Genomic DNA, 51,288 nt, shown 5'->3' with positions numbered 1-51,288 from the left:
TAAGTTAGGAGTTGGGATTCAATTAAATCTCAGCAAAACTTTTCATTATATCATAAAATTATTTTGCAAGAGATCTACTTTATCGTTACCCAATAATTCTTAGGGGCAATCCCCTATGGTTTCCCCTCGCTCCCCAAGGGTAGGCAAAGAAAGGCACTACCCTACAAATTCTGAAAATTACCAGCAAAATCAAGCAATTATCTCTACTTTGCCGCTATCCAAATCGTAGCGGCCCCCAACCACTTTAAGCTTGCCCGCTTTGACTGCTTTAGCTAAAATAGGCGACGAGGATTGTAACTTATTTACATTCATTTTAACATTAGCTCTGACGGCGTTATCCCACGCATCGCCTTTTTGACCTTTGGTCGAATCAACTGCTGGTTTAATCGCTGCCACCAAAGTGCTAATGTGACCCGGCACAGCTTTACCATCTAAAGCTGCTTTGACAGCACCGCAGCGTTCGTGACCCAGAATTACTAATAGGGGCACGCCTAATTCTAAGGCCGCATATTCTATATTTCCGAGCACCACATCGTCGAGAAAATTGCCAGCTACTCGGATATCAAATAAATCCCCCAATCCTTGGTCGAAAATAATTTCGGGAGCAACCCGCGAATCAGAACAAGCCAGGATGGTTGCAAACGGATGTTGACCCTTTGCTACTTCTACAACTCGCGATCGAGCTTGGTCGGGAAATGTCCGTTTTTGCTGAATGTAGCGTTGATTCCCCGCCATCAATTTCTTGAGAGCACCGTCGGGAGTAATGCCAGAGATTGCCTCTGCCTTTGCTGCTTCGGCTTGTAAAAACGCAGGTGCCAAGCTTGCCGCCAGCATCCCTGCACCAGCCCTCAACATTAAATTGCGTCGCGAAATCATGCTTCTACTTCCGCTTTCAGTCATTGCTTAAAACTCGGTTCAATTTTTTCTATTTTATACCATAATATCTACCACAAGCTCAGTCAGACTTCTTTGATTTTTCTGTACAAGGTGTTCCGGCACAATGTAACATTCAAAAAAGTGGCCCATTTTTATTTCATTCATATTTTATTTAGTAAAGTCAACTGCCGTCATCCTTCTACCGGCAGGGGATGCTAGAATATATCTAAAACGACAATTATTTACCAATGGCTCGAAATGTCCTACGTCGCCAGCATTCATATCTATCCGGTCAAGTCCCTTGACGGCATAGCAGTCAGTCAAGCCACTATTCTAGCCAGCGGAGCTCTAGAAGGCGATCGTTCTTTTGCAATCTGCGATGCAGCAGGAGAATTGGTTAACACTAAGCACAACAGCGGAGTCCGTTTTCTACGCTTATCCTTTGACATCAAAAAGAGAATTGCCGGTCTGAAAATTCAAGGCACTGAACAAGAAATATTTTTTCATGTAGATAGAGAACGCTTGGGAATAGAATCTTGGTTGAGCAACTACTTCGGTTTCCCCGTCAAGTTGATTGAAAACTTGCTGACTGGTTTTCCCGACAATCTCGCTGCACCAGGGCCAAGCATTATTAGTACCGAAACAATTGCCGAAGTTGCATCTTGGTTTCCGAGAGTTTGCGTTAACGAGATGCGCCAGCGCTTGCGAGCTAATATTGAAATAGGAGATGTCCCGGCTTTTTGGGAAGACCAACTTTTCTCACAATCCGATGAAATTGTGAGGTTTAAAATAGGGACTGTAATATTTGAAGCTATTAATCCCGGTCAGCCATGTATCCTATCTACGCGAAATTATGGGGCGAAAGCAGGCGATCCAAATTTTAACAATATACTAACAGCCAAACAGAAGGAAATCATGCCTGAATTGGTAAAACAAGGGCCTTTAAATCACTTTAGTCGGCTGATAGTTAACACGCGACTCGCACCTCAACCAGCAGAAAAAATATTACACATAGGAGACGAAGTTCACATTATCAGCGTCAGCAACTCTCTATTGAATACCATTTCTGATTAGTTGTAGGTTACGAGTCTGATCAAGCCGGCGGCAACTCCAAAGAAAGTTGACCCAAAACACCAGTTCTAAAATCGTTTAACATCTGCCGCGCCGTTCGTTCGACATCTCCTTTATACTTGTCTTTTGCGACCTCGTGCAAATAATCTTCACCATTACTAGATGCTGGATCTAATTTATACCTGGATTTGAAACCAGATAGTGATATCAACGTGTCATCAGCCGCCTCCAGCCCTTGGAGCAAATCTACCATCGCTGCTGCTACTACCTGATTGTCGTAAGCTGCTTCGCCAATATCTTCGCAAATAGCTAATTTTATGGCATTTTCTTGATTGTTAATTCGGGTTGGGATCACTCCAGGCGCGTCTAATAATTCAATTTCGTCAGAAATGCGAATCCATCGGAGCGATTTAGTTACTCCAGCTCTGCGGGCACTGTCCACCACTCTCCGCCCTAACAGCCGATTAATTAGAGCAGATTTTCCCACATTGGGAAAGCCCATCACCACTGCACGGACTGGACGGGGCAGCATACCTCGATCGAACCTTCTTTTATTTAGCTGCACCCCAGCATCCTGCACGGCATCCGCCACAGCGTCTACTCCTTGACCGTGCTCGGCATTGGTAAAATACGCCGTTTCCCCCTGGGCCTCAAACCATGTTTCCCACGCCTCGCGCGATCGAGGTGTAATCATATCCATGCGGTTGATGACCAATACTCGCGGCTTGCCGCCCACCCAACTCGGCATTTGGGGGTGATAAGTAGCCAATGGAATGCGGGCATCTCGGACTTCTAGCACCACATCTACCCGCTTTAACTGTTCTTTTAATGCCCGTTCAGCTTTGGCAATGTGACCGGGATACCAGTGAATTTTCATTAGTTATTAGTTATTAGTTATTAGTCAGCAGTCATTAGTCAGCAGTCATTAGTCAGCAGCCATTAGTCGCTGTGTCAGGGCGGGTTTAAGCATACCCTGGATTTACATATATAGATACAGGTGAACCCGCCCCTCAAGAATCTACGTTTATTTAGTCGGACATGATACAACACGTGACTAATGACTAATGACTAATAACTAATAACTAAGGCACAATCAAAACTGCACAAGGAGACAGATTGATCACCCGATTGGTAACGCTGTCAGACGCCCCATCATCGGTTAAACCCATCCCCCGACAGCCCATCACAATCAAATCGGCCCCAATTTCGTCAGCCACATCGCAAATCGTGAAAGCAGGTTTGCCTTCCCGTTCGATGATTTCAGCTTCAATTCCCTGCTGGGAAAACATCGATTGGGCCTCAGAAAGAAGTTTAGCGACTGCTTCGGGGGAAGTCATCACCTCTCGCGCGGGGGCGTCGGCCTCCTCGGCTGGGGGTTCGACTACCGAGAGAATAACTAAGCGAGAACCGTAGGTTTTTACGATATTGACCACCTTTTCGGCAGCTTCGCGGGCTTCTCGGCTTTGATCTACAGGAAATAAGACTGTCTTGAACATACTGCACATCTCCGGGACACGGACTCCGATAAAATGTTTAGGTTAAGCCAATCAGTGCCGTTTGTTCCATCTTCCGTTTTTTGTACGGGCGCGGTTGAATGCGTCCGAGGCCGGGGTGCAAGTTACCAGTGCCGCCATTTCAACGGAATTCGACAAAAACACACATATTAGGAGGTTAATCCTGTGACAAAAAAAACTGTAGCAAATTTATCGGCATCGGACTTATCGGGCAAACGGGTATTGGTGCGGGCGGACTTTAACGTGCCGCTCGACAACGGCAATATCACCGATGATACTCGCATCCGGGCGGCTCTGCCGACAATTCAAGATTTAGCGTCCAAGGGCGCTAAGGTGATTTTGTGCAGCCACTTCGGCCGTCCCAAGGGTGTGACAGAGAAGTTGCGCTTGACGCCGGTTGCTGTGCGCCTGTCGGAATTGTTGGGCAAAGAGGTCAAAAAGACTGACGACTGCATCGGTGATGAAGTCGCTGCTACAGTCGCCGCGATGCAAGATGGCGATGTGCTGTTGCTGGAAAATGTCCGCTTCTACCCAGAAGAAGAAGCAAATGACCCGGAATTTGCTAAGAAGTTAGCTTCTGTGGCCGATTTGTATGTCAATGATGCTTTTGGTACTGCTCACCGGGCTCACGCTTCTACTGAGGGCGTTACTAAGTATCTGAGTCCTTCTGTGGCTGGGTTTTTGATGGAGAAGGAACTGCAATATCTCGGCAGTGCGATCGACAATCCTCAGCGTCCCTTAGCTGCTATAATCGGCGGTTCTAAGGTTTCCAGCAAGATTGGAGTCATCGAAAAACTGCTCGAAAAGTGCGACAAACTGCTGTTGGGCGGTGGCATGGTTTTCACGTTCTACAAAGCTCGCGGCTTGAACGTTGGCAAGTCTTTGGTGGAAGATGACAAGCTGGAACTGGCTAAGTCTTTGGAAGCTAAGGCGAAGGAACGGGGAGTTGCTTTTCTGTTACCTACTGATGTGGTAGTTGCTGACAAGTTTGCTGCTGATGCTAACACTCAAACTGTTCCTGTAGAAAGCATCCCCGACGGTTGGATGGGTTTGGATATCGGCCCGGATTCAGTAAAAACTTTCCAAGATGCTTTGGCCGATTGCAAAACTGTCATCTGGAACGGGCCGATGGGCGTGTTTGAGATGGAGAAGTTTGCGGTGGGAACTGAAGGAATCGCTCATTCTTTGGCTGGACTTACTAAAACTGGTACTACCACAATTATCGGTGGTGGTGACTCGGTGGCGGCTGTTGAACAGTTGAATTTAGGTGAACAAATGAGCCACATTTCTACTGGTGGCGGTGCTAGTTTGGAGCTACTCGAAGGTAAGGAATTGCCTGGTGTTGCTGCTTTAGATGAAGCTTAATTAAGTTAAGTAGGGCGGGCTTTGCCCGCCTTGCTGTCAGCAGGTCTATATCCTTGGCTGCGAATCATTTTTTTGAGGGTTTACCGCAGAGGGCGCAGAGAACGCAGAGTAAGAGAAAAGAGAGAAAGATATGGGTTTAAATTCTACAGTTTGCTAGTATAATTTGTTTGAAGTAGCAGTGAGGTTTGTTTGTGAAACTTAAACTCTTGGCAACTGTAACGGCAAGTTTAGCTTTGTTTGGGCTGACAGCTCCCGTTAAGGCTCAAAATCCCGATCATGTTAGGCAATTGCTGGAAACTAAAGAGTGCGAGGGCTGTGACTTAAGAAATGCTGATTTGTTCAAGGCTAGCTTGTACAGAGCTAATTTAAGAGGAGCGGATTTAAGCGGAGCAAATCTCTATGAAGCTAATTTGCTAGAAGCGGATTTAAGTGATGCTAATTTGGCAAATGCTAACTTAGTTAATGCCGAGATGTACGGTGCTGAATTGAATGGTGCTAATCTGCGAAATGCGGATTTGTCTAATGCTTTTTTGGGGCGAGCGAATCTGACGAGTGCGGATTTGCGCGGTGCTAAACTTTTTAATGCGAATCTGGGCGAAGCTTATCTGCTGCAAGCTAATTTGTCGAATGCCGATTTAAGGCGGTCGCTGTTGTTTAGAGTTAATTTGAATCGTGCGAATTTAAGCGGAGCGGATATGTCTTTCGCGGATGTGCGCGATACTAATTTGCAGAATGCTATTTTGTCAAATACTAGGCTTCCTCGGGCTCAATTGACCGGGACAAATATTGAGGCGGCGAATAATGTGCGGCAGGCTGATTTGGAACGTGCCAACTTGCGAGGTACGAATTTGGGGCCAGGGGTTTGCGTGATAACTAATTTTCCTTATTGTGTTTTGAATGTGGAAGAAAAATTTTAGACTCTAGTTCCAAGATTCATCTGGGGAGTAAATCTAAAATCTAAAATCTAAAATCTAAAATCCCCTGGCTGGCTGGCGCACCCTAAGTTGAGATCCGAGCTAAGTTTGAGGTGGTTTGTATCCTCTTTCTAGGGCAAATCTCACAAGCTGGGCACGATTTTCTAACTGTAATTTGCTGAAAATGCTGCCTAAATGAGCTTGCACAGTCCGGGGGCTAATAAACAGCCGATCGCTAATTTGTTTGTTAGTATAACCCTGGATAACCTCCCAAAAAACTCTTTCCTCGGCTGGTGTTAAAGGCAAAGGTGCAGGTGCTGGCAATACTGCCACAAATTGTGGTTCCACCGCCCTACCGCTAGAAGTTTGCAGCAGTCGGACAATTTCGGCGTGAATGCGGTGAGAGCGCTCTAACTGCGCTTTTACCTTAGCTAAAATTTCTTCAGACTGAAAAGGTTTTACCAGATAATCGTCACCGCCGATCGAATGACCTTCAACTTTTGACTCCAACTCGCCTTGACCCGACAAAAATATAAAGGGGACTAACTGTCCCAAACGGGTAGTTCGCAAACGGCGACAAAACTCAAACCCGTCCATTTCCGGCATCATGACATCTGAAATTACCAAATCTGGGGGGGCATTTTCAAACATGGAGAGCGCCTCAACCCCTGAATTAGCGCATTCCACCCGATATCCTTGACTTTCCAGGTACATTGCTAAGACTGTTTGACAGTCTGCTTCGTCGTCCACCACTAATATTCTTTCCATGACAGGCTTGCACCAATTCCAGTTGGACAGTTATTGAAACTGCCAGTCCCAAAGTAGGAACTTAATTGAGTTTACCTGCTGCAACTTAATAAAGGCTTGCAATTTCAAGACGCCACAATTTCTCAAATAATCCAATTAGCGGCGCCTAGCGCCTAAAAGGGGAAGCAGTAGAGCAATATGGGGAACAATCTCTTTCTTTGATTGGCCTATCATCAAAAGGTACAACTTTTTATGAAGAAGCGTCAACTTTTATGCCGAAAATATAAGGTAAAAGAAAGAATTTTATCCTATAAAACAGAAATTTTGGTGACACTTACACTATTCCTAGACCCGACATTGAAAGGTTTTTAGATTTTTCGGGTTCGGACACAGGTACAAAAGGAACAACGCGACCAGGTGCTGCTGGGGGCGGCGCGAACAAACTCGGGTCGGCAACCAACATACTTTCAATTATCGCTGCTGGTTCGGGGCGACTGAACAGATACCCCTGCATGATATCGCACTGATGTTGTTTCAAAAAATCTAGTTCTGCTTCTGTTTCCACTCCCTCAGCAATTACAGTCATATTCAAACTGTGACCCAGTAAAATTACTGCTGTAGTAATAGCAGCATTTTGAGTATCTTCGTTGGCATTACGGACGAAAATTCGATCGATCTTTAAACTGTCAAAAGCAAATTGCTTAAGATATCCTAAAGTAGCGTAACCGGTGCCGAAGTCGTCAATAGCAATCCGAATTCCTAGAGCTTTTAGTTGGTTTAAAGTAGCGCCTGCTACTGTCGCATTTTCCACCAAAGCGCTTTCGGTCATTTCTAATTCTAAATTAGCAGGCTCTAAACCTGTAGTTTCCAATATTTGGACGATTCGCGCCTTGAGTTCCGGGTCGGACAACTGCCGGGCCGACAAGTTTACTGATATTGTAAAGGGCGAAAACCCCGCCGCTAGCCAACTAGCGGCTTGAGCGCAAGCTGAAAGCAGTACCCACTCACCAATCTGAATAATTAAACCTGTTTCTTCTGCTAAGGGAATAAATTCGCAGGGAGAAATTATACCTCGATCGGGATTTTGCCAGCGCACTAAAGCTTCGGCGCCGATAACTTGACCAGTCGCAATATTCACCTGCGGCTGATAGTATACCTGAAACTCACCTTGTGCCAAAGCGTGGCGCAGCAAAGCTTCGAGAGCAAACTTTTCCGGAGAGAGGGTTGTAACCTTGGTGGAGTCGTTAACTAAATCTTTGAGTCTGGCTTCTGCTTGGTGAAGTGCGACTGTTAGCGGTTGAGTAATAGTTTGCCGTTTCAAGACGCGAGAAGCAATGGCTCCCAGCAATTCAGCTTTGGTAAACGGCTTTGTCAAGTAATCGTCTGCCCCCAATTCCATCCCCCGACGAAAATCGGTTTTGTCACTTTGAGCCGTGAGGAAAATAAATGGAATTGTTGCAGCTAGCGAGTTTTGCCGCAGAGTCCGCAACACGTCATAACCGTCGAGTTCCGGCATCTGCACGTCACACAAAATTAAATCCGGTATCTCCGAAAGTGCCATCTGCACCCCAGCTCGACCGTTCTCTGCCGCAATGACCCGGTAGCTGTGAGATTCCAGGAGTTGCAGAAGAGTTTCCCGGATTAATTCGTCGTCCTCAATTACCAAAATTTTGAGCATGATACTTAGATAACAGATGGCACTATATATCTGAACCTGACTAACTCTAGCATACTCAAACTAGGGAATTAGTAATTGGGCCAATTAGCCAATAAATGATTAGCCAAATGGCTGAATATTTTCCCTCGGTTCTTAAGTCACAATCAAAGAACTGCCTAAATTGGGAAGATTTCGCTCTCTTTCAAGAGCAGAAAACTGCTGCGCCCGACTCCTTTGATAAACTTTTATTACAAAATAGCCAATATTTCTCATAAAAAAAATTAGCGAACAGTTTCAGTGCGCCGATGGCGAAAATTACTCAGGCTATCACTTATATGATGTCCGGTTAATTGTTCATAATTAGTCCGTGTTTGTACTAAAAACTAGAGTTTTCTCTCCATGGATGAATCAGGATGCAGCATCCTGATTCATCCAAAAAAATATACTTGCTTTCAGACAACAGTAGTGGAGAGATAAAAATTTTAGATTAAGGTTCAATCTCCCAGATTCATCTGTGAAGTAAATCTAACATCTAAAATCGACTAACGGAAAACTTAATTATGGTTCTATAGCAATCATTGCCGGAGTCGTAATTTTTTTACCCCACCCCAACCCTCCCCTTGGGTTCGGGGAGGGAGTAAGAAGTTCACACATGATTTAGGATTGCTATATAACCGGAAATCCTATTATCCACGGCCTAAATTCACAGGCTGAGTGGAATTCGCGCAAAACTTGGAATCTACAATTGCAGAAGTGATACTGACAGCGTGCATGGATGATGACGGAATTATCCGGTCTTGCGGAACTACCACGGTCTTTTTACAAACCAGCTCGCTACTGCCTACAGAGGCAAAGTTCCAAGCATAAAATTCGGGACTGCTGACTGTCGCATTGGCCGGATGTAAACCTAGTGCAGTCACTAATACTAATCCAAAAGTCACTAAAGCTACGATCGCGAATCTCAGCATATTCTTTGTTTGAACAGGAAAACTTACCTGATTGGTATTACCTTATTATTGCCTGGGTGGATAGAGAGCGTCAATAGCAGTTATTCCGCCGTCAGGTTCAACTCGTAAGCGATCGGCTCAGATGCTTGAGAAACTACCACGAATTCATAAAAACCAGCATCATCCAGCAATCCAGACCAACTAAGTCCTTCTGCATCTTCCAGCAAAGCTCGCGCGCCCTTTGTCCGCCCCGGAGTATAAATTGACAGTAGGGTAGATTTGCGCGGTGCTTGCAAATTCACGCGCAAAGTTTGATTTTGAGCGAACCTGGCAATGTAAGCTTTCCCTTCTCCGGGTTTGAGATTCCCTGTGAGGCTTTTGCTCTTCGATAGGCGGTCAAATTCAACGCTTTCAACAGTTGCTCCAGCTTGTAAGGCTTCGAGTTCGTCGGCGGTAATTGCTTGCCAAATTTGTCCGATCGGCAAACCAATGATATTGCGATCGCGCGGCTGTTGTGGAAACCAATAAAAGAACCTAGCATCAGCCAAATCGTACAAAGCCCGACTACTCAAATTCAGCTTGTTAACCTCAGTTTTCCAGCGATCGATATCAGTGGTGTCGTAAGTGCCCAACCGCGCTCTAGCGTTGCTGCTGAGATTTTCCAGCTTATCGAGCAACTCGTCGCCGATTTTCTGCCACCTTTCGCGCCATTGGCGATCTTCATCGCCTTCTTTTAACAATCGTCCCCCCAATTCCGGGTATTTGGCATAAAAAGTCTCGTCCACAAGGTTGACGTAACCGCTATAGAATCGATCGTCAATTTTGAGCTTGACAAAGCGATCTTGCAAAGCATCTTCTTGCTGCTGCTTCGGGCTTGGAGGCTGGGAAACTTTCTGCACTTTTGATTGCAGATTTAACAAAGAATTGCCCGCAAACCAGCCAACTCCCCCCATAGTTGATAGCACAGCCACCACAAACAAAACCATTTTCCAAGCAGGCATCTTTTGCTGATTGCCAATAGCAGCAATTCGCACCGGAGTTCCCGGCAGTTTTGGTGTGGGAGCGGGCACGGGTATAGGCGAGAAATCTGGTGGCTGGGTGATCCCAAAATCCGGGGCTGGTGGCAAAGGTGGCTGTAACGGCGGATTGCCGGAGAGAGCGAGCATTACCTCGCGAGCCGAGGAGTAACGCTGGCTCGGCTGCTGAGCAAGCATTTTATCCAGCACCAGGGACAAATTCGGAGACAGAGAACATTCCCCCCGCCAGTTCCAATTCAGGGTATGGCTGTCGATCAATTGATGGGGTTCCTTCCCAGTCAGCAACACCAAAACCGTGGCCGCCAGAGCGTACAAATCGCTGTGGGGAGAGACAATGCCCATCTGCATCTGTTCGACGGGAGCATAGCCGAGCTTGCCGATGCGAGTCGCGGGGGCGGGAGTGCCGTTAGCCTCAGCGAATAGAGACTCTACGGTGGCGGCGACTTGTTTTACTCCGCCAAAGTCGATCAGCACGGGCATCCCGTCAGAACTCCGCAGAATCAGGTTGTCCGGGGAGATGTCGCGGTGAATCACTCCCAAAGAGTGAATGTATTCGAGCACGGGCAAAATCTGCAGCAGTAATTGATTGATTTCTGCTTCTATAAACCGCAAACCCTGACGCTTGCGGGCGTCGAGCAAAAAGCGGTAAGTTTGGCCAGGCACGTAGTCTTGGACGAAAAATAGGTAGCCTCGATCGCTGATACTGACGCGGAAGAGTTCGCGAAAGCGCGGGATTTGATTGTGTTGCAGCTTGTAGAGCACTCCCGCTTCCCGCTCGAACAGTTCCTCGGATTTTTGTAAAGCGTAACTTCCATGTACTTGGGGCGCAAATTCTTTTAAAACGCAGGGTTCGTTAAATCGGTGGGCATCTTCTGCTAGGTAGGTGCGCCCGAAGCCTCCGTGTCCCAATTCGCGGACGATGCGGTAGTGATTGTTGAGAGTTATGCCGGGGTAGATGGGATTGTTCATTGGAACTTGCTGCGTCGGATTTTCACGCTTGACTGAGACTGGGAGTTTTGGGCGATCGCTGAATTAATCTTGCCACAGTGTATCAGTGTTTATTAGTCGATCGGCAGCTTGGCTATCCCCTGTGGTTATTGTGAAAACAGCGGTTTCGTGCTATGGAAGTTTATCTACTGCGCCATATTTTCGAGCGACCTCAAAATGTGTTCAAATTTTTAGTGTCCAGCCCAATGTGCGATCGGGTGTTAGCGCTACTAATTGAATCTTGAGCGATCGAGGTGCTAAATACCCATTTTAAGGAGCAAATCATGCAGCCAGAACAGCGTCAGCGAGCAATGGGGGCTTTTGAAGAGTTTTTAAGGGCGCCGCTTCAGGAACGATTGCAACACCAGCAGAATCGAGTTGCCGAATCCGGGGCGATCGCGCTTTTTCAAAAAGTCGCGGCCACAGTACCAGCTTACCAGACTTTCCTAGCTGCACTTAACATCAATCCCGCCTCAATTCAAACCTTTGAAGACTTCCAAAAATTGCCGCTAATTACCAAAGAGAATTATTTACGCTGTCACCCGCTACCTGAGTTGTGTCACCAGGGGAAATTAGAAACTTGCGATTTCATTGCTGTTTCATCTGGTTCGACAGGAAACCCGACGTTTTGGCCGCGTTTTATCAGCGACGAGTTGCAAATTGCCGCTCGTTTTGAACAAATATTTCACGACAGTTTTTACGCCGACCAACGCTCAACTTTAGCTGTCATTTGCTTTGCGTTGGGAACTTGGGTAGGCGGAATGTACACGGCAAATTGCTGCCGCTATCTAGCGAGTAAGGGCTATCCAGTTACAGTTGTGACGCCTGGGAATAATAAGACTGAAATATTTCGAGTAGTGCAGGAACTTGGGGAGCATTTTGAGCAAGTAGTTTTGTTGGGATATCCGCCGTTTATCAAGGATGTGATAGATAGCGGAATTGCTGGGGGTGTGGAGTGGCAAAAATATCGAATTAAGATGGTGTTTGCGGGGGAAGTGTTTAGCGAAGAATGGCGGAGTTTGGTGAGCGATCGCACTAATTCTGACAATCTATATTACAACTCTGCGAGCCTTTACGGTACGGCAGACGCGGGCGTTTTGGGCAACGAGACACCGCTGAGTATTTGCATCCGCCGCTTTTTAGCAAACAATCCCGAAGCAGCACGCAATTTATTCGGGGAATCGCGGTTGCCAACGCTGGTGCAGTACGATCCGAAAAGCCGCTTTTTTGAAGTGAATAATGACGGCACGCTGTTATTTTCGGGCGACAACGGCATCCCGCTAATACGCTATCACATCTCGGATAACGGCGGTTTAATTTGTTACGAAGCAATGCTCAATTTTTTGGCAGAATGGGGGTTTAACCCTGTGGCACGTTTGCAGCAAGCAGCAGGTATGAAAGTTTCTGATTTCCCCAGAGGAATTCGCTGCTTGCCCTTTGTCTATGTATTCGGGCGATCCTCTTCGAGGGCTTCGCTAACGCACTTTACCGTTTCCTACTTCGGTGCCAACATTTACCCGGAAAATGTCACCGTAGGTTTAGAAGTTCCCACCATTCGGGAATGGGTGACGGGAAAATTTGTACTGCAAGTCAAGGAAGATGCGGATCAAAATCGGTTTTTATCGGTGGTTGTGGAATTAGCAGCGGGGGTGGAGGGCGACGAGGAGATGCAGCAGGCGATCGCATCTTCAATTCTCGCGCAATTGCGGCGGCTAAACAGCGAATTTGCTAATTACGTGCCGCCAGAATATCAGTTACCTGTGGTGACATTAACGGAGACGGGCGATGCGGAGTATTTTCCGATTGGGGTAAAGCACAGATACACGCGGCAGTAAACCGTGTTTTTGTGAGTAGGGGCTGGACTAAATTGTATCGGGATCGATATTTAATTATCGCAGTTTCGCGGCCAGGCGATCGGCTCGTTTCTGCGCCCAAAACTATTCTGAAAGCCCGATCGCGCTTTTTGGCATAAAACGCGATCGAACACCGAACAATTAGTTTTTAACTATTAGCAACTACCGTTTTATCTGCCGTCAGCTTCCCTGAGAGCCGCCAGAATTTCTGGTCGTTTCATGCGCGCGTAGCCCCGCAGTTTCCGCTCTTTACCGATCGCCTTCAACCCTCTCAGCGAAAGACTTTCGTAGTCATCCTCTGGGGACGGGGACGGAAACGGCAACTCTAACTGCAACTGCGGTAACTGAGGTTTTTGCTGTGCTTTCGACTGCTTCTTAGGCTGCGTTTTTGACTGCTTCTTCGGCTGTGCTTCGGGCTGTATTTCTGAGTGCGTAGCTGTGGCTCCCAGTTGGCGGCGGAGCGTTTCAATTTGATTTTTTAGGTCATTTTCTACGTCTTCAATGGCGTCGGAAACAAACTGATTAATTGTTTCGACTGTGCGTTCTAATTTTATTGACAGCAGTTTTTCCAGTTCATCCAACTGTCTCAAAGCACCTTCAAGATTTACCTCAGAAATAACAGCCGATGTTGGCGGACGGTTGCTGCTCGATTGTTCAATTTTTTTAGCCATTTTATCTACCTTTTCATGAAATGCTTTTTCCACTTGTTCGAGCAAATGCTTAATCTGTTCTATTTGGTTACGCTCAAAGTTCTGCTCAGTTAGAGCTTTTACGTGCTTTTTTAGCAGGTCTTCATTTTTTTTAACAGATTGTTCTATTTGTTTTGTTAGACTATCTACCTTTTTTTGAAATGATAGCTCAAATTGTTGCAGTAGAGTGTCAATTTGTGCTGTTTTCTGAGTCGGTTGCGGAGCTAAATGTTCCATTTCTGCTTGAGCAACAGCTACCTCCTCGTCGGTCATTTCAAATACCCACGCCCACATTTGCTCGATGCCGAGTTCTTTAGCAACAATACACCAATCTGAGCCGCAGACAACTTCATATTCTTCTTCGTTGCTGTAAGCTTCTGTAGGGCGTACAATTAAAGGAATTAAGTTGCTGCCTTGCTCGATCAGACTTCTCCTAAGAGCTTCGCGGCGTTCGCGAGGAATTTCCCCCCGATGAGGCTCTGGTATGGCAATTTGGGAAGTGTAAATCTGACTGTGACTAATTGGCTTAATCCGCAAATATTCAACTATTGGGTTTTGATCGGACGATCGATCCATCTTGTTACAAGTCCCCTTTTGTCATTAAAATCTGGTGTTTGGGTATTTATGTATGTTTGCACTTTACAGCCTGCGTTTTAAGGGATGCAGGACTAACCCAAGAACTCTAATTGTAGGGTGCGAGACAAACACCTTACCCAGACCGTGGTAAGTTAAAGGGTTTCTTGGGTTGAGTCTTCCCAGTCTGCGATCGAACTCGGTTATCTGGGGGAGATATGGTGTTGCTGCTGTACCTGTGCGGATGGCTGTGCGGTGACACCCCGGACGATCGGCAAAAGTTACTGCAATTCCTAAAAAAAGCGACTGTGATGAGTTTAACTGCCTGCGGGACACCAAGCATACACTGCTTTACTCATCTTTACTTTTTTTGGTGTAGAGACTCACTGAGTCAAAGTTAGCAGTGGTGGCAAAAATGGCGAGTTATGAGTATTTTTGCCACTTGTCAATTATTTTAATCATTGTTTTGTCGGTTAACCCATCAATACGTTTGACCGCACTTGTAAATGACACAAACGGCTGCACCTCTCGTTCTTTGATTATTCTTTTGATTACTGGAGACTTCAAGCCCGCATCTTGAAAATTCGCCAACATTTTAAATTCATCTAGGGTATTGAGTGCTTCCAACGCCGACATTGATTCGGAAGCTACGTTTTCAACTTGTGGTATCCTCTCTACCACCACTGGTTTTTCGGGTGGCAACTCAGATTTTAACTCATTAATTCTGTTTGCTAAACCAGCTTCAACTAACAGAGATACTTGTTGTAAGATTCGGTTTTCAAGTTCTTGTATACTCTGGGCGAAAACTTTTTGTTCACGGGCGTACTCGGCTTTTAAGTCATTAATTTGACGGGCCAACTGAGCTTCAATATTTGTTAGTCGCTGTTCTAAACTAGATGAATCTTGGGGAGTTTCATTTTCACATAAATTAGGGACTTCGACCAAAGAAACCGGGTTTTTTATTGAATCTGCAGGCTGTGACGAAGTATTTTCCTCAAAAAACCCGGTTTCTGGGAGATCAACTAACTTCTCAGTGATTGCGGTTTTTCTGATAATTTTAAGTTGTTCGAGGAGAAGTTCTTCATTTTCTTCTTCCAGGATGAATGCTCCGATTGTCTCGCCTTTGGGAGCATCTATTTCCTTTGCTCTCGCCGCCGCATAATATTCAAAGTCTCCGTCTACTATTTCGTAAGCATCCATACCGTTTCGGCGGACAATTATCGGATTAATCAATCCTCCTGACTCTAAAATCAGTCGCGCTAATTTATCCAAATCAGCATCTGCAAAATTGGAACGTGGAACTGCGGATGTAATTCTTTTCACTGCAACCAGTGACGGAAATAATTTTTTCATTAGTTTTTACCAATTTTTTCTAAAACTTCTATTGCTAGCATTTCAAATTCTTGGGAGGCGATGGAATCTGGCTTAAAGTCTAGCACTGAAATCGGATCTGCGATTTCCATATTTCCCACGATTTGCATTTGTTCTGCACACTTTGCTAAATCGTCTCTCTCGTAAATTACGCTGTCCATGATTTCCAGACCGTAGCGTTTGGGAATTGCCTCCCTCCGCTTGGGCAAACTATACTGTACAAATTTAGTATTAGTTGAGATTTTGCAGGGGAGTACGCCTAAAATTGCGATCGGCTGTTTGCCGATTATTTTCCTGAATGCGTTAACTTTTTTGATAAAATCCTTGACATTAACCAATCCTTGATTGGCAAAAGGTTTTAAGTCAGAAGGAATAATTAAATAATCCGCCGTAATTAGGGCAACTCTGGCGTAAAAATTCAAAGAGGGCGGCGTATCGATCAGTACAATATCATATTTATCCTGTGCTACTGCTAGTTTCTGAATTAAAATCAGGCGACTGTAATCTAGTTGATTGAATTCGGTTTCTTCGTGCATCAAATTGATGTGGGAAGGAATCACATCAATTTCGGGATGGCAAAAAGTTGACTTTCGAGCTACTTCTGCAATCGAGAAAAAGTCTTCTGATTGCAAAACTTGAAGAATATTATTATCTTTCAAATCGTCTTGTTCTTCATCCTCAAATTTTACTAAACCTGTCGCAAATGTTGTATTAGCCTGACTGTCTAAGTCGATTACCAAGACTCTTTTACCTTGTTTGCTAAGCGCAGCAGCTAAATTGACTACTGTTGTAGTTTTGCCAACGCCGCCTTTATTGTGGTAAACTGCAATAATTTTCATCGTATTTTGGCTTTTTTGGGGAACGGTTACATCGGATTTAACTTGAGGCTTAACGGGATTATTTTCAGGTATTTGTTCCGGTTCTGAGATGTGACTTGGCTCAGGTTCTGCGGTGGCGGGATTGCGGTGCTGTACTGGGACTTCGCTAATTAACTCAGGACTAACCAAATTAATTTTACTATCCTCCAGTTCGAGATTATCGGGATTTTTTATAAATTTTAAACGATCTCTGCCAATTAAAGCGATAATTTCATCAATTCTATTTTCAAGGTCTTTTCCAGCACACTTAAAGACTAGCTGAATATCATCAACGACTCTTTGGTAAATTCTAATTTCTTTACCGTTAGTTATGAGGCCGTAGCGGATGCTCAAACTTGTTAAATAGCGATTGAGTTTTCGCAGGTGGCGGTCTAAATTTTCCTTCGGATGTTTAGCCTCCATAACTACACTCATCGGCGATTCTGCATCGACAACTATGGGGATAACTTGGGTGGCAAATGAGAGGAAGTCTAGACGAATATTCCCAAATGCTATTTCTTGGTGCCAAGTATCGGGCGTATAGCCTAGTTTTGGTAGCAGATAGCTGACAATCAGTTTGCTTTCTACTTCGCTTTCGTTGCGACAGTTATTGGGATTGAAAGTCATTCGATTTTAGATTTTAGGTTTTAGATTTTAGATTGGGAATGACTGATTTAATAATGGTACGGATTGTGATATTCACAGTAGGGCGCGCATTCCGCACCTTACAAAGGCTACGGATTGTAATATCGAAAAACCCGGTTGTGTTTGACCAACCGGGTTTTTCTGGCATTTATCGCGTTTAAAACTTACTTTGTTTTAGCGTTAAATTCCTGCAATGTTTGATAGCCACCAGCGGGATTGTACAAGTGACAGTTGTCGGCAATCCGCTTCATTAAAGACCAAGAAAATTTTGTTTCGTAGAGATGATCTTGCCAATTTTCCTTTAAGCTGCTGTGGGCGAGGCGCAAATTGTACCAGGGAATAGCAGTTGAAAGGTGGTGGGGAACGTGGACGTTAATGTCGTGGCACAGAAACTCTACCCAGCGGGGATAATCGCAGTGAACTGTTCCCGATAGTTGCGCTTGGGCTTCGTTCCATTCTTCGGGTTCTTTAAAGGAAATATCTGGTGCTGTGTGGTGAACGATCGTAAAAGTGCTCATCCAGAAATGGTAAACCAGCCAGGGCACTAACCAAAATTTGACAAATCCCCAAATGCCTGTGGTTGCAATTAAAATCGGAAATCCGATCGCAGCACCGATTAAAACGACAAAAACTGAAAACCGCACTTGTTCTTGTTTCTGTTTGCCTTTGAAGCGCCACCACATGAAGTGCACTTTTCCCCAGTGGGCGATCGAGCCGATCCACCACATTGGACCAAATATTAAACTATAAGCTATTTGTAAAGCCTTGGGCGCAGCAGCGTAGTCTGCTGCTGTCATCGGGTGCCAAGCATTATCCTCGCCAAGTTTGTTGGTGTGTTTGTGGTGATAATTGTGTCCGTGCCGCCATGCGTGAAACGGATAAATTAACGGCAGAAATGCAATATGTCCGACTAAATCGTTTACCCAGCGGCGGTTAGCAAATGACCGATGACCGCAGTCGTGACCGATCACAAAAAAACCGGTTAATCCGGTGCCTGTGAAAATCCACATTAGGGGTAGTAGAAACCAAGGAGAGACTGCTATGCCCCAGTAACCGACAGCAACTAAAAGAACGTTGACAATTACTTTTGTCCAAGCTTTGCGGGGGTTTTTGACGAATACTTCCCGCGGCAGGGTTTTGAGAATATCTTTGAGGCGCAGGTTGGAAGTGTCACTTGCGGATGTCAAATTTAGTGGTTTTTCGATCGATGCTGTCATAAACTGATTTCGATTCTCCGTATGCCATGAGGATGGCTTAACAAATTAGCGCAATAAAAAAGCGCCGTAAAATGTCAGCTCGTTGCCAGCAAGCAGCAGACGAGTTGAGCTGTAGGCAAGCGCGTTTTAGCAAAAGCTAGCGATCGCTATCCGCAGTTAGGAATTTCTAGCACTTTCGGCAAAAAACACTGCGGGTAGCAAAACCTTTGTTTTTATAACACAGGGGCAGGACAATTAGCATTAGCGACTGTTGTCTGCTAATTGCTGTTGCTGCCCGAAATGGGGTCGATCTCCCGCAAGCCAGCGATCGAGCGTTGCTGTTTGAGGCTTTGTACTTCCAGCAGCAAGGATTCGATTTCTGCTTGCAAGTGCAGGAACTTAACTTGCTGATCGGCTTGGTAGGGGCACTTTACCAAATCTACTTTGCGGGCAAAACTGGTCGATAGGGTAGAAGAACTAGCCATTTCGGGGTTGCTCGCGGTGACTTGAGGCCGGGAAAGAGTGGATGAATTATTTGACATTAGTAATTGAGTAGACATATCTACACATTCACACCATTAAGTTACTTTAACCTGAACCGATCGTATTAAACATCAAATTAACCGATCAAGCTAAAATTAGTGTAAATTCCTTAGCCATTGCCTAAAACCATTGACATCGTGACCCTGATTCTACCTGCTACTGACTCTGCTGCTAACTCCGCTGCCCGCGCAGCCGAGCCGAAACGCTACGGCTGGCCCGGCTTGATCGAAGCTTATCGCCCCTACCTGCCGGTCACAGAAACCACGCCGGTAGTGACCCTCCAAGAAGGCAATACTCCCCTGATTCCAGCACCTGCGATCGCCTCTATCATCGGTCGAGACGTGCGCGTCCTGGTGAAATACGACGGCCTCAACCCCACTGGTAGTTTCAAAGACCGGGGGATGACAATGGCGATTTCCAAGGCGAAGGAAGCTGGTGCCGAAGCTGTAATTTGCGCTAGTACCGGCAATACTTCGGCCTCCGCCGCCGCCTACGCCCGACGCGGGGGGATGCGAGCTTTCGTGTTGATTCCCGAAGGTTACGTGGCTTTGGGCAAGCTGGCGCAAGCTTTGCTTTACGGTGCGGAAGTAATTTCGATTGGGGGAAATTTCGATCGAGCCTTAGAAATTGTCCGCGAAATGGCTGTCAATTATCCGGTGACATTGGTCAACTCCGTCAATCCTTACCGCTTGGAAGGTCAGAAAACCGGAGCTTTTGAAGTGGTGGACGCCTTGGGCGACGCCCCCGACTGGCTGTGCATTCCCGTGGGAAATGCGGGAAACATCACAGCATACTGGATGGGTTTTTGTCAATACCACCAAGCCAAAAAATGTTCGCGCTTGCCGCAGATGATGGGATTTCAAGCAGCCGGGGCTGCACCGTTGGTAACGGGCTCACCGGTATCGCACCCAGAAACCTTGGCGACGGCGATTCGGATCGGCAACCCCGCTAGCTGGAAACAGGCGATCGCAGCTTCCGAAGCCAGCCGCGGCAGTTTTGCTGCCGTCACCGACGCCGAAATTCTGGACGCTTACCGCTTGTTAGCATCGCAGGAAGGGATTTTCTGCGAACCGGCGAGTGCAGCTTCTGTGGCCGGCTTGCTGAAGGTAAAAGATCAAGTTCCGACTGGGGCGACGGTGGTTTGCGTGTTGACTGGTAACGGTTTGAAAGACCCGGATACCGCAATTAATCACAGCAACAATATGTTTAAAAGCGGTATTGCTCCGACTTTGGATGCAGTAGCTGGGGCGATGGGATTTTAAAAGAAGGAAGAGGGAACAGGGAAATATGAAAACTCTTTGTCATCTTCTCTCTCTTCTCTTCCTCTGCGTCCTCTGCGTCCTCTGCGGTTCGTTAAAAAAATTCTTAATTCATCACTAGGAGCAAACAGAATGGTTCAATCACCTGCCAAACTTCTAAGTGTTGATGAATTTATTGCCAACTTTGGCGACAGCGAGCGTTACGAACTAATCGATGGTGAATTAACCGAAATGGAGCCCACGGGGCCGCACGAACAAGTATCCGCCTTCCTCGGGCGAAAACTCAATGTAGAAATCGATCGTCTGGATCTACCCTACTTTATTCCCCCTCGCTGTCTCATCAAATTATTAGGAACAGCAACAGCGTTCCGCCCCGACGTACTTGTAGTAGATCGAACTCAACTAATTAATGAACCTTTGTGGCAACAAGAACCTGTAATTACATCGGGAAACTCAATTAAACTAATCGCTGAAGTCGTCAGCACCAATTGGCAGAACGACTACGCCCGCAAAGTTGAAGATTACGCAATGCTGGGAGTGCCTGAGTATTGGATTGTGGATTATCTGGGCATTGGCGGCAGAGAATATATTGGCAAACCCAAACAGCCGACAATTACGATTTGTATGCTGCGAGAAGATGAGTATCAAAAACAGTTGTTTCAAAAGAGCGATCGACTGATTTCTTCACTCTTCCCAGACTTGCAGTTAACCGCACAACAAATCTTCGGAGCAAGCAGTATTTTAAATTCCTGATTACCAAACGGCGGTAGTTCGAGTAACAGTAAGCTGCGTAGCGTACACCCTACAGAATAACTTCAAAGAGCTTGTATGCTGCGGAGCGTCAATAAAACTTTAGCGATTATACAATGACTAGCCCTACTGCAACCCTGTTAATTGCCTGTCCCGATCGCAAAGGACTCGTCGCCTTACTTGCCAATTTTATCGCGTCCCACAACGGCAATATCATCCACGCCGATCACCATACAGATTTTACCGCCGGATTATTTCTGAGCCGGCTAGAATGGCAATTAGATGATTTTGACTTAACCACCGAACAAATAACACCTGCTTTTAGTGAAATTGCCAAGGATTTACAAGCCAATTGGCAACTGCATTTCTCCCAAAAAATTCGACGGCTTGCGATCTGGGTCAGCCGTCAAGATCATTGTTTATTAGACTTAATTTGGCGACAGCGAGCGCAAGAAATCAGAGGTGAAATTCCCCTGATTATCAGCAACCATGAAAATTTAAAGCCCATTGCCGCACAATACGGTATCGACTTTGAGTATATTCCCATTACTAAAGACAATAAAGCTATTCAAGAAGCACAACAGTTAGAACTTCTTAAAAAATATAATATTGATTTAGTAGTTCTGGCTAAATATATGCAAATTTTGAGTCAAGACTTTATCATAAAATTTCCCAAGGTGATTAATATTCACCATTCATTTTTACCCGCGTTTGTGGGTGCAAATCCCTACGAAAGGGCTTATGAAAGAGGGGTAAAAATTATCGGTGCAACAGCCCACTATGTTACCCCAGATTTAGATGCGGGCCCGATTATCGAACAAGATGTTGTGCGCGTCAGTCACCGCGATGAAGTATCTGATTTGGTTCGCAAAGGTAAAGATTTAGAAAGGGTTGTGTTAGCAAGAGCGGTGCGATATCATTTACAAAATCGTGTTTTAGTTTACGGCAATCGGACTGTGGTTTTTGCTTGAAAATTAGGTATCATATCAATCCTGGTTTGTTACTCCTTTGATCACTCGGCGGGTGATATCAATTCCGGTTGCACGATCGCAGTGTAGCGACTCCCAAAGTTTTCTCAACTTGATATTTTTCATGAATTGTGACGCGCTTAAGATTGTCCATTGTCGTCAATTTGCGATCGCCCTTGGGTCAGTTTTCGCACAGAGCCACTAATACGACGAGGTTTCGGAACTTTACGTTTGTCTGCAGGCCATCCTTCACGCTGCTGGGAGCGATCGCCATCTATCTCTTCGGTTCGATCGTGGAACAAGATGTTCTGCGTAGGATAAGGCAAATCGAGGCCGTTTTCCACATATAGCTTTTTTTTAATAGCACAAATTACCTTGTCGCGCGATCGCAGATCGTCAATTCGGCGCGGCGGAGCAATCCACCACCGAACGCGGATATTGACCGTACTTTCTCCTAGATCCATCGCCAGTACATCGGGTGCAGGAGCTTTCAAAACCTCCTTCAGGCTGTGGAGTGCTTCCAGGATTAACTGCTTGGCCTGGTCAATATCGTCGCCGTAACCAATACTAATATCGTATTCCATGCGGCGTTTATCGAAAGCAGTATTCACTGTCACCGAATTCGTAAACAATTCGGCATTTGGAATGACAATCCGCCGACCATCATAGGTTTGGATTGTTGTAGCGCGGGTCTCAATATTTTCTACCGTTCCCTCAAAGTTTTTAAACACAATTTGGTCATCGATTCGGAACGGTTCCGTCAACAGAATTAGGATACCGGCTAAGAAGTTTTGCAAGATATCGCGAAATGCAAAACCAATCGCCACCCCGCTAATTCCCAGCAGTTGCACCAAATCGCCAGCTTTTAATGTAGGAATTACAATCGAAAGAGAAATAAATAGACCAACTCAAACGATCACACTCTGGGCTAACCGTCCTAACACCAGCCCCAAATTTCGAGCTTGGTGGTGGTGGCGGGTAAGTCGCCTGACCACTCTCTTAATTTGCCTCCCCACAAAGTAAAAAATTGCAAAGACAATTAAGGCCAGCACAATATTAGGCAGCATGATCATAAAGCTGTCGATCATGCTCTGAATCTTTTTCCAGACTATAGATATCTCTGCCTTCATGAAGTTTCCTCGCGCATCAGTCGTTGTCGATAGTAGTAAAATTTAGCTCGATTAAGTTCTATCTAAAGACTGTAGGTTGGTACGACGCGAGGAAGATTTTTTGGCAGTCCTCAAAATTTTGAATGCAGATTATAGGTTGGGATATAGTACAGTTACATCGATTAGTATATTATCCGTAGATGCGGAATAATATCCACTCAGCCCTTCATCGGAATTATTCATCTCTCTTCCCTTCGTCTGTATCCTCTGCGTCCTCTGTGGTTTAATCATTCCGATAGAACCGGCATTGAATATCATCAAGAAGCTGAGAAATTAATGCCGCTTAATTGCAGGAAAAGCAAAAACAACACATCGGTAACTAAATCCCACCTGCTAAGGGGAGTCGCCATGCCGACAATTCCTTAATTTGTAACTCCTAATTCCCAAAGGGCGGTAAATCGAGTAACTGATTTTTAGAAGGTGGAAGTTGGGCGGGATTTTTGCCTGTTTGGGCGGAAGTTTGGCGGATTTCTATCGCAGTTTCGCCAGGATTTGCAGTGCGAGTAGGTACTATTTCTAAAGAATATACTGTCTCGGTTTTTGCAGGGGCAGGATTTTGGGCTTTGGTGAGCAAGTCAACGGCATCTCCGAGGGCGCTAGTTAAATTTTTGCTAGTTTCGGCGTGACGGGCTTCTTCTTGTTTGAGGGCTTGAGTGAGTTGTTTAACTTGTTCGATCGCCCGATCGCGCTCTTCGAGAACTTCTGCTAACTTAGCTTTAAGTTCGCCTACTGTTTGCAGTTGTTCGACTTCCTGCTGGCGAGCAACTCCAGCATCGTCGCCTTCGGGCATAATGGGGGAAAAATTTTGTAATTGCTGTATTTGTGCTTCCAGAGAAGCGATGCTTTGCTGAGTTAATTTAGCATCATTCCGCCGCTGTTCGGCTTCGGTATTGTAGAGTTGGCGCCACTGGGCCGCACTTTCACCGGCCTCATCGCGATCGCGCGAAACTTCTGTTAACTGCTGTTGCAGCCGCTTGATTTCATCTAACCACTGTCTGACATCCTGAGCCATAATATTGATTTTAGATTTTAGATTTTAGATTTTAGATTGGGGAATTGGGAATTGGCAATTGCGAGTTGATAATGGCTTAATTAATTAACGACTTGTGTACCTCATCTTTCGCCCCGTTGCCTGTGCGCTATGAACATTTTTTACTGGTTGCGCTACCTGATTTTAGCTTTGTTTAAGGCATTTTTGAGGCTGCTTCGAGCTCTCAAACGGAAATTTTGGGGTTTTTGGCTGTTTTGTCGGTGTTTGACTTGGGGCACGCTCAAGGAAGTCGGGGCGAAGGCGGGAGAGCAGCGTTTGCCGGGGCTATCTGCGGAAATGGCCTACAATTCTATGCTGGCGCTGTTTCCGGGGCTGTTGGCTATCTTATCTGCGATCGCTCTGTTTGAACCTTTGCAGTCAACACTTTATCAAATCGCCCGTCTTTTGGGCGAAGTTATACCCGATGACGTGCGGAATTTGATTGGTGGCTTAATCAAAGAAATTCTGCTAACTCGCAGTAAAGGGCTGTTTTCGGTGAGCTTTCTTGGGGCGATTTGGGCATTTTCTGGAGTAATGAGCGCGGCGATGGCTGCACTCGATCGCATCCATGAAATCCCTAGCGATCGAACTCGACCATTTTGGAAAGCAAAACTTATTTCTTTGGCGCTGAGTATCGGCACAATTGTGCTGTTAATTCTAGCATCGGGAGTAGTCTTTGTCAGCGACTTAATTGTACAAGCTATTGCCCGCCAGAGTTGCCTGCTGGAGTCCGTCGCCAATTGCGATTTAAAAGATGTTCAAAATTGCTTGCTACTCGCCAGCACTTGCCCTTTGGAGTCGCAACTGTTAGGTGTTTGGCGGCTGTGGCGGTGGCCGATTTCTTTGGGAATTGTATCACTGGCTTTTGCCTTTATTTACCGCTACGGGCCTAGCCGCCGCCAACAAGACATTCCTCTTGTGTCAGGAGCTGTTTTTGCTGCTATTTTGTGGGCGCTATTTTCAGCTTTATTTCGGTTTTATGTTTTGCATGTGGGCAATTTTAGTTGGGCTTACGGCACAATCGGAAGTTTTATTGTGTTGCTGCTGTGGCTGGATATTTCTTCTTTGGTGATGCTGATCGGCGCTCAGTTGAATGTGACAGTGGGAAAGGCAATGAAACAATCAAAATCAAAATAATTTGTTAAACTTTAATTGTTAATTCTTATTTGTTATTTGCCGGATGCCGGCTTACCTGCGGAGTAAAGTGCTGAGGATACCCGCAACAAAAGACAACAAAATCAGTATCCAGATAACACCACCGGGAATGAATGTCAATATTCCAACACCTCTGAGAATCCAAACTAGGAGGGTGAGGCCCAGGATAGTCAAAAAGATGCGGGTAGATAGTCGCATTTGAAATCTAGGAGAATTAGTCATGTTGAATGTTAAAGTTTTGTCTGGATCAATGATAGCTGTTTTATTGGCGATCGGCAGTTACCTCACCTTAATTTCGGTTCCGGGTTCCGCTGTTGCGCCAGGGGGTGCAAATAAGCTGGGAGAAGTGGCAAATGCTGCTCAAAAAACACCTTCTGCAAGTTTAACGATTTCCGATCGCACAATTGGAGCGGCGAAGGTGGGGATGACTTTAGGACAATTGAAAAAGGCTCTCGGTTCCACAGCACAGTTTAAAGTAGAGTCTCCTTTTATGGTAGACTTTGATTCTGTGGCAGTTAGTCGATCAGGAAAAGTGCAATATCGCATTATCTACGCTGCGGGTACAAAGCTAAAAGATACCGATATCATTGAACTTTTGATGACTGAGAATTCTAATTATAAAACAGTTCAGGGCGTCGGGCCGGGAATGACTCTGAAACAAGCCGAGGCAATTTACGGCAAAGCGACTTTATCTTATAACGTGGATAATGAAATGAGAGAAGGGGTTGTATTTGCCAAGCAACCAACTAGAAACATTATGTTTGTTCCCAAGGCTGAAGGGAAACAATTTGCGGGAGTTTATGGCGCTGGTAAAGGGGGATTTTATCAGACTAATAAGTATCAGCCAAATGCTGTGATTCGCTCTGTGATGGTGCGGCAGTAAGTTAGTAGAGACATCCCAACAGATAACTCGGCGATTGAAATCGCTTCTACAGAAACTATCGTCCCAGCAGAGGGGGACTTAAGAAAGGAAAGACGATCGCACTTATCAAAAAAAGTACGCGCGTGCGAAGCTATCCCGTAGGGAATCGCCAATGTTTAGTTAACTGAAACCGCCGCGAAAATTACCATTTATAACGCGGTGGTGACGGAATTGGAAGGGTGGCAGGTCGCGGATAAACGGTGACTGTCCCCACTGCGATCGAACACAACCTCAAACTTAACGTGAGGTATAGTTTGTCGCAAAAACTGAAAATGCCCGTCTGCATCTGAAGGACTGCGGAAGCGGGCAACAATAATCCATTGCTCAGAGGGTAACAAACGGGCGATCGCCCAACAGCACAAGCGTTCTTTGTACGTCATAATAGAATCCGTCTCCATTGAATGTTGGAGCCAGAGCCAGCCCGGAACCTTCCACAGTAAGGGGCTGGCTTTTGACTGTTTACAGGTAGCATTATAACACATAATGACGTACAATAACCTTAAATGACTTAAAATGAAATATTTTTATCGGTCTTAACTCAAAACAGCGTAAGATGGACTGTGTTGAGATGTTTTGCAGTACAACGAATGGCTTCACGGGGACGAGTTACCGCATACTTGCCAGAAGAGATTCAAAAAGCTCTCGAAGAATGGGCAGAAGAAGACAGCAGATCCGTTAGCAGTTTGGCAACGTACCTGCTGACGAAATCTGTTCGAGAACGCCAAGAGTTGAAAAAAGATAAATCAGAAAGCGATCGCCCTTAAGAACGATCGCCCGCAATCCGATCCGCGTCCATCCGCGTCCATCCGCGTCCATCCGCCTACATCTGCGGTAAAAAAAAGAACCACCGCCTCAAAAAAATAAGGTGGGCCGCAGCCCACCCTACTCAAATTATTTCGCAGTCACCAACTGTGCCGGCAGCCGCTTAAACGCCAACCTTTCATTCTCGATATCCACAAAAATGGTATCGCCGTCAGCAAAATCTCCCCGCAAAATACCCTTCGCCATTTGCGTTTCCAACTCGCGTTGAATTCCCCGCTTCAATGGCCGCGCACCGTAAACCGGATCGTAACCAATTTCTGCTAAGAAGTCTATCGCAGATTCCGACAATTTCAGAGACATCTTGCGATCGGCTAACCGTTTTTCCAACCGCTTCACTTGCAACAGCACAATCTGCCGCAGTTCGGTCTTACTCAAACCGTGGAAGATAATCATCTCATCAATCCGGTTCAAGAATTCCGGGCGGAAAGTTCCCCGCATCGCTTCCATTACCCGACTCCGCATTTGTTCGTTATCTCCCGCCACATCTAAAATGTATTGAGAGCCGACATTCGATGTCATAATAATCACAGAATTCTTAAAGTCTACCGTGTGACCTTGAGCATCAGTAACGCGGCCGTCATCCAGAATTTGCAGCATGATGTTGAATACATCCGGGTGCGCTTTCTCGATTTCATCGAATAGAATCACTGAGTAAGGACGGCGGCGCACAGCCTCAGTTAATTGTCCACCCTCATCGTAGCCAACGTATCCCGGAGGCGCACCAATTAACCGCGAAACTGCGTGTTTCTCCATGTATTCCGACATATCAATTCGCACGATCGCTTCTTCCGTGTCGAACAGATAAGCCGCTAATGCTTTGGCTAACTCGGTTTTACCAACACCCGTGGGGCCGAGGAAGATAAAACTCGCAACCGGACGATTTGGGTCGGCTAAACCTGCGCGCGATCGCTGAATTGCATCTGCAACCGCAGTCACTGCTTCATCCTGTCCAATTACCCGCTTGTGCAGTTCATCTTCCAAGTGCAGAAGTTTCTGCATTTCCGATTCAACCAACTTGCTAATCGGAATTCCCGTCCACTTGGAAATAATCTCCGCAATGTCACCTTCCGTGACTTCTTCCCGCAGCAAAGTTTTACCTGTGGTTTGAGTTGCTGAAAGTTGAGATTCAGCTTCTTGCAGTTGTTTTTGTAATTCGGTTAACTTGCTATATTTCAACTCAGCAGCACGGTTCAGGTCATATTTTAATTCAGCCTGCTGAATTTCAATATTCACCTTATCAATCTGTTCTTTAATCTTTTGAATGCTGCCGATCACACCTTTTTCCGATTGCCACTGGGCATTCAAAGCGCTTTGCTGTTCCTTGAGGTTCGCTAAGTCTTTTTCCAGTCTTTCCAAGCGTTCGATAGAAGCCGCATTGCTTTCTTTTTGCAGCGACAGTCTTTCCATTTCTAGCTGCAAAATCCGGCGATCGATTTCGTCGAGTTCTTCCGGCTTGGAGGTAATCTCCATTTTGAGTTTAGCTGCTGCTTCGTCCACTAAATCAATGGCTTTGTCGGGGAGGAAGCGATCGCTTATATATCGAGTAGACAAAGTAGCCGCCGCCACTAGGGCGCTGTCAGAAATTTTAACGCCGTGGTGAACTTCGTACCGTTCTTTCAATCCCCGCAAAATCGAGACAGTATCTTCAACAGTGGGTTGGTCAACATAAACTTGTTGAAAACGGCGTTCTAGTGCCGCATCTTTTTCGAGGTACTTGCGGTATTCGTCGAGAGTTGTTGCACCGATACAGCGCAATTCTCCCCTCGCTAACATGGGTTTAAGTAAGTTGCCGGCATCCATCGATCCTTGAGTTGCGCCGGCCCCGACAACGGTGTGAATTTCATCGATAAATAAGATGACTTTGCCGTTGCTGTCCATCACTTCTTTGAGCACCGCTTTCAAGCGTTCTTCAAATTCCCCCCGGAATTTTGCCCCTGCAATTAATGCGCCCATATCTAAGCTAATTAATTGTCTGTCTTTGAGAGATTGCGGCACATCTCCGGTGATAATTCGCTGGGCGAGTCCTTCGGCGATCGCAGTTTTGCCGACTCCCGGTTCCCCAATCAATACCGGATTATTTTTGGTACGACGGCTCAAAATTTGAATCGTGCGGCGGATTTCGTCATCCCGTCCGATTACCGGATCGAGTTTGCCTTGACGCGCTGCTTCTGTCAAATCTCTGCCGTATTTTTCCAGCGCTTCGTATTTGCCTTCTGGATTTTGATCGGTCACTTTGTTCTTCCCCCGGACTTGGGTAATGATATCTTTAAGCTTGGCTTCATCTAGTTTAAATTCTTGTAGTAGATTTTTGCCAAAACGATCGTCCTTAACGTAACCTAGTATCAAATGCTCGATCGAAATAAATTCATCGCCGTAGTCTTTGCGATAAGTTTCGGCGCGATCGAGCAAAGTGTCGAGAGAACGACCTAGATAAACGTTGCCGCCGCTTCCAGTAATTTTGGGCTGACGACTGATAAACTCATCAGTGCGATCGCGCAATTTTGCTACAGAAACTCCCGCTTTGTTAAATAAGCTGCTAGCAAGTCCCGATTCTTGTTCCAGCAAAGCTTTCATCAAGTGTTCGCTTTCTAGCTGCTGCTGCTGGGCTGCTTTGACAATTTCGGGGGTGCGGGCGAGGGCTTCCCAGGCTTTTTCGGTAAATTGGTTTGGATTATTCGGTTGCATAAATTTTAATTCCCTGCATTAAAAATGATGGCTGCTGTAGAGGCAATTGCTCGATCGCCCATACAATTGTCATTGTAGGGAGTTGCAGACGGGGGGCGGATCGGTGTTCCCCTATCTTGAGATAGGTATTTCCGTCCTGTGTAGCAGTCTCTCGCAAGGAAAAGCAAACTTTCGCACCTAAAAGTTGGGCTCTTGGATCAGACTGAGATGTTGCACCATTGTCAATAAGCTTTTTATGAACAGGCAAGATGCCTGTTCCCCAAGAAGAAAATTCACTCTTTGTGGAACAGGCATCTTGCCTGTTCTTGAGAATAGTGCAAGATGTGAGATAAGACCAAATCTCACATTAAAAATGCTTTCTAGTGCCACTTGAAAAAACGGCACATTCTTAAACAGTCTCCTGCTGCGGAAAATGGAGAAACACTCATGTAAATAGGAGAGAGGACTTGAGAAGCGTCACAGTCCTATAGCGAAACCCGAAGCGTTATTGTTTTACTCATCAATAACAGCCGCTATAACTCTCACACCTGGAAAATATAGCTATGAAAATTGTACGTTTAATTTCGTTAGGTATTATAGCAAGTTCCGCGATCGCACTAGCCCCTGAAGCTTTGGCAAGTACCTGGCGTGCCGCACACCGGATGTCTGGCTTTTCCGCCGACAGCAATTACTACTTGTATCTAGAAAGTTCCAGAGATACTGGAGCGGGAATTCCCAAAGCCGAATTGCAAATTGTCCAAGTTGCTGCAAATTCCTGCATCAAAAATGGGTGTATCGAAACTAAATATGGCGAGCCTGACTCCAATAAAAGCACTAAAATGGCAGAAGATGACTTGCTTAAAAAAAGTTGGAATAGCAGGCAAACTTTGAAGTTAACTCCTCCTCAAGCTGGAACTAAACTGAACATTATTTCTCGTACTCCCGGAGCCAATGGAAGCGAGACCGTCGCCGTCAAAGTCAATACAGCAAAGCCGTTACAAATTCGCCTGGAACAGCGGCAAAAAAATGCTTCGGCTGGCAGAGAAAGCGCGGCCATGCGTCTTGTAATTAATCATAACGGTCGGCAGCGTGTCCTCGGAACGCTGAACAATTTTCAAGATTGGGTGTTCTCTTATTCAATCCGAGAAGTTCGTTTGTCTCCGAACGGGCGCAATGTCGTTGTCCTGCTGGACAAGACAGAACGCACTTTTGAAGGAGTCTTGAAAACTACTGTTGTACAAGGCTTTGTTCTTTAGGCTTGCTATATTCCCAGGTTTTGACCTGGGAATTATCAAAACTTACGCAGAACCCCTATATTTAAGGTGCACACGGCGCACCTACAGATAGAGTCTGTGCGTCAGTCCGGGTCGGGTTGTTAATTATTCTTTATTGTGATAATTGATATCAAACCCGGCTGCGCCGGAAGGATATCAAATCCGCGTTTCCTCGTCGGGCGTAAAGTCGAATCAAGCTGCCAACAAATAATTCGCGCAGTTTTCATTTTTTTGACTCACAGTCAACAGTCAACAGTCAACAGTCAACAGTCAACAGTCAACAGTCAACAATATTTCAAAAACTGTTCGATTACACGCTCCAACGACGGTAAAAGGGGCGGCGGAGGTTCGGACAAGACAGATTGGCGGGGTTGTTGCCGATCGCAGAGACTGTTTCTCGATCGGCAACAACCATTTTTGGGCTTCTCAGAAAAATTGAACTTTGCTCAGTTCGCTGTTGCTTTCTTGTGAATTAGCGGTAAAAGTAGGTTACAAAACTGCAATAATTGTGCCTATTAATGCCAAAGATTGTTTGCCAATTTTAATCATGTTCCCTGAGTAAAAGTGATTTCACAAATGACCGCTTTACTATCTCTATACCGAGATAAAATCTTCAGAACCGATGAGATTGGGAGCAACACCTATCAAAGAAGCTAAAACTTCACCGCTGCTGGTTACTGTAATTAATGTGCCGTCAGTTCCCGGCGAAATTGATAGTTGTCCGAAGGTCAAGCCATTGATTAATTGCACGGTATCTTGAGAGTTGGCGAAATCAGCGATCGTATCAACTCCCAATCCGACACCTAAAACAAAGACATCGTTGCCCCCGCCGCCGAGTAGAATATCGTTTCCTAAACCGCCGTTGAGGGTGTCAAAACCTTTGCCACCATTCAGGACATCGCTGCCGTCGCCCCCGACAAGCATATCGTTGCCTCGTAAACCCATAAGTACGTCATTCCCTTCCACACCGTTGATGGTATCGTTGCCGCTGGTGCCAAACAGGATGTCGTTGTCGGGACTGCCGTTGATGCTGTTATCAGGAGGGTTGCCTGGAGTGCTGCCGGTGTCAGAAACAAAGACATCAAGGCGGCTATTGAAAGTAAAGTTAGTATCCCCCGGTACGAGGTTACTAGCCTCAGATGAAAACGCTACTCTCTGCCCATCTGCAGAGATGGAGGGCTCAAAAGACCCGTTGTTCCCCTGATTACCGGCTGAGTCAACTGAGACGCGGGTGGTGGTATTTGTCAACAAGTCCCGCACGAAGATGTCGTGGCTATTGTTACTATCCCCCGGCACGAGGTTGGAGGCATTAGAAGAAAACGCCACAAACCTCCCGTTGGCTGAGACGGAGGGGCTGAAGACGGAGGAATCGTTCGCCTGATTGCCGGCTGAGTCAACAGAGACGCGAGTGGTGGTATTGGCTAGCGTGTCCCGCACGAAGATGTCGTGTCTATTGTTAGTATCCCCCGGCACGAGGTTGGTAGCATTAGAAGAAAATGCCACCAACCGCCCGTCGGCTGAGATGGAGGGTTCGCCGAACCCATTATTCCCCTGATTACCTGCTGAGCCAACAGAAACGCGGGTGGTGGTATTCGTCAACAAATCCCGCACGAAGATGTCGGTGTTATTGTTAGTGTCCCCCGGTACGAGGTTTGTGGCCTCAGACCTAAATGCCACAAACCGCCCGTTGGCTGAGATGGAGGGTTCGCCGGAATACTTGTTTCCCTGATTGCCTGCTGAGTCAACTGAGACGCGGGTGGTGGTATTCATCAACAAGTCTCGCACGAAGATGTCGCCGCTATTGTTAGTGTCCCCCGGCACGAGGTTTGTGGCATAAGAGAAAAATGCCACAAACCGCCCGTCGGCTGAGATGGAGGGGCTGGCGGAACGGCTGTTCCCCTGATTACCTGCTGAGTCAACAGAGACGTTGGTGGTAGTATTCGTCAACAAGTCCCGCACGAAGATGTCGTTTGCATTGTTAGTGTCCCCCGGTACGAGATTTGTGGCACCAGACTCAAACGCCACAAACCGCCCGTCGGCTGAGACGGAGGAGCTGAAGGAAAAGCCGTTTCCCTGATTGCCTGCTGAGTCAACTGAGACACTGGTCGTGGTATTGGCTAACGTGTCACGCACAAAGACATCAGTACTAGCGTTAGTGTCCCCCGGCACGAGGTTAGATGCTGGAGATTCAAACGCCACAAACCGCCCGTCGGACGAAATAGAAGGATCGGAGGTTACCGATGGATTTTGATTGGCCTGATTGCCTGCTGAGTCAACTGAGACGCGAGTAATATTCATAAGCCCTGATATTTCAATAGTCCGAACTGTTTTTATTTCGTAGTCAGAAACCTTGGATTTTTCGTTGATAGCTCGATCGCCTTGGAGTCTTGAAACCCTTATTCTACGGTTGGTAATCAAAAACTGTCCCAAGTATTGATATTTAAGAGTACAACTTTGGAGATGGGTTTTGCGATCGCACGGCAATTGGGGCTATTTACACTTTATGCCCTAACCGCCTTGGCGGTTGCTATATCAATAGATTTTAAAATTTCCCTCTTCCTTCCTTCCTCGCTCTTTCTTTGTCCTTGAATATCTGCCTCCTGACTATTGACGAATGCTCAATAATTAATCCGTGTATCCGTGTCAAAATCCCTATCTTGCCTGACCGAAAGCATCCAGGATACAAGCCCCCGAATTTATCCGTGGGGTCAATCCTTCAATCTAAAATCTAAAATCTAAAATCTAAAATCGATTGACTTCATGCCTGCATTACCACCCGTTCCGGGAGACTGACAATAAAAGTTGAACCTTTACCGTCTTCGCTTTCAACGCTAATTTCGCCACCGAGAATTTGACACAAACGCTGGCTAATTGTCAATCCCAAACCTGTGCCTCCATACTTGCGGGTAGTCGAAGCATCAGCTTGGGTAAAAGGTTTAAATATCTGCTCTAATTGCTCGTTTGTCATGCCGATGCCGGTGTCGCTGACTCGAAACATTAAAACTTGAGAAGTGTAGCTTGAACCCGATTGAATATCATTATTTTTATTTGGTTTCGTCGGTCTTGATTTTTCAATTTTAATTCTTTCCACGCCGATAGTAATGACGCCTTTTTCGGTAAATTTGGCAGCATTGCTGAGCAAATTAAGGAGAATTTGCCGCACTTTCGGTTGATCGGCGTACATTGTGCCGAGTTCGCCTTTTGTTTTTAGTGCTAAAGCATTGCCTTTTTTTTCTACTAGCGGTTGAGCCGTAGTCATCACTTCTTCAATCATGGTCGCCACGTCGAAGTTTTCCAAATAAAGGGTGACGTGACCGGCTTCTATTTTGGAAATGTCGAGGATGTCGCTGATCATATCCAGCAGGTGTTTGCCTGCGGTTTGAATTTTTTCTAAGTCCGGGAGAAAGTCTTCTGAACCGGAATCTTGAGCATCTTCTTGCAGCATTTCGCTGTAGTTAATGATGGCGTTGAGGGGGGTGCGTAGTTCGTGGCTCATGTTGGCGAGAAATGCACTTTTCGAGCGGTTAGCAGCTTCGGCGGCTACTTTTGCTTCGTGCAATTCTTCTGTGTATTCCGCTACTCTTTGGATTAGTTCGTTGAGGGAAATTGCTAGCATTCCCACTTCGTCGGAAGTAGTGACGGGTACTTGCAGGTCAAAGTTAGATTCTTCTGTCACTCGCTGAGCAATGAGGGTGGTGGCTTCTAGGGAGCGAGCGATCGCCCCGCTGGTGTATGCTGCTAGAATTGCTGCGATCGCACCTGATATCAAGAGAGAGCCAACGAGAATGAGAGTTCCGAGTTTTTCGGCATTTTCGTAGGTTCTCAATGCCTCGTCTGCTTTCTCGCGAAAGTTGACGGCCAGTTGGGCTGAATCCTCGGAAAACTGTTTGAGTTTCAAAGCAGTTTCGCCCGCCACAAAATTGTTCAAGTTCCGCCCGAAAGCCTGCTGCTGTTGCGGATTCAAAGCAGATAATTTCGCAGTAGCCAACAATTTTTGTACTTGTTGAAAGTATGATTCTACGGTTTTGCCGTTGACTTGAGCGAACTGTTGAAGCAGTTGGTAGTCTTTGGCAATATCGGCATTCTTCGTCGGCGGTAGGGTTTGCAGTTGTTCGAGGATGCCGCTCATCTGAGCAACGCGAGTCAGGAATTCCGATCGTTCCCGATCGAAAATTTGCGGTTTGGTCGTCAGACTCGCGAGCTCTTGCTGCTGAATTCTGACTTCCTGCACCGTGTTATTGAGGTTTGTCAGGATTTCCGCTTTATCTCGGTCGATCGCTAGTTTTTCTCTAACTTGCTGTTTGTGATAGGATTCTACTCCCCGTCCCGCCACAGCACCCAAAACGGCAATACCAATGACCAAGGCGTATCCGCAGCCGATTTTCTGCCTGATACCTAAGCGGCCCAACAGACTTTTCAACCCTATTTGAGGACGGTTCTGCAGTTGATTTTTCAAAGCTAAGGTTAAAGACATGGGCAATGTACTCGTCACCTTTGAGAGGCACCATCTATATTCTAATTGATGCCTGCATGAGGGTAAATAAAGTTCTGGCTTCAAGCCAGGTTTCGGCAGTTGTGGGGTCTTTGCAGGGTTCCACAGCTCGATCGGCTTGACAGTTTGGAGCAGTTATGCGTAACAAATTATAGCAGAAGGAAGAAGGCTCTTCGGCTGCCTTCGGCTACATTCCCTTCGGCGATGCGATCGGGCAAGTCGCGGTTCCTGAGCCAAGTCGAAGGGCAGGGCAAGTCGCTCAGAGTAAAAAAAGCAAGAAGTAAGAACCAGTCAAAGGCATGGTTTCACTAATTAAGAACCTACTCACCGTCTGGCGTGGTTGCGAGATAAGTTGCGAGTTATAAGTTGCAAGTTATGAGTTAGATTTCTGATTAAAAACTCTACTCTACTCGCAACCCACAACTCTATCGCTGTTCCCCTACTGGCAAAGTCGAAATTGTGCTATCTCAGCAGGAATTCTTGAAGCATTAGGTACGCTAGCAGAGGCAGGAACGAAGATTCCCAGGCCGTAACTGCAACCCTCTGCCGTCGTGCATTCCCCAGGCTTAGCAGTGATTTGATATTCGCCTTGGGAGGGGGGAGTAAAAGAGATTGACGCCAATTCGCCTGTTTTTTGACTCACAGCGACTTCCTGACCGCTTGCATCCTTGAGAGATAAGTTTAAATCCTGGCAATTTCCGTCGCAAGTGGCAACAAAAACATACTCCACATTAGGATGCAGCGTTGCTCTAAAAGGAGATGAAACTTGCTTGCGAACTTGGCCCAGCAACGGCACAAATACTAATTTTTGACCGTTGCTTTTCCGCTGGTCAACTTCTGTTTTCAAGCGACAAATAACCGTTTTTTCGTTTTCGGTCAGTTCTTGAGCAATCGCATTTCCTACAATTGCAGTACCGAGGATCAGGGCAAGGCCGGAAATAACCAGATGTTTGAAATTCATTGATGTCCCTTAAAGTTAATTTTGGGTGATTGCAATAGACCGCTTTTGTCAGCAGTCTATTAGTTTATCTGGAGCCTATCACATTTGTTGACTTTTCCGAAAAAACAGGTCGGAGAAAAGTGCGATCGAACTCATGTCTAGTTTGAGATGGATCTGGCGTCAGCTATCGCCGAAACTCCACAGATTGTAGACCGTAGGAGCAGAACCTCGTCCTGATTGTATTCTACTAAATTAGGACGCTCGGCATCGGTATCTAGAAACCCGCTTTCTGGGCCGATGCGGAGCAGCTAAACCTAAGATTTATAGTAGAGACGGGGTTTAACAAAACCTGAGTAAGTCCAAGACTGTAAATATCTGATACAGGTTCCCATATTCCACGCCAACAACATAATCCTGTCCCTGTCAATATACAAATCGGTTGAAACTTGTGGCAATACTAGACTAACAAAACTCCGAAGGCAAGAGTTAGCTCATACTCCTACCATTTTCCTTCTTTTTACCCGATCGCGAAGTCGAGCGGGTTTTTTCCAATCATTTATCACTGTTCCGAAATTTCCACGCGGGAACAAACTTAGAATCTCCCCAAACGCCGCGGCGATTTTTCTTAGCTTCGGCTTCCGCTTGTTCCAAAATACTTGCACTCGGACAGTTTTTCAAGTAAGGACGGTAAACCATTGCTAATCCTTCGCGGGTCAAAACTTCTTGGGCAAATGTACCATTTGGCAAGCGAACTTCGCTAACTTTGCGGCCGTAGCGGTCAGTATCCGTGACCATCAAAACAACGCGACCGCCTCCTTGTTTGACTAGCTGCTGCATTCTTTGGTGCGCTAGATTTCCCCACTTAAATTGATTTTTTTTTGCTGCTGCTTTGCTATTTTTCTCAGCATTTGTGTGCGCGACTTCCGGTGCATCTATGCAGGCAAAACGCACTTTTATATCTTTCCCGGCGTTATCGCTGGCGACGAGGGTGTCACCGTCGCTGACTCGCTTGACAGCATAGTTGTTGGGCGCTAACTTTTGTGGACACCCGAATAGTAACAATAGCAGAGCAACTGCACTTAAGGTTTTTATTTTGGGGAAAATGGCGATTTTAGGTTGGCTCATATTTCTGTGTTTTATTTAGTTTCCATCCAATTTTGCCCAGCGTGGATGTCAACTATCAGCGGTACGCTAAGTTGCAGAGCATTTTCCATCGCAGTTCTAATTTTCGGCTGCAATTCTTCCCATTCATCGGGAGGTACTTCAAATATTAATTCATCGTGAACTTGCAGCAGCAGCCGCGCCTGATAGTTTTGCAAAATTTTGTGTACCTCAATCATGGCAAGTTTAATGATATCAGCACTGGAACCTTGAATGGGAGCGTTGGCTGCCGCCCGCAAAGATTGGGCATCATCTCTGCTGAGAGATTTAAGTTCGTTTGAGCGAATGTCTTCGGGATTGCTGCCTTGTAAGCGGCGGAGGCTGCCATTTGTGTCGAAGTTTAGATAGCGGCGGCGGCCTAGAATTGTGGTAACATAGCCGAGGGCGATCGCCTCTTTTTTTACTTTCTCCAAAAATTCAAAAACTTTACTGTAACGTTCGTTAAATCGCTTAATAAACTCTTTGCCGTCTGCTGCGCTTTTACCCATCGATTTGCCAAACTTAATCGCCCCCATACCGTAAACTACCCCAAAATTAATCGTTTTGCCAAACCTGCGCTCGTCGGGAGTAATTTCTTCCTTTTCAAACAACAGTTGAGCCGTCACGGTATGCACATCTCGGTTATTTTGATAAGCTTCAATTAACACAGGTTCTTGACTCAAATGAGCCAAAATTCGCAGTTCGATTTGAGAATAGTCAGCCGACACCATCAGCCAACCTGCTTCTGGTAAAAAAGCCTTGCGAATTTGCCGTGAAAACTCTGTGCGGATGGGAATATTTTGTAAATTGGGATTGGAAGAAGAAAGCCTTCCCGTACCAGTTGCAGCTTGGTTGAAATCTGTATGCACTCGCCCAGTATCCGCACGCACTAACTGAGGCAAAGCATCGACATAAGTTGATTTCAACTTGGATAATGTTCGGTGTTCTAATAAATCGTCTACAATCGGGTGGTCTCCTTGCAATTTATCCAAAACAGCCGCATCTGTAGAGTATCCCGTCTTAGTTTTGCGAGACTTTTTCTGAAACTCATCGGGGATTTTTTCTAACAAGATTTCGCTGAGTTGTTTCGGGGAACCTAAATTAAACTTTCTCCCCGCTGCTTGATAAGTTTTTTCTTCTATTTCTGTTAAGCTCTTTTCTAGCTGTTGCGACAGTTCTTGCAGGTAAGCTGAATCAATGCGAATTCCGCAGTATTCCATTTCTGCTAAAACTGGTTCTAGGGGCTGTTCTACTTCCAGCAATAACCCCTCCAAAGTTTTTTCGGGAAAGCTAGATTCATCAGCTTCCTTCAATTTGGCTTTAAGTTCCCCAACTAAGTGAAATGTAGTGTAAACATCCATGCCGCAGTAGTCGGCTACTTCTCGAATGCTGATGTCAGCAATTGTTTTGTTTTTTGGTACTAATTGATTATAACTTTTGGGATTAGTGCGTAAGTATTCCCTTAACGATTCGCTGACACTGTGATTGTCTTCTGACTCGACTAAGTGTTTCTTGGACAATTCGCTGAGACTGTGGCTGGTTTCGGGATTGAGTACGTAACTGGCTAGCATGGTGTCGAAGACGACTCCGGCTAGTTTAATTCCCTGACATCGCAGGATCGATCGATCGAACTTAGCATTTTGCAGCGCTTTCGGATAATTTTCGCTTTCCAAAATCGGACGCAAAGCATTTAAAACTGTGGCTTTGTCCAAGTTTGTGCCCGTTTTGTGTCCCGTGGGAATGTAAGCGAGATCCTCTTCACCGATGCCCCAACAGCAGCCAATTCCGACTAATTCGGCGTCTCGCGGTTCGAGGGCGGTGGTTTCGGTATCCCACGCCACGGGTGAGGTTTTGTCGGTTAAAGTTTCCAGCAGTTGGACTAATTCGTTTAACTGTTCGGTTGTTTGAATTATTCGGGGTTTAATTGGCGGTTGTTTCTGTTGCTGAGCGGCTTTTTTTCTCTCCATATCTGCGTTAGTTTCGTCGGGAGAATAGAAATCTAATGCTTTATCTTCTGAATTTTCAAAAGTTTGAGGTGACGTGGGGTGGGCATCTTGCCCGCCCTGTTCCAAGGGCTTTTCTACACCCTCCAATGGCTCTTTTACACCCTCCAATGCCTGTTCTAGGGTGTTTTCAGACGAGGCAGAGCCTCTGGATATGCGTTCCCGGGCAGAGCCTGGGAACGAGGATTCCTCTTCTTGTTTTTCCTTTTCTTCAACACCACCAAAACGCTTTTGAATTTGTTTAACTTTGCTTAAAAATGTTTTAAATTCCAACTTTTCCAGCATTGGAATCAAGGCTGATTCGTCAAAACCTATAAGCTTGCAATCTTCTAAGTTGATTTCTAATGGCACGTCTTGGACAATTGTCGCCATGCGTTGAGAATGATAAGCAGCTTCTTTGCCTTCTTCTAGCTTTTTCTTAGTTGCTCCTTTAATTTCATCTATAGCAGCATAAATTCCATCAAGGGAATTGTAAGCTTCCAGCAATTGCAGGGCGGTTTTGTCGCCGATGCCTTTGACTCCGGGGATGTTATCGGATTTGTCGCCGCAGAGGGATTTGTAATCTATTACTTGTTCGGGCAAAATACCGAGTTTGGCTTTGACTTCTTCCGGGCCGTATTCTTGGGATTTGCCTTTGCCCGATCGCCTGAGTTCATCGGTACTCAAATATAATACGCTGATTTGTTTTTCGGTTTCTACTAATTGAAACAAATCTCGATCGCCCGTGAGGATTTTGACCTGATAACCCGCCGCGCTGGCTTTGTTTGCCAAAGTTCCCAAAACATCGTCTGCCTCGTAGCCCGGAGCAGTTATTGCAGGTAAATTTAAATAGGTGAGGAGTTCTTGCAGGTTTTTGATATCCGGCTTAAAATCTTCCGGTGTTTCGGCTCGGCCCGCTTTGTAGGTGTCGTCTGCTTCGTGGCGAAAAGTGGGTGTGGCGAGGTCAAAGGCGATCGCCATGTACTGGGGATCGTGAGCCGCCATTACTTCCAGCAGCGACTTGAGAAAGCCAAAACAGACGCTGGTGGGAATGCCTGTCGTAGTTCGCAAGCCTCCGTCTCGACTTTTGGCGAAGGCGAAGTAGGAGCGAAAGGCCAGGGAGTGACCGTCAACTAAGATGAAGATGGGAGCTTGATTTGCCGACACAGACACAAATACCGATCGCACGAAAGGATTTTCTCATTGTACTCAGTTGTCCGCCTGCATTGATCGACCAGAAGGATGGCCCGCAGACTTGAGGACGCTTGACACTCGATCGGATCTCGGCTTACTGTGCAGCTTGGCTGAGAATAGTACAAGATGTTAAGTACGATTCCCTACGGGATAGCTTCGCTTCACGCGAATTTACAAACACCTGCCCCAAGCCTATGGCTGACATTAATCGATGCTACGAAATCCTCGAAATTGAGCCGGGAAGTTCCCTAGAAGAAATTAAGCGCGCTTACAGGGATTTAGCGTTTGTGTGGCATCCCGATCGGTTTGCCCACAACGATCGCCTGCAACAAAAAGCTCAACAACGATTAACAGAAATTAATGAAGCTTACCAGCAGTTGGTGTTGTTTCTGAGTCAGCCTGAATCATCGAGGTCGATCGAAAAACAGTTTCCGCAGCCACCGCCGCCTGCGCCGGAAAAGCCGCTGAGAAGGCCTTCTCGAAAATCAGCCGCTAGGCCTGGTTCCCAGCGCAGTCAAACCCGCCCAAAAACCGCCTCCAAAAAATTTCAAACTCAAAAGAACTCTTCAAGCAAGAAACGATTTACAACTCAAAATCGCCAAGCGTGGCGGGGCAGAAAGCAACCAGGGCGAAGCGTTGCGAGGGAAGCACGGCCATCTCAACACTATCGAAAGCTTACCTCGAAAAGGAAAAAAGAATTTTCAACTCAATACTCAAAACCGCGAAGCGCGCCGAGGGAAGTGCGGCCATCTCAACACTATTCAAGCTTCCCTTGGTGGCCGCTGGCAATCGCCGTGGCGAGTTACGCTTTGACCGGTTGGATTTTGACGAAATCAGCCGCCCCGCTGTGGATGTGGGCTTTAATCTGCGGTGCAGATTGGCTGTGGGCCGCGATTTTGCTGGCGGAGGGTTCAGCAACGCCTAGAGTGTGGCTGGCGGCGTTAGTTTTGGCTGGGGCGGTAGGGGGGTCGATCGCTGGTTTTCAGGCGGGAGGAAAGGTCACAGGGGCTGCTTGGGCCGCAGTTGGGGCTGGTTTGGGGGCGATCGCCAGTTCCGAGGCTGAGTCTCGGGCTGTGGCTGCTGTTTTGGCTGTAGGGGGAGTAGTGACAGTGGTGGGATTGCTGGCGGGAACGGTTCCTGGGAATTATTGGGTTAAGGCGTTGGTGGCGGCCGTGTGTTGGGCGATTGTCGGCTTGACGTGCGGGCTGGCGACGGAACTAGGCGTCAATTCTGGCGGCCCCGTCGGGCTCTCTGGTGCGATCGGGCTGGGGATTGGGGGGTGGGCTGGGGCTTGGGCTGGGGCGGGCTTGGAGGCGATCGTCCAAGCCTTTGCTATCGCCGGGTCTAAGACTGTTTATGGGGCTTGGGCTGCGATCGGCATTATTGCTGGAGTTGTGGCGCGGATGGTAGCTGCAGAAAGGTTGATCCACACCAGCAGCGGGCTTTACACGGTTATCCTGTTGGTGGCTACTTCGGGTTTCGGGCTGTGGCTGGGAAGTTGGTTGGGCGATCGTATCTTTTAAATTAGCCAGTTGTCAGTTGTCAGTTGTCAGTTGTCAACAGTCAACAGTTAACAGTCATGAGCATTGCAACCGGAATTGATCTAAATTCCAGCACTTATCGCTTTTCAGCAGCGCTTCAAACTCAGACCTTGGCAAAGCCTGACTGAAAATATAGCCTTGAATTTCGTCACATTCGTGCTCGCACAAAAAATCAAGTTCCTCCTTATTTTCTACGCCCTCAGCCACCACCGTCATGTTCATGCAGTGTGCCATTTGAATAATCGCTATTGTGATCGCTGCATTTTGGCGATCGTCTGCAATGTTGCAAATAAAACTCTTGTCTATTTTTATCGCATCAAACGGAAAGCGTTTCGGATAACTCAAAGAAGAATATCCAGTCCCAAAATCATCAATTGCTATCCTAATCCCCTGATCTTTCCACATCGTAAAAGCTTTAGCTGCTGCAATTTCGTCTTGCAAAACCAGACTTTCCGTCAGTTCTAATTCCAAACACTTGGGATCAAGACCAGTTTCTGTTAATATCTCCCTGACTCTTTCCGTGAAATTTTTGCGCTCGAATTGACGGGCTGACACGTTAACTGCCACTCGCAGGAGTGGCAAACCTGCTCTTTGCCATGTTTTAGTTTGTCTGCAAGCAGTCTCTAATACCCATTCGCCCAACGGTGCAATCAAGCCCATTTCTTCAGCCATTGGAATAAATTCCCCCGGAGAAACTCGCCCCCGTTCTGGATGATTCCAGCGCACCAAAGCTTCAGCACCAATAATTTTACCTGTTTTGATTTCTATTTGCGGCTGATAGTATACTTCAAATTCTGAGCTTTTTAAAGCCTGGCGCAGTGAAGTTTCTTGAAGAAGTGTATTAATAAAAAAATTAGCATTCTTTGCAGTATAAAAATGATAAGTATTGCCGCCTTTCTGCTGAGATTGATACATTGCTATATAAGCATTTTTCAGCATTTCATCTCCGTCAGTGCCGTCTCCGGGATACAAGCAGATCCCCATACTAGCAGTGACAGAGACTTCGCAATCTTTGACAATCATACCTTGGGATACAATATCTAAAATGCTTTGAGCAATCTTAGCCACATCCTGTTTTTCTGCAACTGGTTTGAGAATCAGCGCGAATTCTGCCGCTTCCAAACGAGCAACAATATTAATGTTGTCCATGCAGTTAGTTAGGCGCTGGGCGATGCTGCAAAGCACTGAGTCGCCGATATCGTGTCCCCAGGTACTGTTAATGCGGTTGATTTTATCTAAGCTAAGCGTGACAACGGGAATGACTCCTGACAATTCTTTTTGACCATCTAATACTCGACTTAAATTTTCTCGCAAAAATGAACGATTCGGCAAATTGGTCAAGCTGTCATACTGATGTCGGTAGAGTGCCAGTTGAATAGTTGTGTGCAAGTTTTTTTCTTCAAAGGGCTTGACAATATAGCCGAACGGTTTTGTACTATGTACTCGTCGCAAAGTAGTTTCATCGGCATAAGCTGTTAGATAAACTACCGGAATTTGAAAGCGCAAGCGAATTTCTTCGGCTGCTGTAATGCCGTCGATTTCTCCTTGCAGGTTAACATCCATTAAAACTAAATCCGGGCGCAAGTTGGCGGCCGATTCAATCGCTTCTTCTCCAGAATAGACCATGCCAGTTATTCTATATCCTAGAGATATCAAACTGTCGGAAATGTCTTCCGCAATGATGCTCTCGTCTTCAACGATCAGAATTTTTTTGTTGGACACTAATTTTTCTCCTCAGAGTGCAACTTGGGTTGAGAAAAGGTTATTCTAAAAGTCGTGCCAGGAGTTTCTAACAGTTCTATTTTCCCCCGGATTTGCTTGACTAAAGACCCGACCAGTCGCAAGCCCAAAGTTCGGGCTTTGCGATAATCTAAGTCTTGAGGGAAACCAATTCCGCTGTCGCTCACAGTTAGCACGCAAACTCTGTTATTATCTAAAGTGAAATCAATGTTAATTTTACCTTTAACTTGTCCTTTAAAGGCATATTTTAGGGCATTTGTCACAAGCTCGTTGATAATTAACCCGCAAGGAACTGCCGTATCAATATTAAGAGAAGACGGCGCAATATTTGTTTGCAACTTAACGCCTTCTGCATGAAGTTCATAAGCTTGGAATAAATTGTGGGCGAGATTTTGGATGTATTCAGCAAAGTCAATGTTTGACAAGTCTTTGGATTGATACAATTGTTCGTGAACCAGGGCCATTGATCTGACTCGGTTTTGACTTTCTTTTAACATTTCACTAACGTGGCTGTCTTGGATGTAGCGTGACTGAAGTTTGAGCAAACTGGAAATAACTTGGAGGTTGTTTTTGACACGGTGGTGAATTTCTTTGAGGAGAACTTCTTTTTCTGCGAGGGATGCTTTGATGCCATCTTCGTCGCGCTTGCGATCTGTAATATCCCGCACTACTCCTTGAATTACTTTTCGTCCCTTAATTTCCATTGCATTTAACAGCACTTCAGCGGGAAATTCTGAACCGTCGAGTCGTTTATGTACCCAGTCAAAGCGACAGCTACCTGTTTGCATTGCTGTCGATATTCTCTGTATTGCTAGACTGGATGAGTCTTGTCCACTAGGCTGAAATTGTGGGGAAAAGTCGCTCAGTTTTTTGCCGTAAAATTGTTTTGTGTTGCTACAGCCAAATATTTTTAAGGTAGCGAGGTTGCAGTCAAAAAACTCCTTTTCGTCAAGCAACATTACTGCGTCGCTGGTGGCTTCATAAAGGCTGCGAAATTTGTGTTCTGATTCTTGCAACGAGCAGATCAATTGGTTTTTGAGAGCTTCCGCACGCTTGCGGTCGGTAATGTCTATTCCTACGGAAACTGCTGCGCTTCCCTGATGATATTTCTGAGCTACTATCAAATAGTTGCGGACGAAACCGTTAATTTCAATGTCTATTTCTTGCCAGGTTTGCTGAGATGAACTGTCAAAAAATTTTCTGATCAGTTCTCCAAAAGTCGAGCCTTTGTCGAGAAAGTTGATTTCTTGACCGACAAAGCTTTCAGGAGACAGGTTGAATGAGGTTGCTAAGTGCTGGTTGACTCCTATATACCGCAAATCTGAACTAATCCAAGAAATCAGTCCGGGTACGGCATCCAAAACGGCGCGAAGTTGGTCTGTAGCTTCTTGGAGTGCTTCTTCCGACCGCTTGTGATCGCTAATATCTGTTGCCGTTCCGCACAAGCCTAAAATAGCGCCGTTTTCAGCTTGGTTGACGATGCTGTTGACGCGCAGGTGGACGGGAGTACCGTCTTTACGAATGTGTACTGTTTCGTAAGGAGAATTAGCTGTTTGTGGCTGAAGTTTGGTTCTCGCTAAAAGTTGGGCAAATATTTCTCTTGGTCTACTTTCTTGATCGGGAACTAAAAAATCGGTGAAGCGGCGTCCGATCATTTCTGGCGGTTCGTAACCGTAAATGCGTTTGGCGGCGGAATTGACAAAAGTCAAGAGGCCTTCAATATCGATCGACCAAATCAATTCTTGGGAGGTTTCTACGAGGTTGCGGTACTTTTTTTCGCTTTCGGCAAGTGCTGCATTGAAGACTGCCGTCTGCAGCTGAAGTTTTTCTTCTAATTCTTGATTTGCCGTTTCCAGAGTTGCGATGGAGTGCTCGCGCTCGGTAATTTCAGTAGAAACACCAACTGCGCCGACAACTTCGCCGTTTCCATCTCGCAGGGCTGCCGATCGAATTTCGTGAATAAAATGCCCCTCTCGGGCATTCCAATTGCGATCGTTTCCTGCTAATACCTCGGCAATATTTTCTAACATATCTGGTTGGCTGCTGTAAACTTCAAAAATCGATAGCCCGACAGTTGCACATGGTTTGAGTCCCAAATTTTCTAATCCTTTCCCTGCTGCAAGGGTTAACTTGCCGTCTCTGTCTGTTGCCCACAGGAAAATAGGGGCACAACTGACAGCGGCGTGAAGGGTTTCGTTGGCTTGTTTGAGCCGATCGATTTCTGCGTGAAGCAGTTCCTGGGTGGTATTTAATTCTACCGTTAGTCGATCGGCTTTTTGCTGCCAACTGGCAGCAGTATCGCACATTTCTGCGAGATTGCGGGAACGACAGATGGATTGGTTGCAGTGTGACATGGTTACTCTAGGGCGCACTGTATATTTAACCCTAGCCTATCTTTTAAGCATAAACTTTTTCAGTCAAATATTACAATTAGCAGGAATACTCATCCGACCCAGATGCGATATATTAAAGCTACTTTAAAGGATTCAGAAATTGCGGCTCGCTCAGGCTTTTCGGCGACAGTTCACAAATTGATAATAAGCTGAATAATGCCTGCCAGTCGGTATTTTTACGGTAACTATTTGTAGTAGTGCAAAAATAAGTTCCGCGATTTTAGGCTTGCACAATAACTGGGATTGTAAATTTATTATATTTGTTTGCGTAGATTCACGCACCGAGGAATCTAGAATCTGGAATTTGTAAATATAGCCAGCACCTGAATGGTTAGGAGGTACTTAATTTGTGAAAATCATGAGGTCGATTCCCTCTTCTTTCTGCCTTCTGCCCTATTCCCTATGCCCTATTCCCTATGCCCTATTCTCTATTCTCTATTCTCTATTTCTTCCATCCGCTACATCCGTGGAGCGAATCCGTTGTCGAACTTCCTTCTTTCTTCAATTAACTCCCCAAATTTTGACAGTTTTATCTAAACTGCCGCTGATAATAGTTGCACCATCGCTGCTAAAAGTAAGACAAGTAACAGAGTTTTGATGTCCGCTGAGAGTGTGAATATGTTCGCCGGTACTGGCATTCCAAAATTTGATATTACCATCCGCACTAGCACTAAAAACAGTGAGTCCGTCGGCACTAAAGGCGATCGCATTTATCGAGTTAAAATGCCCTGCTAAAGTGATTGAACTATCTGGATTCGATAGCTGCCGCAGTTGAATATTTCTGTCCCAGCCGCCAGTAGCCAAAGTCTGCCCGTCTGGGCTGAAAGCCAGACAATTCGCGTAACCCTTAATTGTTTGGGAGCATTCTCTGCTGCGGAGGTTCCACAGTTTAATTGTACCGTCAGAACTGCTGCTAGCGAGAGTTTGTGCGATCGGGCTAAAAGCAAGACTAACAATTCCTGCTTTATGAGCTCCCCAAGTTAAAAGACTGCCAAAGGTACAGATTAACTTACCCGTCTCTAAATTCCAAATTTTGATAGTAGTATCTGCCGAACCTGTGGCGATAACTTGACTGTCGGGACTGATGACAATTGCGCTAATTTCCGCTTCATGTCCGAGGGAAGTATGCTGCAATTCTCCTCCCTGCCAAATTTCGATCGCGCGGTGTTTCGGAGTATTTCTGCTCCTCACAAAAACTTCGCTTTCTTGGCAAAGCACAAAAGTTTCTTGAGCGCGGGGATACTTGTCAACACTATAGAGTATTTCTCCTGTCTCTACATCGCAAATTCTAACTATTTTCCCGTGCAAACTCGCCGTGCGAGATCCTCCGGGACTAATCGCAACATTTGTCCCAGTTTTCACACTGCGGATGCAGTCAAAAAGCTTGTAAGGCACGAAGTCTTTTAAAGCTTGGCGCACTAGAGGTTCTGTCCTCGATCGCAAAATTAAATAAGCAACTCGCTGCACTTCTGGTGCGGAGTCAAGCAGCGCCTCAATTGCTAAATTTAAACCAGCGCCTCCGTATTTAGGAGCATCTTTAACAGCGGCAATCCGAGCCTCGATACTAGGACTGTTGAAGCGCTGCTTGACCCCAGCGATCCCTCCCAAAACAGCGCCGGCGATCGGGATTTGACTTTGGCCGCCGAGGACGGCATCATATTCTCTGGGTTGGTTAGGATTATCGGCCATCATAGGATTTTAGATTTTAAATTTTAGATTTGAAGAATTGGAGGATTGAAGAAAGCGAACTCACGGATGAATCTGGGGAATTGTTATCGGATACTATGTTTTTAATTTCTGCACAGATGAATCCGGAAGCTTGTAACCTGGCTGCTTTCGCTGACGCTCAAACCTGGTTTAAGAGCGCCATTTCTAACTTATTGACTGTTGCACTTGATAGTATTATAATCAAATCAGCGTTTCACACAAAAATCCGAAAGTGATATGTCACACTTCACAACTATCAAGGTTCAGATCAAGAACGGCGAACTGCTACATCAAGTGTTGGAAGAGTTGGGTTATCAAGTAGAGTGCAATGTGCAGGTACGGGGTTATCGCGGTGACAAAACTAATGCGGAGTACGTGATTCGGCAATCCAATGGTTACGATTTGGGTTTTCGCCGCAGCGAAGAGGATTACGAATTGGTGGCGGATTTTTGGGGCGCTCGAATTAATCAGCAGGAATTTGTTAATTTAATTAGTCAAAAATACGCGCGCAAAAGTTTGATGGCGGCGGTGCAGTCAGAGGGTTTTAATGTTGAAGAAGAGGAAACTTTGGCAGATGGAACGCTGAGAGTTGTAGTGGGTAGATGGGTTTAAGACTCGCATTTGATTAACTTGTTTTTACCTATCAAGAGGAATCACCATGTGGCGATCGCCGATCGTACTAATCATCCTGGCGCTTGTAGTTGGCATTGTTGGGGCGATCGCCCTGGGAGCATACCGCTGGCATCTCGGTACCAAGGAACTGCGAGCCAATCTCGAAGCTGCACGCTTGCCGATTAAACCTCTCACATTTGATGCGCGGGAAATTGCCGATTTACCCCAGCCAGTGCAGCGCTACTTTCGCGCGGTGCTCAAGGATGGACAACCGCTAATTGTAGCAGCGCGGGCTTCCCACCAAGGCACGTTTAACATGAGCGAAACCGCAGAAAAATGGAGCGCCTTCACATCAACTCAACTGGTAATTACTCAACGCCCTGGCTTTGACTGGGACGGGCGAATTGCCATGATGCCCGCTATCAATGCGTTCGTTCATGATGCCTACATTTCTGGCGAAGGCATCCTCCATGCGGCGCTGCTTGGCCTGGTGACTCTGGCGGATATCCGCGGCACTCCAGAAGTTGCACAAGGGGAACTGATGCGCTTTTTCGCGGAGGCTGCTTGGTATCCGACGAGACTGCTGCCGAGTCAGGGTGTTCGCTGGGAGGCGATCGACAATTCTTCCGCCAGAGCAACGCTACAGGATGGCGACACCGCTGTTTCCCTGGATTTCCGCTTTGATGAAGCAGGGCTAATCGCCACTGTCCGCGCCGAGGCCCGCGCCCGTACAGTTAACGGGGGAGTGGTGTTTGCGCCCTGGCAAGGCCGTTTCTGGGACTACGAATTGCGAGACGGTATGCGGATTCCGCTTTCGGGTGAGGTGGCGTGGCAACTGCCTGATGGCTCGCTATTTCCCTACTGGCGCGGCCGCATCACGAATATTACCTATGAGTTTGCACGATGATTCTAGTTTGTTTTGTGAAGTTGCTTTGCGATTGTTAGATGAGTACGATCGCGCCGATCGCCAGTGGAGCGATACTGTACGAGTTAAGATATATGCTGCTGTTGCCATGTGCGAACATACTCCACCGATTGACGGCGAAACCTTTATTGCAGGGATTTGCGATCGTTTCCGGCAAGTACGCAAGAGTAAACAAGGCTATACTAATTGAAATGCTTGTATGATAGTTGCATTCAATTCCTGCATTTGCTGACTTCCTAACTCGCCCAATCGTCTCAGTATTAATCTCTGTTCAAGACTGACAATCCGAGTCACTCTAACTTTAGAAGATACTTTTAATCCCGTGCTGGGAAATTCGGGATCTGAAGCATTTAAAGCAAATTCATCTAAACTTAGGCTAGTGACATTTTGCGAAAAAATGAAGCAGATCGTAATTTCATCTATGGTTGAACTTGCCCACAGCACTAAAGCCGGACGTAACTTTTTGTGACTCAAATCTGTAAAGGGAAATTCAGCTAAAACAATATCTCCTTTTTTTAGCTTCACTAAATTGGCTCTCCATCTTCAAGGGTGTAAATATCAGGTTCGTCGTCCAGGAATTGAAATGCTCCTCCGCTTTGGGCTAACTGGGTTATTTCCACAGTAGAAGGATAGGGGATGTTATTAAATAGTTTTGCTTTTATTAGCAATTGCTCCTCTTCTGAGAGTGTCTGGATGATTTGTACTAAGGATTCAATGAGTTTTGTGTTCATAGCTAAAAAAATCTCGGAATATTTTATTTTACTTCAACAAGCCAACCTTCGATGATTATAACAAAACAACTAAGAGCGTGAAGCGAAGCTATCCCGTAGGGAATCGCCCGCTCCAGTAAAATTGGCACAGGGCGCAGACTTACTCTTCCAAATCAACCTGCTTAACCACATCTAAGGGTAGTTCTAGTACCTCTGCAATTTGCTCGTCGCTCAAGCCAAACTGCCGTAATTTACCAATTTTTTCAATAAAAGCTTGATTATTGTCATGAAAGTCAGGAGTTTCGCACTGACTTTTCTCTGGGGTACGAGTAGACGGTTCAGGGCAATTGTTGATAGAACCTATACTTACACTGTTTTTATTGTGAGCGTTTTTATTACCTAAAGTTATATTTACATTTATTTGCCGTTCTAAAACAGATTCAAGATTACTTTTTTTAACTTGTTCGCCAAACACTTCAGATAACATTTGTAAAAGTTCGTGACTAGCCTTTTTAACGTGCTGGGAACTATAACCATAAGTTTCTGCAACGTCAGCATATCTTTGACGATTCAGTATTCCTGCGATAATCCTCCGGTGCAAGTTATTTAGACGTTTACCTGTGTTGGTATAGACAGCTTCATCGACAAATTGCAATATTTGAGGACTATCCATAGGTGGGATGGTGAGATAGGTATGGTTACTATACCAAACTTTTTCCCACTTTTTCCAACTTTTTGGGCCTCGCATCCGAATTTTAGGAAGTTCCCACTTTTTCCAACTTTTTTCCCTTTACATTTTTTGTGCGATCCGTCTACTGTATTGAGTATTGGTTCCGGGCAAAAAAAATCCCGATGTTGATATTCTCTCTGTGTGAGAGATGGGATTATATGAAGCTGGCGAGCCGAAATAAAATTTAGTAAGGAGTTAACTAAGTGGTTACAGTCAAATTAGTTTACAAAGATGATGGTAAACCTGTAAAGCAATACTCCGGACAGTTTTTAAGCAGCCAGAGTACCATAAGACAAGACTGAAGGAAGGTTAGGGTGATTTAAAATC

42 protein-coding genes are annotated in these 51,288 nt (G+C 45.9%); 15 read left to right on the top strand and 27 right to left on the bottom strand.

The window, feature by feature from the left end; genetic code table 11:
- Positions 1-189 precede the first annotated feature (189 nt).
- Positions 190-900: a carbonic anhydrase gene (locus QUA34_RS23445; RefSeq protein ID WP_333389420.1), complete on the bottom strand. Its 711-nt coding sequence runs from the start codon at positions 898-900 to the stop codon at positions 190-192.
- Positions 901-1,134: 234 nt separating this feature from the next.
- Between QUA34_RS23445 and QUA34_RS23440 the strand changes: the two genes are divergently transcribed.
- On the top strand, positions 1,135-1,950 hold the full coding sequence (locus tag QUA34_RS23440; protein ID WP_333321763.1) for an MOSC N-terminal beta barrel domain-containing protein: 816 nt from the start codon (positions 1,135-1,137) through the stop codon (positions 1,948-1,950).
- A gap of 19 nt (positions 1,951-1,969) precedes the next feature.
- Here the strand turns inward: QUA34_RS23440 and ylqF are convergent, their stop codons facing one another.
- Positions 1,970-2,824 (bottom strand): ribosome biogenesis GTPase YlqF, encoded by an 855-nt coding sequence (gene ylqF, locus QUA34_RS23435; RefSeq protein WP_333389419.1) that lies wholly within the window; start codon positions 2,822-2,824, stop codon positions 1,970-1,972.
- 205 nt (positions 2,825-3,029) lie between these two features.
- On the bottom strand, positions 3,030-3,443 hold the full coding sequence (locus QUA34_RS23430; protein ID WP_333128466.1) for a universal stress protein: 414 nt from the start codon (positions 3,441-3,443) through the stop codon (positions 3,030-3,032).
- 183 nt (positions 3,444-3,626) lie between these two features.
- Between QUA34_RS23430 and QUA34_RS23425 the strand changes: the two genes are divergently transcribed.
- Positions 3,627-4,826 (top strand): phosphoglycerate kinase, encoded by a 1,200-nt coding sequence (locus tag QUA34_RS23425; protein ID WP_333052811.1) that lies wholly within the window; start codon positions 3,627-3,629, stop codon positions 4,824-4,826.
- 191 nt (positions 4,827-5,017) lie between these two features.
- Positions 5,018-5,743: a pentapeptide repeat-containing protein gene (locus tag QUA34_RS23420; RefSeq protein ID WP_333321767.1), complete on the top strand. Its 726-nt coding sequence runs from the start codon at positions 5,018-5,020 to the stop codon at positions 5,741-5,743.
- A gap of 99 nt (positions 5,744-5,842) precedes the next feature.
- Here QUA34_RS23420 and QUA34_RS23415 read toward each other — a convergent pair whose 3' ends face one another.
- From QUA34_RS23415 to QUA34_RS23405, 3 genes are all read right to left on the bottom strand, one after another.
- Positions 5,843-6,508, bottom strand: coding sequence for a response regulator (locus tag QUA34_RS23415; protein ID WP_333037484.1), 666 nt, complete (start codon positions 6,506-6,508; stop codon positions 5,843-5,845).
- 313 nt (positions 6,509-6,821) lie between these two features.
- Positions 6,822-8,165, bottom strand: a complete 1,344-nt coding sequence (locus QUA34_RS23410; RefSeq protein ID WP_333321769.1) for an EAL domain-containing response regulator — start codon at positions 8,163-8,165, stop codon at positions 6,822-6,824.
- 1,027 nt (positions 8,166-9,192) lie between these two features.
- Positions 9,193-11,097, bottom strand: a complete 1,905-nt coding sequence (locus tag QUA34_RS23405) for a serine/threonine-protein kinase (protein ID WP_333083282.1) — start codon at positions 11,095-11,097, stop codon at positions 9,193-9,195.
- Between the two features lie 302 nt (positions 11,098-11,399).
- Here QUA34_RS23405 and QUA34_RS23400 point away from each other — a divergent pair, with 302 nt between their 5' ends.
- Entirely contained in the window at positions 11,400-12,950 is a 1,551-nt protein-coding gene (locus QUA34_RS23400; protein ID WP_333389416.1) for a phenylacetate--CoA ligase family protein, read from the top strand.
- 188 nt (positions 12,951-13,138) lie between these two features.
- Here QUA34_RS23400 and QUA34_RS23395 read toward each other — a convergent pair whose 3' ends face one another.
- From QUA34_RS23395 to QUA34_RS23375, 5 genes are all read right to left on the bottom strand, one after another.
- A complete protein-coding gene (locus tag QUA34_RS23395) occupies positions 13,139-14,233 on the bottom strand; it encodes a Rho termination factor (modular protein) (RefSeq protein ID WP_333321775.1) in 1,095 nt (364 codons plus the stop codon).
- A gap of 420 nt (positions 14,234-14,653) precedes the next feature.
- Positions 14,654-15,583, bottom strand: coding sequence for a ParB N-terminal domain-containing protein (locus QUA34_RS23390; RefSeq protein WP_333321777.1), 930 nt, complete (start codon positions 15,581-15,583; stop codon positions 14,654-14,656).
- Complete coding sequence (locus tag QUA34_RS23385; RefSeq protein WP_333321779.1) at positions 15,583-17,085, bottom strand: AAA family ATPase; 1,503 nt, start codon at positions 17,083-17,085, stop codon at positions 15,583-15,585. The genes QUA34_RS23390 and QUA34_RS23385 overlap by 1 nt, the downstream gene beginning before the upstream one ends.
- A gap of 182 nt (positions 17,086-17,267) precedes the next feature.
- Positions 17,268-18,320: a fatty acid desaturase gene (locus tag QUA34_RS23380; RefSeq protein ID WP_333321783.1), complete on the bottom strand. Its 1,053-nt coding sequence runs from the start codon at positions 18,318-18,320 to the stop codon at positions 17,268-17,270.
- Positions 18,321-18,577: 257 nt separating this feature from the next.
- Positions 18,578-18,784, bottom strand: coding sequence for a hypothetical protein (locus QUA34_RS23375; RefSeq protein WP_333321785.1), 207 nt, complete (start codon positions 18,782-18,784; stop codon positions 18,578-18,580).
- A gap of 195 nt (positions 18,785-18,979) precedes the next feature.
- Between QUA34_RS23375 and thrC the strand changes: the two genes are divergently transcribed.
- From thrC to purU, 3 genes are all read left to right on the top strand, one after another.
- Positions 18,980-20,104, top strand: coding sequence for a threonine synthase (gene thrC / locus QUA34_RS23370; protein WP_333321788.1), 1,125 nt, complete (start codon positions 18,980-18,982; stop codon positions 20,102-20,104).
- A 129-nt stretch (positions 20,105-20,233) separates the two neighbouring features.
- Positions 20,234-20,854: a Uma2 family endonuclease gene (locus tag QUA34_RS23365; protein ID WP_333321790.1), complete on the top strand. Its 621-nt coding sequence runs from the start codon at positions 20,234-20,236 to the stop codon at positions 20,852-20,854.
- 113 nt (positions 20,855-20,967) lie between these two features.
- Complete coding sequence (gene purU / locus QUA34_RS23360; RefSeq protein WP_333321792.1) at positions 20,968-21,822, top strand: formyltetrahydrofolate deformylase; 855 nt, start codon at positions 20,968-20,970, stop codon at positions 21,820-21,822.
- Positions 21,823-21,959: 137 nt separating this feature from the next.
- Here the strand turns inward: purU and QUA34_RS23355 are convergent, their stop codons facing one another.
- The 3 genes from QUA34_RS23355 to QUA34_RS23345 all read right to left on the bottom strand — a co-directional run bounded on the left by QUA34_RS23355 (position 21,960) and on the right by QUA34_RS23345 (position 24,000).
- A complete protein-coding gene (locus QUA34_RS23355) occupies positions 21,960-22,670 on the bottom strand; it encodes a mechanosensitive ion channel family protein (protein WP_333389422.1) in 711 nt (236 codons plus the stop codon).
- 57 nt (positions 22,671-22,727) lie between these two features.
- A complete protein-coding gene (locus tag QUA34_RS23350) occupies positions 22,728-22,907 on the bottom strand; it encodes a mechanosensitive ion channel family protein (protein WP_333389413.1) in 180 nt (59 codons plus the stop codon).
- Positions 22,908-23,364: 457 nt separating this feature from the next.
- Entirely contained in the window at positions 23,365-24,000 is a 636-nt protein-coding gene (locus tag QUA34_RS23345) for a hypothetical protein (protein WP_333389411.1), read from the bottom strand.
- A 129-nt stretch (positions 24,001-24,129) separates the two neighbouring features.
- Here QUA34_RS23345 and QUA34_RS23340 point away from each other — a divergent pair, with 129 nt between their 5' ends.
- A complete protein-coding gene (locus QUA34_RS23340; RefSeq protein ID WP_333389410.1) occupies positions 24,130-25,155 on the top strand; it encodes a YihY/virulence factor BrkB family protein in 1,026 nt (341 codons plus the stop codon).
- A 238-nt stretch (positions 25,156-25,393) separates the two neighbouring features.
- Positions 25,394-26,056, top strand: coding sequence for a hypothetical protein (locus QUA34_RS23335; protein ID WP_333389408.1), 663 nt, complete (start codon positions 25,394-25,396; stop codon positions 26,054-26,056).
- A gap of 188 nt (positions 26,057-26,244) precedes the next feature.
- Here QUA34_RS23335 and QUA34_RS23330 read toward each other — a convergent pair whose 3' ends face one another.
- A complete protein-coding gene (locus tag QUA34_RS23330; protein WP_333389407.1) occupies positions 26,245-26,475 on the bottom strand; it encodes a hypothetical protein in 231 nt (76 codons plus the stop codon).
- 207 nt (positions 26,476-26,682) lie between these two features.
- On the opposite strand from QUA34_RS23330, the gene QUA34_RS23325 reads away from it, so the two are divergent.
- Positions 26,683-26,859, top strand: a complete 177-nt coding sequence (locus QUA34_RS23325) for a ribbon-helix-helix domain-containing protein (RefSeq protein WP_332979594.1) — start codon at positions 26,683-26,685, stop codon at positions 26,857-26,859.
- Between the two features lie 127 nt (positions 26,860-26,986).
- Here the strand turns inward: QUA34_RS23325 and clpB are convergent, their stop codons facing one another.
- On the bottom strand, positions 26,987-29,602 hold the full coding sequence (clpB, locus tag QUA34_RS23320) for an ATP-dependent chaperone ClpB (RefSeq protein ID WP_333389405.1): 2,616 nt from the start codon (positions 29,600-29,602) through the stop codon (positions 26,987-26,989).
- A 542-nt stretch (positions 29,603-30,144) separates the two neighbouring features.
- On the opposite strand from clpB, the gene QUA34_RS23315 reads away from it, so the two are divergent.
- A complete protein-coding gene (locus tag QUA34_RS23315) occupies positions 30,145-30,837 on the top strand; it encodes a DUF2259 domain-containing protein (RefSeq protein WP_333389403.1) in 693 nt (230 codons plus the stop codon).
- A gap of 612 nt (positions 30,838-31,449) precedes the next feature.
- Here QUA34_RS23315 and QUA34_RS23310 read toward each other — a convergent pair.
- The 5 genes from QUA34_RS23310 to polA form a co-directional block, all read right to left on the bottom strand.
- Positions 31,450-33,153, bottom strand: coding sequence for a calcium-binding protein (locus QUA34_RS23310; RefSeq protein ID WP_333389401.1), 1,704 nt, complete (start codon positions 33,151-33,153; stop codon positions 31,450-31,452).
- A 460-nt stretch (positions 33,154-33,613) separates the two neighbouring features.
- Positions 33,614-35,329 (bottom strand): ATP-binding protein, encoded by a 1,716-nt coding sequence (locus QUA34_RS23305; protein WP_333389398.1) that lies wholly within the window; start codon positions 35,327-35,329, stop codon positions 33,614-33,616.
- Between the two features lie 457 nt (positions 35,330-35,786).
- Positions 35,787-36,308 carry a hypothetical protein gene (locus QUA34_RS23300; RefSeq protein ID WP_333321817.1) on the bottom strand — a complete coding sequence of 174 codons (522 nt, stop codon included), beginning with the start codon at positions 36,306-36,308 and terminating at the stop codon, positions 35,787-35,789.
- 531 nt (positions 36,309-36,839) lie between these two features.
- Positions 36,840-37,412, bottom strand: coding sequence for a thermonuclease family protein (locus QUA34_RS23295; RefSeq protein ID WP_333389396.1), 573 nt, complete (start codon positions 37,410-37,412; stop codon positions 36,840-36,842).
- 11 nt (positions 37,413-37,423) lie between these two features.
- Positions 37,424-40,597 (bottom strand): DNA polymerase I, encoded by a 3,174-nt coding sequence (gene polA / locus QUA34_RS23290; protein WP_333389394.1) that lies wholly within the window; start codon positions 40,595-40,597, stop codon positions 37,424-37,426.
- 200 nt (positions 40,598-40,797) lie between these two features.
- On the opposite strand from polA, the gene QUA34_RS23285 reads away from it, so the two are divergent.
- The gene (locus QUA34_RS23285; RefSeq protein ID WP_333389392.1) at positions 40,798-42,126 is read left to right on the top strand and encodes a J domain-containing protein; all 1,329 of its coding nucleotides are present in this window, start codon (positions 40,798-40,800) and stop codon (positions 42,124-42,126) included.
- Between the two features lie 54 nt (positions 42,127-42,180).
- Here the strand turns inward: QUA34_RS23285 and QUA34_RS23280 are convergent, their stop codons facing one another.
- The 3 genes from QUA34_RS23280 to QUA34_RS23270 all read right to left on the bottom strand — a co-directional run bounded on the left by QUA34_RS23280 (position 42,181) and on the right by QUA34_RS23270 (position 47,969).
- On the bottom strand, positions 42,181-43,866 hold the full coding sequence (locus tag QUA34_RS23280) for an EAL domain-containing protein (protein ID WP_333389390.1): 1,686 nt from the start codon (positions 43,864-43,866) through the stop codon (positions 42,181-42,183).
- Positions 43,866-46,238, bottom strand: a complete 2,373-nt coding sequence (locus tag QUA34_RS23275; RefSeq protein WP_333389388.1) for a PAS domain S-box protein — start codon at positions 46,236-46,238, stop codon at positions 43,866-43,868. Before QUA34_RS23275 ends, QUA34_RS23280 begins: the two co-directional genes overlap by 1 nt.
- Before the next feature lie 540 nt (positions 46,239-46,778).
- Positions 46,779-47,969, bottom strand: a complete 1,191-nt coding sequence (locus QUA34_RS23270) for a WD40 repeat domain-containing protein (RefSeq protein WP_333321829.1) — start codon at positions 47,967-47,969, stop codon at positions 46,779-46,781.
- Between the two features lie 252 nt (positions 47,970-48,221).
- On the opposite strand from QUA34_RS23270, the gene QUA34_RS23265 reads away from it, so the two are divergent.
- Genes QUA34_RS23265 through QUA34_RS23255 form a run of 3 tightly spaced genes read left to right on the top strand, consistent with a single transcriptional unit; the run spans position 48,222 to position 49,711 of the window.
- On the top strand, positions 48,222-48,596 hold the full coding sequence (locus QUA34_RS23265) for a DUF1257 domain-containing protein (RefSeq protein WP_333321831.1): 375 nt from the start codon (positions 48,222-48,224) through the stop codon (positions 48,594-48,596).
- A gap of 46 nt (positions 48,597-48,642) precedes the next feature.
- Positions 48,643-49,503, top strand: coding sequence for a DUF6920 family protein (locus QUA34_RS23260; RefSeq protein WP_333389386.1), 861 nt, complete (start codon positions 48,643-48,645; stop codon positions 49,501-49,503).
- Positions 49,487-49,711 carry a hypothetical protein gene (locus QUA34_RS23255; RefSeq protein WP_333389384.1) on the top strand — a complete coding sequence of 75 codons (225 nt, stop codon included), beginning with the start codon at positions 49,487-49,489 and terminating at the stop codon, positions 49,709-49,711. Before QUA34_RS23260 ends, QUA34_RS23255 begins: the two co-directional genes overlap by 17 nt.
- Here QUA34_RS23255 and QUA34_RS23250 read toward each other — a convergent pair.
- From QUA34_RS23250 to QUA34_RS23240, 3 genes are all read right to left on the bottom strand, one after another.
- On the bottom strand, positions 49,699-50,046 hold the full coding sequence (locus QUA34_RS23250) for a type II toxin-antitoxin system PemK/MazF family toxin (RefSeq protein WP_333389382.1): 348 nt from the start codon (positions 50,044-50,046) through the stop codon (positions 49,699-49,701). The two genes, QUA34_RS23255 and QUA34_RS23250, sit on opposite strands and share 13 nt — an antisense overlap.
- Positions 50,046-50,252, bottom strand: coding sequence for a hypothetical protein (locus tag QUA34_RS23245; RefSeq protein WP_333389380.1), 207 nt, complete (start codon positions 50,250-50,252; stop codon positions 50,046-50,048). The genes QUA34_RS23250 and QUA34_RS23245 overlap by 1 nt, the downstream gene beginning before the upstream one ends.
- A gap of 139 nt (positions 50,253-50,391) precedes the next feature.
- Positions 50,392-50,904 (bottom strand): hypothetical protein, encoded by a 513-nt coding sequence (locus QUA34_RS23240; RefSeq protein ID WP_333389378.1) that lies wholly within the window; start codon positions 50,902-50,904, stop codon positions 50,392-50,394.
- Between the last annotated feature and the right edge of the window lie 384 nt (positions 50,905-51,288).

The organism is Microcoleus sp. POL10_C6 (assembly GCF_036701585.1).
Taxonomy (GTDB): Bacteria; Cyanobacteriota; Cyanobacteriia; order Cyanobacteriales; family Microcoleaceae; genus Microcoleus.
Note: the sequence above shows the minus strand (reverse complement) of the source record. Positions and strands in the feature narration are given on the sequence as shown.

Excerpts from the sequence above, each read along its gene's own strand:
- QUA34_RS23345 (WP_333389411.1), bottom strand. The coding sequence starts at position 24,000 with ATGGCTCAGGATGTCAGACAGTGGTTAGATGAAATCAAGCGGCTGCAA.
- QUA34_RS23300 (WP_333321817.1), bottom strand. The coding sequence starts at position 36,308 with ATGAATTTCAAACATCTGGTTATTTCCGGCCTTGCCCTGATCCTCGGT.
- QUA34_RS23375 (WP_333321785.1), bottom strand. The coding sequence starts at position 18,784 with ATGGCTAGTTCTTCTACCCTATCGACCAGTTTTGCCCGCAAAGTAGAT.
- QUA34_RS23240 (WP_333389378.1), bottom strand. The coding sequence starts at position 50,904 with ATGGATAGTCCTCAAATATTGCAATTTGTCGATGAAGCTGTCTATACC.
- QUA34_RS23410 (WP_333321769.1), bottom strand. The coding sequence starts at position 8,165 with ATGCTCAAAATTTTGGTAATTGAGGACGACGAATTAATCCGGGAAACT.
- purU (WP_333321792.1), top strand. The coding sequence starts at position 20,968 with ATGACTAGCCCTACTGCAACCCTGTTAATTGCCTGTCCCGATCGCAAA.
- QUA34_RS23295 (WP_333389396.1), bottom strand. The coding sequence starts at position 37,412 with ATGAGCCAACCTAAAATCGCCATTTTCCCCAAAATAAAAACCTTAAGT.
- QUA34_RS23380 (WP_333321783.1), bottom strand. The coding sequence starts at position 18,320 with ATGACAGCATCGATCGAAAAACCACTAAATTTGACATCCGCAAGTGAC.
- QUA34_RS23335 (WP_333389408.1), top strand. The coding sequence starts at position 25,394 with ATGTTGAATGTTAAAGTTTTGTCTGGATCAATGATAGCTGTTTTATTG.
- QUA34_RS23340 (WP_333389410.1), top strand. The coding sequence starts at position 24,130 with ATGAACATTTTTTACTGGTTGCGCTACCTGATTTTAGCTTTGTTTAAG.
- QUA34_RS23385 (WP_333321779.1), bottom strand. The coding sequence starts at position 17,085 with ATGACTTTCAATCCCAATAACTGTCGCAACGAAAGCGAAGTAGAAAGC.
- QUA34_RS23350 (WP_333389413.1), bottom strand. The coding sequence starts at position 22,907 with ATGATCGACAGCTTTATGATCATGCTGCCTAATATTGTGCTGGCCTTA.
- QUA34_RS23325 (WP_332979594.1), top strand. The coding sequence starts at position 26,683 with ATGGCTTCACGGGGACGAGTTACCGCATACTTGCCAGAAGAGATTCAA.
- QUA34_RS23415 (WP_333037484.1), bottom strand. The coding sequence starts at position 6,508 with ATGGAAAGAATATTAGTGGTGGACGACGAAGCAGACTGTCAAACAGTC.
- QUA34_RS23270 (WP_333321829.1), bottom strand. The coding sequence starts at position 47,969 with ATGATGGCCGATAATCCTAACCAACCCAGAGAATATGATGCCGTCCTC.
- QUA34_RS23430 (WP_333128466.1), bottom strand. The coding sequence starts at position 3,443 with ATGTTCAAGACAGTCTTATTTCCTGTAGATCAAAGCCGAGAAGCCCGC.
- ylqF (WP_333389419.1), bottom strand. The coding sequence starts at position 2,824 with ATGAAAATTCACTGGTATCCCGGTCACATTGCCAAAGCTGAACGGGCA.
- QUA34_RS23440 (WP_333321763.1), top strand. The coding sequence starts at position 1,135 with ATGTCCTACGTCGCCAGCATTCATATCTATCCGGTCAAGTCCCTTGAC.
- QUA34_RS23285 (WP_333389392.1), top strand. The coding sequence starts at position 40,798 with ATGGCTGACATTAATCGATGCTACGAAATCCTCGAAATTGAGCCGGGA.
- QUA34_RS23445 (WP_333389420.1), bottom strand. The coding sequence starts at position 900 with ATGACTGAAAGCGGAAGTAGAAGCATGATTTCGCGACGCAATTTAATG.
- QUA34_RS23245 (WP_333389380.1), bottom strand. The coding sequence starts at position 50,252 with ATGAACACAAAACTCATTGAATCCTTAGTACAAATCATCCAGACACTC.
- QUA34_RS23405 (WP_333083282.1), bottom strand. The coding sequence starts at position 11,097 with ATGAACAATCCCATCTACCCCGGCATAACTCTCAACAATCACTACCGC.
- QUA34_RS23330 (WP_333389407.1), bottom strand. The coding sequence starts at position 26,475 with ATGACGTACAAAGAACGCTTGTGCTGTTGGGCGATCGCCCGTTTGTTA.
- QUA34_RS23390 (WP_333321777.1), bottom strand. The coding sequence starts at position 15,583 with ATGAAAAAATTATTTCCGTCACTGGTTGCAGTGAAAAGAATTACATCC.
- QUA34_RS23265 (WP_333321831.1), top strand. The coding sequence starts at position 48,222 with ATGTCACACTTCACAACTATCAAGGTTCAGATCAAGAACGGCGAACTG.
- QUA34_RS23315 (WP_333389403.1), top strand. The coding sequence starts at position 30,145 with ATGAAAATTGTACGTTTAATTTCGTTAGGTATTATAGCAAGTTCCGCG.
- QUA34_RS23400 (WP_333389416.1), top strand. The coding sequence starts at position 11,400 with ATGCAGCCAGAACAGCGTCAGCGAGCAATGGGGGCTTTTGAAGAGTTT.
- QUA34_RS23305 (WP_333389398.1), bottom strand. The coding sequence starts at position 35,329 with ATGTCTTTAACCTTAGCTTTGAAAAATCAACTGCAGAACCGTCCTCAA.
- clpB (WP_333389405.1), bottom strand. The coding sequence starts at position 29,602 with ATGCAACCGAATAATCCAAACCAATTTACCGAAAAAGCCTGGGAAGCC.
- QUA34_RS23310 (WP_333389401.1), bottom strand. The coding sequence starts at position 33,153 with ATGAATATTACTCGCGTCTCAGTTGACTCAGCAGGCAATCAGGCCAAT.
- QUA34_RS23260 (WP_333389386.1), top strand. The coding sequence starts at position 48,643 with ATGTGGCGATCGCCGATCGTACTAATCATCCTGGCGCTTGTAGTTGGC.
- QUA34_RS23255 (WP_333389384.1), top strand. The coding sequence starts at position 49,487 with ATGAGTTTGCACGATGATTCTAGTTTGTTTTGTGAAGTTGCTTTGCGA.
- QUA34_RS23395 (WP_333321775.1), bottom strand. The coding sequence starts at position 14,233 with ATGGATCGATCGTCCGATCAAAACCCAATAGTTGAATATTTGCGGATT.
- QUA34_RS23365 (WP_333321790.1), top strand. The coding sequence starts at position 20,234 with ATGGTTCAATCACCTGCCAAACTTCTAAGTGTTGATGAATTTATTGCC.
- QUA34_RS23275 (WP_333389388.1), bottom strand. The coding sequence starts at position 46,238 with ATGTCACACTGCAACCAATCCATCTGTCGTTCCCGCAATCTCGCAGAA.